A 57,185-nucleotide genomic window follows, 5' to 3' on the forward strand; every position below is an offset into this window, starting at 1 on the left:
CCCGCCATCGGTTGTCTAAGGTTGGGATTTCTGGAGCGGGTAACGAGAATCGAACTCGTAACTAAAGCTTGGGAAGCTGCCGTGATACCTTTTCACCATACCCGCTCAAGGTTTGTCTGGGATATGAGGTGCGGCTTAGCCCGTCAAGCGGGTTTGGTGGCGATGAAGAAATTGATGCTAGCCGGAATGCGGACACCCTCGGCGGTCTGATAGGGCAAGAGCGCCTCTGTCAGGGCATCCAGCAATGCGCTTCGTTGCGCGGCATCCGCTTCGAAATAGTCGAGCGCACGTTGCGCCGGACCAATGTCGCAGAGCAGGTCTGCCACCTCGCGCCGCTCACCCGGCGGGGTCAAATCAAGCGCGACAACTTTTGCCGAAATATCGGTCAGCCCTGCGCGTGTCAGCATGGACACGACCCTGTCAGGGTCGCGCAGGGCAAAGGGTCCGGGTGCGTCGGGGTCTGATTTCGGCACGGGCCCCAATAGCTGCTTGGCCATGCCTGCTGGCATCGTGAAATACGGGTTGTCCGGGATCGCGCCCCATGTGGCAAAGACCATCCGCCCGCCGGAGCGTAGCGCCATCGCAATATTGTTGAACGCCGCGTTGAAGTCATCAAAGAACATCACCCCGAAGCGCGACATGACGCAATCGAACCGGCCTGCCTCAAACCTATGTGTCTGGGCATCGGCCAACTCAAAACCCACAGTATCGGTGCCGTCGCTACGCCTGCGGGCGACGTCCAGCAAGGTGGTGGAGATATCCACGCCCGTCGCCCGTCCTTTGGGACCAACCAGGCTTGCGGCTTCCAAGGTGCTGGTCCCCGCACCGCAGCCGATATCAAGCACTTGTTCACCAGTCTCAAGAGCGGCGCGGTTGAGCACGCTGTCCAACACGGGGGCCAGGGTCCGGTCCATCGCCGCCATCTGCGCAGCCCAGATCGGTCCTGCCTGATCAGACCAGAATTCGGCCTGATCAGTGTTGGGCGCACTCAAGCCCGACGCCTCCGCCTGCGGCCGCCACCCTCGGCACTTTCACCCCCGCCGCCGGTGTTGAAGGTGGCAGAGGGCAGGGTGACGATCGAATTGAGGATCGGGAAAGGCTCCACCGCGTTGGGGATGGCCGATGCATTCACGAAATGCTCCTGAAAGCGCGGCTCGATCGCGGTTTCGATCTTGTGGATGTCGCGCACGGTTTGTTCGATCTCGGCCCGCGCATCGGTATTAAGCAGGGCGATCCGCGCACCGGTGCCAGCGGCATTGCCAGCAGACGTGACCTTGTCCAACGGGCAATCTGGGATCATGCCCAGCACCATCGCGTGTTTCGTACTGATATGTGCGCCAAAGGCACCGGCGAGCACCACGCGGTCCACCTTTTCCACGCCGAATTTGTCCATCAATAGACGCGCACCGGAATAAAGCGCCGCTTTGGCCATCTGGATTTCGCGGATGTCGCGGTTCGTCACAGTAATGCGCGGTCCACCGTCGGCAGTGCCGTCATAGACCAGATAGGAATTGGTGCGCCCATCGGCAAAGACCGCCGTCGATCCTGTTTGCTCTGCCGTACCGATCAGACCAGGCGCATCGACGATGCCGTGGATGCGCATTTCGGCAACCATTTCGATGATGCCAGAGCCGCAAATGCCGGTAACGCCGGTGGTGGCGATGGCCTCTGCGAAGGCGGGATCGTCAGACCACAGATCGCTGCCGATCACTTTGAAACGTGGCAGTTTGGTGATGGCGTCAATCTCGACCCGTTCGATGGCACCGGGGGCCGCACGCTGTCCCGACGAGATTTGCGCCCCCTCGAACGCGGGACCTGTGGGGGAGGAACAGGCAAGTACTTTGTCGCGGTTGCCGAGCAAGATCTCGGCATTGGTGCCTACATCGACGATCAGTACCAGATCGTCGGATTTATCCGGTGCTTCGGACAAGGCCACGGCAGCGGCATCGGCCCCCACATGGCCCGCGATGCAAGGCAGCAGATAGACGTGGGCAGCCGGATGAATATTCAGCCCCAGATCAGAGGCCCGCAGGCGCACTTCGTTCGAGGTGGCTAGCGCAAAGGGTGCCTGACCCAGTTCAAACGGGTCAATGCCCAGAAACAAATGGTGCATCACTGGATTGCAGACAAAGACCGCGTCGACGATCAGGTCACGTTCAACATCGCCTTCCTTGGCAATCTGGGCAAAAAGCGTATTCATTCCTTCCCGTACCGCGCGGGTCATTTCTTCCGCGCCAGACGCGTTCATCATCGAATAGCTGACGCGGCTCATGAGATCTTCGCCAAAGCGGATTTGCGGATTCATCACGCCGGAGGACGCAACGACTTCTCCCGTCAGCAGATTACACAGATGCGCCGCGATGGTGGTAGAGCCCAGATCAACTGCAAGCCCATAAACCGTGCCATCATAGTACCCCGGCCAGATGTGCATCAGGCGGTTGGGGTTTTCCTCGTCGCCCAGATGTACAGCAACGGTCACTTTCCACGCGCCCTTGCGCAGCACCGGCTGCATCTTTTGCAAAAAGCCGAGGTCCGCCGAGATGTTTTCAAAGTCCCATTGGTCGCGCAGCGCGTCTTGCAACCGTTCAAAATCGCCAGAGGGATCATGCATGTCAGGCTCGGCCACTTCGACGTAGTACAGCTTGGTCGACGGGTTCAGCACAATATCGCGTGCTTCGGCGCGTTTGCGGACAACCTGTTTGTGCACTTGGCTTTCGGGCGGCACATCAATCACCACGTCGCCCTGCACGGTCGCCTGACAGCCCAGCCGGCGCCCTTCGATCAGCCCGCGCTTATCTTGATACCGCTGCTCGACGCTGTTCCATTCCGACAGAGCGCCATCACGCACTGTCACATTGTGTTTCGAGAATTCGCCATAGCTTGGGGTGATTTGGCACTTTGAACAAATACCGCGCCCGCCACAGACCGAGTCCAGATCAACGCCTAACTGTCGCGCAGCGGTCAAAATGGGCGTGCCTGCCGGAAAATACCCGCGTTTGCCAGAAGGCGTAAAGATGACAAGGGGATCAGTGCTCATTCAGATATTCCTGTGCGGCTTGGTGCCAACATAGCCACTGCACCGGCGGCGAACAGGCGATCCGCGGCAAAAAACGCCTGTAATCCGTCATTTACGGGATCATTCTTTTCATAATCATCGTGAAGTCCCGACAAACATGGCGAAACCGGCTTAAAGCTGACTGCGGGCGTGAAAGATAAACCCCAGAAAGTTCAGCAATATCTGCGCTGCAAGGATGGACGTAGAGCCGCTCGGGTCATAGTCCGGTGCCACTTCCACCAGATCAATACCCACGATCTCATGCCGCTCGGCCGCAGCCTGAAGCAGCTCTAATACCTCGTAGTAGAGAAAACCGCCGTGGGAGGGTGTGCCGGTACCGGGCGCGATGGACGGGCAAAAGGCATCAATGTCGATGGTCACATACAGCCGCGCCCCAATCGGCACATGGGCCAGTACGCCGCGCACCCCCATTTCCCGCGCTTGTCGGACCGAAATGATGTCGGAGCCCATAGCGCGGGCATCCTCATAGCCCTCTTTGGCGGTAGAGCTGACATTGCGAATGCCCACCTGCGTCAGGCCCGTGACATAGTCGCATTCCGCCGCACGCCGCATCGGGTTTCCGTGGCCGTTGCGGACCCCGTGGCGCACATCGACAAAGTCCAGATGCGCGTCGATCTGGAGTACATGAATATCTCCCTGACCTTCAAAAGCGCGGATACAGGGAATGTTGATTGAATGGTCGCCGCCGATGACAACAGGCAGGGCACCTGCGTCCAAAATCGCCCGCACGCCTTTTTCGATATTGGCGTGGCTGGCTTCAGTATCGGTATGGATGATGTCGGCATCACCGATGTCCACAATGTTCACGTCCCCGGGCAGATAGGTCACATCGTCTTCGTGATCGTAAGCGCCCGCATGGCCAAAACTGAATAGGGTAGAGGCCTCGCGCACGCCGCGTGGCCCAAAGCGTGCGCCAGCGCGATACTGCGTACCTGCGTCGAATGGCGCGCCAAGTATTGCCACATCCGCATCCAAAGCCGCCCAATCAGCCTCGTATGGCCGCTTACCATAGGTCGAAATCCCCACAAAAGGCAGGTTCAGCCGCCCTGCGTTATATCCATGATCCGCCATTTTACATCCTTTTTGCCCAAGCTTTCCCGAAACCCTGCACCGATACAAGCGCCACGCGCGACAACCCCCTTTTCATCCTGCACTGTCCGTGAAATAGGAAATTGCCAAATGATGCCATAAGCCAGAGGTGCAAAATGGAAATTCGTGAGGCTTTTACCTTTGATGATGTGTTGCTGGTGCCGGGGGCGTCTTCGGTATTGCCGTCGACCGCAGACACCCGCACATTTGTAACCCAATCCATTGCGTTGAACATTCCGCTGCTCAGCTCGGCCATGGATACAGTCACCGAGGGCCGCATGGCGATTGCCATGGCACAGGCCGGCGGCATGGGGGTGATCCACCGCAATCTGACTGTCGACGAACAGGCCCGCGAGGTTCGCCGCGTCAAGCGCTTCGAGAGCGGGATCGTCTATAACCCCATTACCTTGACACCCGATCAAACGCTGGCCGATGCCAAGGCCTTGCAGGAGCGGTACAATGTGTCCGGTTTTCCGGTGGTGGATGACAAGGGCAGGGTGCTCGGGATCGTGACAAACCGCGACATGCGGTTTGCCTCCGATGATGCCACTCCGGTCAAGCACATGATGACAACCGAAAACCTCGCGGTCCTGCATGAACCTGCGGACCGGGGGGAGGCGCTGAGCTTGATGAAGGCGCGCCGGATCGAAAAGCTGCTGGTGACGGATGGACAGGGCGTGCTGACCGGCTTGCTGACGCTGAAAGACAGCGAGCAATCGGTTCTGAACCCGACGGCCTGCAAGGATTCACTGGGCCGTTTGCGCGTCGCAGCGGCAACCACGGTGGGCGATGCCGGATTTGAACGTTCGCAGGCCCTGGTCGAAGCCGGCGTCGATATGATTGTGATCGACACGGCGCACGGCCATTCCGAAGGGGTGGCGCAAGCGGTGACCCGCGCCAAGAAGCTAAGCAACGAAGTGCAGGTGGTGGCTGGCAATGTAGCGACTGGTGAGGCCACACGCGCGCTGATTGATGCAGGTGCCGATGGCATCAAAGTGGGCATTGGTCCGGGTTCGATCTGTACCACACGGATGGTAGCGGGCGTTGGCGTGCCGCAACTGACGGCCATCATGGACTGCGCGGCGGCAGCGGGCGACGTGCCGGTCATCGCCGATGGTGGCATCAAGTTCTCGGGCGATTTCGCCAAGGCCATCGCAGCAGGCGCATCTTGCGCGATGGTCGGCTCGATGATTGCCGGTACGGACGAAAGCCCCGGCGAAGTAATCCTCTATCAAGGCCGCAGCTTTAAAAGCTATCGCGGCATGGGATCGCTGGGTGCCATGGCACGCGGCTCGGCGGACCGCTACTTTCAAAAAGACGCGGCCAGCGATAAACTCGTGCCGGAAGGCATCGAAGGGCAGGTGCCCTATAAAGGCAGCGCCGGTGCCGTGGTGCACCAGCTTGTCGGCGGCTTGCGCGCTGCCATGGGCTATACCGGTTGCGCCACAGTGGCCGAGATGCGCAGCAATTGCAATTTCGTGAAAATCACCGGTGCCGGGCTGAAGGAAAGCCATGTGCATGACGTGCAGATCACCCGCGAAAGCCCCAATTACAGGATCGGATAATGATGTTTATCAACAGCCTGCCGGCCAATGCTCATGTGACACATCAGCCATGACACCCGGCGCACGCGTGGCTGCTGCCATCGAGGTCTTGCATGACATGTCCGAAGGGTTGGCGGCCGAACAGGCGCTGACCCGCTGGGCCAGACGCAGCCGTTTTGCAGGCTCAAAGGATCGTGCCGCGATCCGCGATCATGTCTTTGACGTGCTGCGGTGCAAACGGTTGGCCGCGTACTATGGGCAAGGGCAAACGCCGCGCAGCTTGATGCTGGGTCTGCTCCATGCCCAGGGCGCTGATTTGGACGCGTTGTTTAACGGCGAAGGTCATGCGCCTGTGCCGCTGACTGCAGACGAGTTGCAATTCCCGCCTGCGTCCTATGATGCGCATACGCTGTGGAACTTGCCCGATTGGCTTATGCCGTTGTTTCAAGACGCACTTGGCGACGAAGCCGCAGAAGCGGCGATGACGCTGCAAACCCGCGCACCGATCGTTTTACGGGTCAACGCGGCGAAGGCAAATGCGGCACAGGCGCGGGAAGAACTGGCTGCCGAGGGCATCGAGACCACTTCGAACAGCCTTTGCACAACCGCTTTGACGGTGACCGAAGGGGCCCGGAAAATTCGCAATTCTGCCGCCTATGCCGAGGGATTGGTGGAACTGCAGGATGCGGCCAGCCAGGCGGTTGTTGCAGCATTGCCTGAAGGCCAGCGCGTGCTGGACTATTGTGCGGGTGGAGGGGGCAAGGCGCTTGCCATCGCAGCACAGCCGGATCGCGAGGTTTCGGCACATGACATCGACCCGCGCCGCATGGCTGATCTGGGTCCGCGGGCGGCCCGTGCAGGCGTTACAGTTACAACACTTGAAACAGATGCACTGCCCCAGCGCGGACCTTTCGATCTGGTGCTGTGCGATGCGCCCTGTTCCGGCTCTGGCGCATGGCGGCGTGCGGCAGAGGGTAAATGGACCCTGACGCCCAACCGATTGGAAGAACTGCAAAATATACAGGACAATATCCTTGATCAGGCGTCCGCGCTCGTCGGCAAGGGCGGCACGCTCGCCTATGCGACCTGTTCGGTACTCAAACCCGAAAATGAAGACCGCGTGGCAGCTTTTCTTGCGACACACCCCGGATGGTCGGCAACTGCGACAAAGCGGTACGGCATTAACGCGGAGGGCGACGGCTTCTTCTGGGTACACCTGAAGCGCGATTAATTATATGCAAGCGCAATCCTTGCGTGTATACGTAAGTGTGGTTAGGGACTGATTAACCCTTTTCGCGCCTTACTGTGTACGATTCGCGTTTTTGGGGGACGTCTTGCAAGAAACCGCTACAGCATCGCCACAGAACCATCACCATCCCCAGCCAACCTCGCGCAAGCTCCGGTGGACCTTCGGGATCGGCGTGTTTCTTGCGGCCTTGGCGCTTCTGGCACCCCTCCGGATTTTGACGCTGACCCTCGGCACCGCTGCGGTAACACTATTTGTACTTGGCTGCGCCCTGTGGCTGCGCCAGGCACGCCAAACCAGCAAAAGCGAAGCCGACCTGGACGTGATCCGCGAATTCATTGCGAACGATGGCACACCCAGCATTGTGACCAATACAGAAGGCCGCGTCCAAAGTGGCAATCGGGCTGCAAAACAGCAGTTTGACCTTGCTACCAGCCCGACATTGGCGGGCGTTCTCGAGCGCAGCTTTGCCAACCCCGGCGGCATCCTCTTTCGTTTGCAAAGCCGGGCCAATGCCAAGGGGTCGGCGCAGGAAGACATTTTTACCCGCGACGGTCATATCCGGCTGAGTGTCCATGCCGTGTCGGTTGAACGCTATGTCTGGCGGATCGACCACATCGCCGAACGCGCTGCTCCGCGCTCCAGTCAAGACAGCCTGAGTTTGCCTCTGATCATGGTCGGCCGCACGGATGCAATCTTGTTCATGAATGATGCCGCCAGAAATTTGGTCGGCAGCCGCGTCAAAGGCCTGGACAGAATGTTCACCAAGCTGCCCGTGGTGCCGGGAGTGCCTTGCGACATCACGACAACCGATGGCTCCCTTCGGGTGCTTGTCGCAGAAGTGCAGGCCGGGGCGGGACGCCGTGCTCTCTATCTGTTACCAGCGCCCGAAGGGAGTGTAGCCGCGCATGACTGGCAGGCTTTTGAAGAATTGCCCGTGCCGCTGATCAAGGTAGCGCCGGACGGCATGGTCCAGTCGTTCAACCCCACCGCCGCCAACCTGATTGGCGTTGCGCTGACCAAAGAAACACATCTTTCCCAATTAATGGAAGGACTTGGTAGACCGATCAGCGATTGGATCAACGATACACTCGCCGGTCGATTGGTGCAAAAGTCGGAATTTCTACGCCTCAAGCGCGGCGACCGAGAGGTTTTCATTCAAGTCGTGCTGAACCGCATTGTTGAGGATGGCGAACCCTCGCTGATCGCTGTGCTTCATGACGCAACCGAACTGAAAACCCTTGAAGCCCAGTTTGTGCAAAGTCAGAAAATGCAGGCGATCGGGCAACTTGCCGGTGGTGTGGCCCATGATTTCAACAACTTGCTGACCGCAATTTCCGGTCATTGTGATCTATTGCTTCTGCGCCATGACCAAAGCGACCCGGACTATGGGGATCTGGTACAAATCAACCAGAACGCCAACCGTGCCGCTTCTCTAGTGGGGCAGCTTCTGGCCTTTTCCCGCAAACAGACATTGCGCCTGGAAACCATCGATATGCGCGACACGCTTGCTGATCTCACGCATCTGCTGAACCGATTGGTTGGCGAAAAGATCACGCTGACGCTGAAACACGACCCGCTTTTGCGGCGCGTGCGCGCCGACAAGCGCCAAATGGAACAGGTCTTGATGAACCTCGTGGTCAACGCCCGTGACGCGATGCCTGTGGGCGGAGAAATCAGGGTGACCACCGAGCATGTCGAGTTGAACAGCCCGCTGGAGCGAGACCGCGCCACAGTGCCTCCCGGTGCCTATGTTCTTGTTACCGTCTCCGATGACGGCAGCGGCATCGCGCCTGAAAAACTGCAAAAGGTATTTGAGCCCTTTTTTACCACCAAACGGACAGGCGAGGGGACGGGCCTTGGCCTCTCAACAGCCTATGGCATCATCAAACAAAGCAACGGTTTTATCTTTGTTGATTCTATTTCCGACAAGGGCACCACGTTCAGCCTTTATCTCCCCGTTTATGAGACCAAGCCGGCCCAGACGCCCGCACCGGCCAAGGCACCCACATTCAATCTGCCCCAAACGGAGGACGGCGTGATTCTGCTGGTTGAGGATGAAGCACCGGTGCGCGCTTTTGCAAGCCGGGCCCTGCGCCTGCGCGGCTACACGGTTCTGGAAGCCGATAGCGCAGAGGCTGCCTTGCGCACATTGGAGGATCAGTCGCTAAGTATTGATGTTTTCGTAACCGACGTCGTGATGCCGGGCATGGACGGCCCCAGTTGGGTGAAAGAAGCGCTCAAGCGGCGCCCGGATGTACGGGTTGTCTTTGTTTCGGGCTACGCCGAAGACAGCTTTGGCGAAGAACAGACCCGTATTCCGAATTCGGTGTTCCTCCCCAAGCCGTTCTCCCTCAGCGATCTGACCACTACGGTGCAAAGCCAACTGCATTAGTCTCTGCACTGGATATATTCACGCTATGGATGCGTAGAGGTCGAATTCTTCGCTGCATTTCTTTCTGAACCGCAGCGCCACATCTTCAGACAAAGACAGCTCCATTTTGGGCGATTCATTCTCGCGTCCGAGTTCAAGCTTTACGGAAAGCCGATCTTCCAAGAAGGTTTTCAGCCGGGGCTGGTCTTCGTATTTGAAGAAGTGGGTCACGCCGGTGCCGTTTGGTTGGGTCTTCATGAACTGGAACTGACTGCCAACATCCGCAAAGGCGGGTTTGTTGCCTTTCATGTAAGCCAGAACGAATTCATCAAAGCTGATACCATGGGTGCTGTTGAGCTTACCTTCCATGAAAGGGCGTTGCCGGTATCGATACCAGCTGCCCAACCACGAGACCGGCTCCCGCATCACGGCCATCACCTCAAGCTGCGCATCGCAGACTTTTTCGAACATCGGCCTGATGAAGCGGTTGTAGCGATAGACCGGCGCATGTTTCAACATGGGCGGCTCCGAGATCACCATGTCCGCACGCGGGGCGAGGGCGCTTTCATAGGCAGTGGTGCCCGTTTTGGGTACCGATAAGAACGCCAGACGTTCTTTATAAAAAACAAGCATTTACGCAAACCTCGGCTTAACAACGATCGATCTATTCTTACTGTAAACCACTTCTTAACCAAAGCGGGAAAAAGATGGACCTGTAAGATTCATATTGAAATGTTCTCTATTTGGTCCCATATGGAACATATAAGGAACAAAACCCAGTGACCCGACAGCGATTGCCGCGGTCACAACACTATGGCAGTAAGGGAACAGGCACATGGCAACGGCAGATCTTTTGACAATGACAGATAAAAAATCAGCGGAAAAGCAAAAGGCGCTCGACAGCGCACTGGCGCAGATCGAACGGCAATTCGGCAAGGGCTCGATCATGAAACTGGGGGCCGAAGGGGCCATCCAGGACATTAAGGCAAGCTCCACCGGATCGCTTGGCCTTGATATCGCTCTCGGTATTGGCGGTATCCCGATGGGCCGCATCGTTGAGATTTACGGCCCCGAATCTTCGGGTAAAACCACGCTGACACTGCACTGCATTGCAGAGCAGCAAAAAGCCGGCGGCGTTTGCGCCTTTGTCGACGCTGAACACGCGCTTGACCCGCAATATGCCCGCAAGCTGGGCGTGGATATTGACGAATTGCTTATCTCTCAGCCGGACACCGGCGAGCAGGCGCTTGAGATCACTGACACGCTGGTCCGCTCCGGGGCCGTGAACATGGTCGTCGTCGACTCCGTCGCCGCACTGACACCCAAGTCAGAGCTGGAAGGTGATATGGGCGACAGCAGCGTTGGCGTTCATGCCCGCCTGATGAGCCAGGCAATGCGCAAACTCACCGGTTCAATCAGCCGCACGCAGTGCACCGTGATCTTCATCAACCAGATCCGGATGAAAATCGGCGTTATGTTCGGCTCTCCTGAAACGACCACGGGCGGTAACGCGCTCAAGTTCTATTCTTCTGTTCGCCTCGACATCCGCCGCATTGGCGCACTGAAGGACCGCGACGAGGTTGTTGGCAACGCCACACGCGTCAAAGTCGTGAAAAACAAGGTTGCCCCGCCGTTCAAGCAGGTGGAATTCGACATCATGTATGGCGAAGGCATTTCGAAAATGGGCGAACTGCTGGACCTCGGCGTCAAGGCTGGCGTTGTGGATAAATCCGGCTCCTGGTTCTCTTACGGGGATGAACGAATTGGGCAGGGACGCGAGAATGCCAAGACTTTCCTGAAGGAAAACGAAGCCATGGCGATGGAGATCGAAGACAAGATTCGCGCAGCACATGGTCTTGATTTTGACGGCTCCGATAAAGAAGACATCGACATTCTGGAGGCGTAAACGGACGGAAACTGTCGTTCGACCCTCGGCCGCTACAAGACGAAATGAGGCGCACCTTTCGGGTGCGCCTTTTTTCGTTCACCCCCCTGTGGACACCCACCCGCCGCAGGGCTATTTCTGGCAGACACTTTGCCCCCCCGGAAGGCCTGATCCATGAAGACGTTGAACGACATCCGCTCCTCCTTTTTGTCCTACTTTGGCAAGCAGGGGCATGCGATCGAAGCATCCGGCCCGCTGGTCCCGCGCAACGACCCGACATTGATGTTCACCAACTCGGGCATGGTCCAGTTCAAGAACCTCTTCACCGGGGTCGAAACCCGCGATTATGTCCGCGCCACCACCGCGCAAAAATGCGTGCGGGCAGGGGGGAAGCACAACGATCTGGACAATGTGGGTTATACCGCGCGCCACCATACGTTTTTCGAGATGTTGGGAAATTTCAGCTTCGGTGATTACTTCAAGGATGACGCCATCGCCTTTGCCTGGGAGCTGCTGACCCGCGAATTCGGCATTGATCCCAACCGTTTGCTGGTTACCGTCTACCATACAGATGATGAAGCCGCCGCGATCTGGAAAAAGGTCGCCAATCTGCCCGACGACCGCATCATCCGTATTGCGACCGATGACAACTTCTGGCGTATGGGGCCGACCGGCCCGTGCGGCCCCTGTACCGAAATCTTCTATGACCACGGCGATCACATCCCCGGTGGGCCTCCCGGCACGCCGGAAGAGGACGGCGACCGCTTTATCGAGATCTGGAACATCGTTTTCATGCAGAACGAGCAGTTCGAGGATGGCACCATGCGCCCCCTCGAGATGCAGTCGATCGATACCGGCATGGGGCTGGAGCGCATCGGTGCCTTGCTGCAGGGTCAGCATGACAATTATGAGACCGATACGATGCGTGCCCTCATCGAGGCAAGCGGCAACGCGTTGCAAGTCGATCCCTTTGGCGCGGGCAATGTGCATCACCGCGTCATTGCAGATCACCTGCGCTCCACTTCTTTTCTGATTGCGGACGGGGTCATGCCGTCGAATGACGGGCGCGGCTATGTCCTGCGCCGGATCATGCGCCGCGCGATGCGCCACGCTCATCTGCTGGGCGCCAAGGATCCGCTGATGTATCAACTGGTGCCGGCCTTGCTGCGCCAGATGGGGAGCGCCTATCCGGAATTGGGGCAGGCGCAAAGCCTGATCACCGAGACCCTGTATCTTGAAGAAACACGCTTTAAGCAAACGTTGGAACGTGGATTGAAGCTGCTGGAAGACGAGGTTGGCGGGTTGGCCGAAGGTGCCGAACTGCCGGGTGCGGCGGCGTTCAAACTCTATGACACCTACGGCTTCCCATTGGACCTGACCCAGGACGCATTGCGCGAACAGGGGCGCAACGTCGACACAGCAGGTTTCGATGCCGCGATGGCCGAGCAAAAAGCCAAGGCGCGCGCCGCATGGTCGGGCTCAGGCGAAGCGGCAGACGCAACCGTTTGGTTCGATGTGGCTGATAAACACGGCACCACCGACTTTCTGGGCTATGACGCAGAAACAGCCGAAGGCCAAATCGTCGCCGTTTTGGTCGATGCCTCTCCGGCCGACAGCGCCAAAGCAGGCGATGTTGTGCAAATCGCTCTGAACCAAAGCCCGTTCTATGCAGAATCAGGCGGCCAGGTTGGCGATCAAGGGACAATCACCACGGAAACTGGCAAGGTCGAAGTGACCGACACGCGCAAAACCGCTGGCGTTTTCGCACATATCGGCACCGTGACCGAAGGCCACGTAACCCCCGGGCAGGCCGCTGTGCTTGAGGTTAATCACGCCCGCCGCACAGCGATCCGCGCCAACCACTCGGCCACGCACCTCCTTCATGAAGCCTTGCGCGGTGCATTGGGGGATCATGTCGCACAGCGTGGGTCGCTGAACGCGGCGGACCGTTTGCGGTTCGATTTCAGCCATACCAAAGCGGTAAGCCCTGATGAACTTCGGCAGATCGAAGCTGAGGTGAACGACTACATCCGTCAGAATACGGCCGTTGAGACCCGCATCATGACACCGGATGACGCGCGTGGTTTGGGCGCTCAAGCGCTCTTTGGCGAGAAGTACGGCGATGAGGTGCGCGTGGTATCCATGGGCCAGCAGGACGGTTCCGGCAAAGGGACTGATAAAAACACCTATTCGCTGGAGCTTTGCGGCGGCACCCATGTGAGGCAAACCGGCGATATTGGTGCATTCGTCCTTTTGGGCGACAGCGCGAGCAGCGCGGGCGTCCGCCGGATTGAAGCGCTGACCGGTCAGGAAGCGCTGAACTGGCTGCGGGATCAGCAGACCGCCCTTGCGGGTATTGCCGAGACGCTGAAAACCTCAAGCGCCGATGTGGCATCCCGTGTCAAAGCCTTGATGGACGAGCGAAAGAGCCTGAGTAACGAAGTGGCCCAGCTGCGCCGTGAACTGGCCGTAGCGGGCGGCGGCGGTGCCACAGCGCCCGAAGCCGTCGACGTAAACGGCGTCAAATTTCTGGCGCAGGTCGTGCAGGGCGTCACGGGCAAAGATCTGCCCGCTCTGGTCGATGAATTCAAAGCCAACCTCGGATCGGGTGCCGTGCTGCTGATCGCTGACACAGGCGGCAAAGCGGCGGTAGCAGGCGGCGTTACCAAAGATCTCACGGACAAGGTTTCCGCCGTTGATATTGTCAAAGCAGCGGTGGTCGAACTTGGCGGCAAAGGCGGCGGTGGCCGTCCGGATATGGCGCAGGGCGGTGGTGCCAGCGCCGAAAACGCAGAGGCCGCCATCGCCGCGGCAACTGCCATTTTGAAAGGATAACCCTCATGGGCGCACTTTGGATTGCACATGTGACTGTAACGGACGAAGAGGCTTACAAGAAATACGCGGCCGGCGCGACCGTCGCCATCGCTGATCATGGCGGCGAATTTATCGCCCGTGGAGGCCGCTTTGTTCAGCTTGAAGGCAAAGAGCGTCCGCGCAATGTGGTTGCCCGTTTCCCCGATGTCGAAACAGCAGAAAAATGCTATCACTCTGACGCATATCAAGCAGCATTAGAGCATGCGCGTGGTGCATCCGAACGCGAGTTGATGATTGTCGAAACATCCGACTAAGAGCCTGTCGGATAACCTTAACTTAAAAATAATGGGTGGTGTAGGCTTGCAGACCTACACCACCCATTTCTCTTTTTGGCCTTATATCCCGCGGGGTCCGGGGCAGAGCCCCGAAATTCCCGAAGTGATCAACCGGCCTTCGCCATCCGCTTACGCTCATGCGGGTCTAGATAGCGTTTGCGCAGCCGGATTGCGTTCGGCGTCACCTCAACCAGCTCGTCGTCGTCGATATAGGCAATCGCCTCTTCCAATGACAGGATCTTGGGCGTGGTTAGGCGCACGGCTTCGTCGGTGCCCGAGGCCCGCACGTTTGTCAGCTTCTTGCCTTTCAGCGGGTTCACCTCAAGATCATTTTCGCGGCTGTGCTCGCCAATAATCATGCCGGTATAGACGTCCGCTTGCGCGCCGATCATCATCTTGCCACGCTCTTCAAGGTTCCACAGCGCAAAGGCCACGGATGTCCCGTTTTCCATAGAGATCAGAACGCCTGCGCGGCGCCCCGGAATCGGCCCCTTGTGCGGTGCCCAGGTGTGGAACACGCGGTTGATCACGCCAGTGCCGCGCGTATCGGTCAGGAATTCACCGTGATAGCCGATAAGACCGCGGGACGGCACATGGGCGATGATGCGGGTCTTGCCCGCACCGGCAGGTTTCATCTCGACCAACTCACCCTTACGCACGCCGGTCAGTTTTTCGATCACCGCACCGGAATATTCGTCATCCACGTCAATGGTGGCTTCTTCGATTGGCTCGTGACGCACGCCATCAATGTCCTGGAACAGCACCTGAGGGCGCGAGATAGATAGTTCAAAGCCCTCCCGGCGCATGTTTTCGATCAACACGCCCATCTGAAGCTCGCCACGACCGGCAACCTCAAAGGCATCACCGCCCGGTGTGTCTGAGATCTTGATCGCCACGTTCGATTCGGCTTCTTTGTGCAAACGCTCGCGAATGACGCGGGATTGCACTTTTTTGCCGTCACGGCCCGCGAGCGGGGAATCGTTGATGCCAAAGGTCACGGTGATGGTTGGCGGATCAATCGGCTGTGCCGGGATCGCCTCGCTCACGGATTGGTCCGCCAGCGTGTCGGCCACCGTGGCCTTGGTCATGCCCGCGATCGATACGATGTCACCGGCTTCGGCCACATCAATCGCCGTCTGTTCCAATCCGCGATAGGCGAGGATCTTGGTACAACGGAAGTTCTCGATCAGCGTACCGTCGCGGGACATCGCTTTGATCGTCTGGCCTGCTTTAAGCGTACCGGTCTCAACACGGCCTGTCAGCAAGCGGCCCAAAAACGGATCACCGCCCAAGGTTGTCGCAAGCATCGTGAAAGGCTTGTCCGTATCGGCAATCTGCGCGGGCGCTGGTACGTGATCGAGGATCAGTTCGAATAGGGCGTCCAGACCGTCGCGCTTGCCATCCAGTTCGTGATCGGCCCAACCGGCACGCCCGGAGGCATACATCGTAGGAAAATCAAGCTGTTCGTCCGTGGCATCCAGAGATGCGAATAGATCGAAACATTCATCCAACGCGCGGTCCGGCTCGCCATCGGGTTTGTCGACCTTATTGATCACAACGATAGGGCGCAGGCCCAACTTCAACGCCTTGGAGGTCACGAATTTGGTCTGTGGCATTGGCCCTTCGGCCGCATCGACCAGCAACACAACACCGTCAACCATCGACAGGATACGCTCAACCTCGCCACCGAAGTCCGCGTGGCCTGGCGTATCAACGATGTTGATCCGTGTGCCTTTCCACTCGACCGAAGTCGGCTTGGCGAAAATCGTGATGCCGCGTTCGCGTTCCAGATCGTTGCTATCCATCGCGCGTTCAGTCGTCGCCTGGTTCTCGCGATAGGTGCCGGATTGTTTCAGAAGCTCGTCCACCAGCGTCGTCTTGCCGTGGTCAACGTGAGCGATGATTGCGATGTTGCGCAGTTCCATTTGGGTCAGCCTTGTTCAGGGAGTTGGCCAGCGCTTACCGTGCAGGCGCAGCAAAGGCCAGTAGAAAACGCGTTTGCCGTTAAGACGTCTTGTCGCCGTCGCCTTTATGCTCGACCACAAGCGCCTCGGGAAAGGTCATCGTGCGGTAAGGGAAGGGGATCTCTATACCAGCGTCATCAAGCGCGCGTTTGATGGCAGCGACAACTTTGTCCCGGCTGGACCGGATGTCGATGGGCCGTGACCCCGTCCACCATGTCACCTCAAAATTGATCGAGCTGTCACCGAATTCCTGAGCGAAGATTTCCACATCCCTCACGTCGTCCCGGACAGCATCCACGTCGCGCACCGCAGCTGCGATCACATCGCGGGCTTCATCCACATCAGCACCATATGCCACACCACAGGTGATTGTGGTGCGGCGCACATCCCGCGCGGTGCGGATCGTGACCGGGTTTTTGAAAAACATGGAATTTGGCGCGACCACCAACTGCCCATCGGTTTGACGAATATGCGTGTCGCGGATGGTGATTTCTTCCACTTGACCGTCGATGTCTTCACAATCGATGTAGTCATCTATTGAAAACGGCTCTCGGAGCAGCAGAAGAACACCTGCGAGAAAGTTCTCAAACACGTCTTTAAATGCAAAACCGATGGCAACACCACCCACACCAAGAGCCGTCAGCGCGCGGCCGGGCGTGATTGTTGGGAAGGCGATTGTGACAGCGATAAGCGTGCCGAATAGCCAGACACCGACTGTGATTAACATCATGATCACATCGACCAAAGCCCGGCGCATCCCGGTGCGGCGCAGCGCGCGGGGTACGACCCAGTTCAGCATGCGGAGCACAAACCAGACAAAACCAAGGAACAGGAGTGAAAGAACAAGTTGCGGCAGAACGGACCAAAAGCCGGTGGCATATGCTTCAAGTTGATCGCGCAGCGGGGCCGGCAAGCTGGCCCAGAGGCCCGATATAAAACTGTTCATATCCCTAAACGCACCACGGCCCTATCGGTTCCCGGTGTGACGCCCGACTAATGGGTGCTGCTGGCCGAGAACAGGTGGATAACCAGAATACCGGCGATGATCAGGCCCAACCCCAGAATCGCAGGCAGATCAAGCCGCTGGCCGAACAGCACAAAACCGATGCCCGCGATCAGCACGATGCCCAATCCCGACCAGATTGCATAGACGATCCCGACCGGCATCGCCTTGAGCGCGATGGACATGCAATAGAATGACAGCCCATAGAACGCCACAACCCCGATCGATGGCCAAAGCCGCGAGAATTGTTGCGATGCCTGCAATGCCGTGGTGCCCAGCGTCTCAGTCAGAATGGCGAAGAACAACCAGATGTAGTGGGTAGGCATGGTGTATCCTTTTAGAAAAGACCGGCTGTCAGGGAAGGCGGGGACCGTAGTTTTGTTCCTCAGAAGCAAACGCGAACTTAAAAAGATCAAATCACCAAAGCAGTCGAGGGCCGCTTCGCAAGGCGGCCCCCGACCATTTTCAGATCATACCCTTCAGCCCGCGAGCGCTTTGTTCAGGTTTTCATCGACCTTTTCAAGGAAACCCATTGTGGTCAGCCACCCCTGATCCGGGCCGACCAACAACGCGAGGTCTTTGGTCATGTGGCCCGACTCAACTGTATCCACCAACACCTTTTCCAGCGTTTCGGCAAAATCGATGAGCGCGGCATTGTCATCCAGTTTGCCGCGGTGCTTGAGGCCGCCGGTCCAAGCGTAGATTGACGCAATGGAGTTGGTCGAGGTTTCTTCACCTTTCTGATGTTGGCGGTAGTGCCGCGTCACAGTGCCATGCGCCGCCTCGGCCTCGACCGTCTGACCATCGGGGGTCATAAGCACAGATGTCATCAGCCCCAGCGAGCCGAACCCCTGCGCCACCGTGTCGGACTGCACATCGCCATCATAGTTTTTGCACGCCCAGACATAGCCACCGTTCCATTTCATCGCACAGGCAACCATGTCGTCGATCAGGCGGTGTTCATAAGTGATGCCCGCAGCTTTGAATTTGTCTTCGAACTCGGTTTCGTAAATATGTTGGAAAAGTTCAAGAAACCGTCCATCATACTGCTTGAGAATGGTGTTTTTGGTCGACAAATAAACAGGCCAGCCCATGTTCAAACCATAGTTCATTGAAGCGCGGGCGAAATCTATTATGGATTTATCGAGATTATACATCGCCATGACCACACCTGCGTCGGGCGCATCGAACACCTCGTGCTCAATCTCCGTCCCATCTTCGCCCACAAATTTAATGGTCAGCTTGCCGGCACCGGGAAACTTGAAATCAGTAGCGCGGTATTGGTCGCCATACGCATGGCGGCCCACAACGATGGGCTTGGTCCAGCCCGGTACAAGGCGCGGCACGTTTTTGCAAATGATTGGCTGGCGGAAAATCACACCACCCAGAATGTTGCGGATCGTCCCGTTGGGACTGCGCCACATCTTCTTGAGACCGAATTCCTCTACCCGCGCTTCATCGGGTGTGATGGTCGCGCATTTTACGCCAACGCCGTATTTCTTGATGGCTTCGGCACTGTCGATGGTAATCTGGTCATCGGTGTCATCGCGTGCCTGGATGCCAAGATCGTAATATTTCAGGTCGATATCCAGATAGGGCAGGATCAGCTTTTTCTTGATGAAGTCCCAGATGATGCGGGTCATTTCGTCCCCGTCGAGTTCGACAACAGGGTTATCTACCTTGATCTTGGTCATGAGGCGTTCCTTTGGCTACAGTGGGCTTGCCTTTCGTGTAGCCGATCTGCAGGTAAAGAGGAAGGCGGTATACAATGGTATGCCGAACTAAAGCACTCAGCTTTTATGCGCCGCAAAATACGCCGCGATCCGCTGTCTGGCATAGTCCCACAAACCCGGTGCCCCAATCGCGATCTTGGACCCGACGCGTTCCGCAACCTGCGCTTCGCTCACATTGTATTCGGTCCAGCTTCCGCCGCCAGATTGAAGGTTCTGCATCGGGGGCTGGAACCTGTCCAGCGACTTGGCGAATTGTGCCGAGGGCGTTTCGGCTGCCTCGAACTCTTCCCAGATGGCGCGAAACTGATCGCGCAGGTCGCCGGGGAGCAGGCCAAAGATACGGTCCGCAGCTACCTGTTCTGCCGAATGCATATCGGAAATATCGTGATCGCCGAAAATCGGATTATCGCCCGCGTCAATCTCGACCAGATCATGCAGGATCAACATCTTGATCACTGTCACCATATCCACATCGGGGCCGGCCTGATCTGCCAGCACCATCGCATAAAGTGTCAGGTGCCATGAATGTTCAGCCGAATTTTCATATCGCGATGCATCACAGAGCGTTGTGCCCCGGATGATCGTCTTGAGTTTGTCCGCTTCATTCAGGAACGCGATCTGTTGATCCAGCCGCGTTCCCGCAGTCTCAGCCATTGTCGGCGTTCTTGGCGCGGTGTGCCGCCAGCGTTTTGGCCAGAAAGTTGCGTCCCTGATCATTTGCCATCCGCGTACGGATCGCTGTCAGAAACGCCTCTTCCAACGTCTGCGATGACGCACCCAGCACATCACCTACCTGCATGAACAGGCGGTCTTCGCCGGTCTCGTTCTGCACGGCAAGACATTCTTCGGCCAGCTTGTTGGCCATTTCGATGACAACCGGATCAGCCATTAGCGTGACGTCTCTGTCAGGCGGCGTTTAACGTAATCGGTGGTGGAGCCGATCAGCGTATCCATGTGCGGCTCTTCAAAGAAGTGGCCCGCACCTTCGACCTCCTGGTGGGTGATCGTAATACCCTTTTGCTCGTGCAATTTGTTCACGAGGCTTACTGTGTCAGCGGGAGGTGCGACGCGATCAGCGGTGCCGTTGATGATCAGGCCGGATGCCGGGCAGGGGGCAAGGAAGCTGAAGTCATACATATTTGCCGGGGGTGAGACCGAGATAAAGCCCGTGATCTCGGGCCGCCGCATCAGTAGCTGCATACCGATCCATGCACCAAAGGAGAACCCGGCGACCCAGCAATGCTTGGAGTTGTTGTTCATCGACTGCAAATAATCCAGCGCCGATGCCGCATCCGACAGCTCTCCAATGCCCTGGTCATATTCGCCCTGGCTGCGCCCCACACCACGGAAGTTGAACCGCAAAACGGTAAACCCCATGTTATAAAACGCATAATGCATGTTGTAGACGACTTTGTGGTTCATCGTCCCGCCGAATTGCGGATGGGGATGCAGCACAATGGCAATCGGCGCGTCGCGTTCTTTTTGAGGGTGGTAGCGGCCTTCTAGGCGGCCTTCCGGTCCGGGGAAAATGACCTCTGGCATTGGCGTTCCTGTCTGGTGGTTCTAAAGTGCGCGAATTGTTGACGACTTCGCTCGGATACTTTAGAACGGTTCTAATATGATGGCCGCACATCCGGCGGGTTCAGTGGTTGCGTTTATGCGGATCATTGCGCCGCGTCAATGAAAGCGGGCGATAAACAGGGGCCTGACCATGAAGCTTTCGACCAAAGGACGCTATGCGATGGTGGCGCTGGCCGATATTGCACTGCAATCAGGCAGTGGGCTGGTGACCTTGGGCGATATCGCCGAGCGGCAGTCGATCTCCTTGCCGTATCTCGAACAGCTGTTTGTGAAGCTGCGCCGCGCCGATCTGGTGACGTCTGTGCGCGGCCCCGGCGGTGGCTACCGCTTGGCGCGGCCTGCGTCCGAAATTCGCGTGGTCGATATTTTGGCGGCAGTCGATGAAACGGTTGATGCCATGCACAAAGGGGCAGGGGCTTCGGGCGGCGCATCTGGCAGCCGCGCGCAGTCGCTGACCAATCGTCTGTGGGAGGGTCTGAGCGCACATGTCTATGTATTTCTGCATCAGACGCGGCTCTCGGACGTCATCGCAAACGAGCTGGTGCCATGCCCTGCTGTGCCAAACCTTTTCGATGTTGTCGGTGTGGTCGACGACGCATGAGAACTTACCTGGACCATAATGCCACAACGCCCCTGCGGGCCGAGGCGCGGGCGGCGATGGTGGAGGCCATGGACGTTGTAGGCAATCCATCCTCTGTTCACGCAGAGGGTCGGAAGGCGAAGATGCTTGTGGAAAAGGCACGGGTGCAGGTGGCGGCCTTGGTCGGGTGTCTGCCCACGCAGGTGATATTTACTTCAAGCGCTACAGAAGCGGCGGCGCTCGCGGCGGCGCAAAAGGCGCAGCATGGCGGAGTGTTTCTTGCGCTGCCGACAGAGCACGATTGTTTAGGGGTTTGGACCGATCATCCGATGGCATCATTGATCGGGCAGGACGGGAATATCTGCCCTGAAGGCGGCGAGTCCTTTGTAAACCAGATCTCTTCTTTGGCGGGTCGTGAATGGCGCGATGACAGGACCGATGTGGCGTTGATTGCCATGTCTGGTGCCAATAGCGAAACAGGCGTGATGACAGGTGTTAACGGGAACGGCTTTGTATCAGCCTCCCGAGCAGGCACCGTGCCCTATTCCGTAGTTTGTGACATCACGCAGATGGCGGGCAAGGTCGCGATTGATCTGACCGAGCAGCGGCCGTCTTACATGATTCTTTCCGCGCACAAGCTGGGCGGCCCAAAAGGGGTAGGTGCCTTTATTAACCTGACCCGTGACGACCCCGAACCGATTTTGCGCGGCGGTGGTCAGGAGCAGAACCGCCGCTCGGGCACAGAGAACATCACCGGCATCGCCGGGTTTGGTGCTGCCGCAGCGGCCGCAGGTCAGGACGTGGCGACGGGGCGCTGGCAGGAAGTGGCAGAACTTAGAAACATTCTAGAAAATACCCTTGCGGCCAGCGCAAAGAAGACTATTTTTGTCGGGAATGAAGCAACACGTCTTCCCAATACCACCTGCATTGTTGCAGAAGGCTGGAAAGGCGAGACGCAGGTCATGCAGATGGACCTTGCAGGCTTTGCGGTTTCGGCAGGGTCTGCCTGCTCTAGCGGCAAGGTCAAGGCCAGCAAGGTCTTGCAGGCCATGGGATATACCGAGGCTCAGGCCAGCTGTGCGATCCGCGTATCGCTGGGGCTTGAGACCACCAAAGACGACGTTTTGCGCTTTGCGGATGCATGGTTGGCGAAATACGAAAAACACGAGAAACGGGCCGCCTGAACAGGCGTGCGGGAAAGGAACGAGATCTTGGATAATGTGATTGTCAAAGAGAACGATAACGTCAAAGAGGGCGTCGATCAGGAAACCGTCGATGCCGTGCGCGAAGTCGGGGGCAAGTATAAATACGGCTGGGCCACCGACATCGAAATGGACTACGCCCCCAAGGGCCTGTCGCCTGACATCGTGCGCCTGATTTCGGAAAAGAACGACGAGCCACAGTGGATGACCGACTGGCGGCTCGAAGCCTACGACCGGTGGCTGACCAAGACGGAACCAACATGGGCCATGGTCGATTATCCCGAGATCGACTTTCAGGATCAGTATTACTATGCCCGACCGAAAAGCATGGCGGTCAAGCCAAAGTCGCTCGATGAAGTCGACCCCAAGCTATTGGAAACTTACAAGAAACTGGGCATCCCGCTGAAAGAGCAAGCTATCCTGGCCGGGGTCGAAGGTGCCGAAGAAATGTCTGACGCCCCCCGCAAGGTTGCGGTTGATGCGGTGTTCGATTCCGTATCAGTGGGCACGACATTCCAAGACGAATTGAAAAAGGCCGGCGTGATTTTCTGCTCCATCTCGGAAGCGATCAAGGATCACCCTGAGCTGGTCAAGAAATATCTCGGCACCGTGGTTCCCGTCTCTGACAACTACTATGCCACGCTGAACTCTGCCGTGTTCTCGGACGGGTCGTTTGTCTATGTCCCGCCGGGCGTACGCTGCCCGATGGAACTGTCTACATACTTCCGCATCAACGCCGAAAACACGGGCCAGTTTGAACGCACGTTGATCATCGCCGACAAAGGCTCCTACGTCAGCTATCTTGAAGGTTGCACTGCGCCGCAGCGGGATGAGAGCCAGCTGCATGCAGCGGTCGTCGAGATCATCATCGAAGAAGACGCCGAAGTTAAGTACTCAACCGTACAGAACTGGTATCCCGGTGACGAAGACGGCAAGGGCGGCATCTATAACTTTGTGACCAAGCGTGCCGATTGTCGGGGTGACCGGGCCAAAGTGATGTGGACGCAGGTAGAAACCGGTTCAGCCGTTACATGGAAGTACCCCAGCTGCATCTTGCGCGGCGACGACAGCCAAGGCGAGTTCTACTCCATCGCAATCGCCAACAACATGCAGCAGGCCGATACCGGCACCAAGATGGTCCATCTGGGCAAGCGCACCAAGTCGCGCATCGTGTCCAAGGGGATCAGTGCTGGTAAGGCGCAGAATACCTATCGCGGGCTTGTCTCGATGCACCCCAAAGCCAAGGAATCGCGCAACTATACCCAGTGCGACAGCCTGTTGATTGGCGACAAATGCGGGGCGCACACAGTGCCTTACATCGAGGTCAAGAACAACTCGTCACGGGTCGAACACGAGGCGACGACCTCCAAAGTGGATGACGATCAGCTATTCTATTGCCGCTCGCGTGGCATGGACGAGGAAGAGGCCGTTGCCTTGGTCGTGAACGGGTTCTGCAAGGACGTGCTGCAAGCGCTGCCGATGGAATTTGCGATGGAAGCACAGGCACTTGTGGCGATTTCGCTGGAAGGCTCAGTGGGCTGATAATGAGACAAGTTGCTTATACCATAGGTGTCGCTTCGGTGGTCTTCTTTGTGCTGCTGACCGGGCTTGAACTGGTCAGCAGCGATGCAGGCATCACGGCCGAAACCTTGATGGCGAATGTCTTTCGGACACTCATCTTCACGATGATCTATGCAGCAATACAGGTGGCGATCCGGATCTTCCGCTCTGGCGATAAACCCGATTGATCCACCGCAAAAGACTTTAAGAATACGCGTCAAGACGCTGATAAGGAACAAGACTATGCTGAGCATTAAGAACCTGAACGTAAAACTTGAAGACGAGGACAAGCAGATCCTTAAAGGTGTCGATCTGGAGGTCGAGGCTGGTAAGGTCCACGCGATTATGGGGCCGAACGGTTCTGGAAAATCGACACTGTCCTATGTGCTTTCCGGCAAGGGCGGGTATGAGGTGACCGAAGGCACCGCAGAACTTGAAGGTGTTGACCTGCTGGATATGGAGCCAGAAGACCGCGCCGCTGCGGGACTTTTCCTTGCGTTTCAGTATCCCGTCGAAATTCCCGGTGTGGGCAATATGACTTTCCTGCGTACCGCTGTGAATGCTCAGCGCAAGGCGCGGGGCGAGGAGGAAATGTCCGCCGCCGAATTCCTCAAGGTTGTGCGTGCCAAGGCCAAAGAGCTGAAGATTGACGCCGACATGTTGAAGCGTCCCGTCAATATGGGTTTCTCCGGCGGTGAGAAAAAACGCAACGAAATCCTGCAAATGGCCATGCTTGAGCCCAAAATGTGTATTCTGGACGAAACCGACTCCGGTCTCGACGTTGATGCGATGAAACTGGTGGCAGAGGGTGTTAATGCGCTGCGCTCCGAAGGCCGCGGGTTTCTTGTGATCACCCACTACCAGCGCCTTTTGGACCACATCAAACCGGATGTGGTGCACATTATGGCGAATGGCCGGATCATCAAAACGGGTGGGCCCGAGCTGGCGCTTGAAGTCGAAAACAACGGCTATGCCGATATTCTTGCCGAGGTGGCGTAATGGCGGAAGCGGCTTTGAAAACCGATCCCGTTGCCGCGATCCTGGAAGGGCGCGAGGTTTTGGCGACAGGCTGGTCCGCTGCCGCCCGCAGCGATGCGCTGGCACGGCTGCAGGCCTCCGGCCTGCCGGAGCGGCGGGACGAGTACTGGAAATTCACCCGTCCGGACACACTGACCCAGGCGCAGGCACCGCAAGCCGCCGTGATGGCGGATGATGAAGCGCCGCTGTTTGATGAAATGGACCGTTTACAGATCGTTTTCGTTGACGGTGTCTTTGATGCCGAAGCCTCCGACGACCTTGCCCTTGAAGGGATCAGCATCGAACGGCTTGCCACCGCCAACAGCGATTTGCACTGGGCGCGGGATGTCTACGGCGTGCTGGAAAAGCGCGGGCAAGATCCGGTATCGCGCCCCTTGGCGGCACTGAACACGGCCACGGCCACCGATGGCATCTTGATCCATGTGACGGGCAAACCCAGCAAGCCTGTTAATCTGATTTATAACCATAAGTCAGACAGTTCCGATGCAACACTGCACCATTGCATTAAGCTGGATGCCGGGGCAGAACTTACTGTGCTCGAGAACGGTCCTGCGGCTGCACGACTGAACAAGGTGATGGAGGTCGAGATTGCCGATGGTGCCTCTTTTAACCACATCCGCGCCCAGGGCCGCAACCACGAACGCCGTGCGGCGACCCATCTTTTTGCCCGGCTCGGCACGGAATCGGAATTCAAGTCCTTCACCCTGACCATGAACGGTGTGCTGACCCGCAACGAGGCCGTGATCGAACTGACCGGTGACGATGCAAAGGCTCATATCGCCGGGGCCTGTGTGGGGGACGGTGATTTTCACCACGACGACACGGTGTTCATCACCCACGACGCGGTGAATTGTGAAAGCCGTCAGGTGTTCAAGAAGGTATTGCGGAACGGTGCCATTGGCGTGTTCCAAGGCAAAATCTTGGTCAAGGCGGGCGCGCAGAAAACCGATGGGTATCAGATCAGCCAGTCTTTGCTGCTGGACGGCGACAGCCAGTTTCTGGCCAAGCCCGAGCTTGAAATTTATGCCGACGATGTGGCTTGTTCGCACGGTTCGACCTCGGGTGCCATCGACGAAGACGCATTGTTTTATTTGCGCTCGCGCGGTGTGCCGCACGCTGATGCTACGGACATGCTGACCCTGTCGTTCCTCGCTGAAGCGGTGGAAGAGATCGAAGCCAACGATCTGCGCGAGGAAATACTGGACCGTCTGACAGGTTGGCTGGGGCGTCGGCGCGGCTGATGGCGGCCACATCCGACATCATCGCGACCTACCGGAGACCGGGCGGGGTCATTTCCAGCATGTTGGCGCGTGGCCCCCGAGAGGACCGCGCGCTGATATACCTGATGATCGCCTGTCTGCTGGTCTTTGTCGCCCAGACCCCGCGTCTGGCCCGTGAAGCATATGAGACGCAAACCGACCTTGGGATGCTCTTGGGCGCGGCGCTGATGGCTTGGCTTTTCATCGCTCCTTTGCTCTTCTACGTTGTTGCCGGGCTCACCTACGCCATTGCACGTCTGCTTCGCAGCAAAATCTCGGCCTACGGCGCGCGACTGGCATTGTTCTGGGCGCTTCTGGCCTCGTCACCGATCATCCTGCTTTGGGGGCTGACCGCAGGTTTCGTCGGCCCCGGTATTCAGATGACTCTTGTCGGTATCCTGTGGTTCGCGGCGTTCATGTGGTTCTGGATCGCGGGTTTTCGCGCGGCGGCAGCATCCGGGGCAGCGCAATGAAAGATATGCTGGTGCAGCTGGCCCGGACCAGCATTAAGGACCCCCGCGAAGCGGGTCGGCAAATCATGGCGATGGACCTTGATCGGGATACACTCTGGACGGCCCTTGGGCTGGTCGCGGTGGTCAATACCTTTCTGGTGACACTGTTGATAGCCAGCTCCGGCTCCGAGGTGCCTCTGCCGCGGTTCATGAACAGCCCGCTGACGCTCTTTGTCCTGATTGCCGGTGTGCTGGTGCTTTATATCCACGCCCTGTACTGGGCAGGTCTGACCATCGGCGGCACGGGGCGGTTGATGGATGTTCTGGCGCTGGTCGTCTGGTTCCAGATCCTGCGCGCGGCCGCGCAACTGGCGATACTGGTCCTGTCGCTTGCCCTGCCTGCTTTGGGGGCGCTTGCTTCGCTGGTCGTAGCGGTCTGGGGCTTCTGGATATTTCTGAATTTTCTAGCCACTGCATTGAACCTGACAAGCCCGTGGCACAGCCTTGCTGTCCTGGTGGTTGCTTTTGTCGGTCTGGTGCTAGGTGTGGGGGTGTTGACGTCGTTGATCGGCGGGCTGGCCCAAGGAGTAATAAGCTGATGTTCGATATTGCCGAAGTGCGCCGCGACTTCCCCATCCTCAACCGCGAGGTAAATGGCAAGCCACTGGTCTATCTCGACAGTGGTGCCTCGGCGCAAAAACCACAGGTGGTGATTGATGCGGTGACACAGGCTTATTCGATGGAATATGCCAATGTGCACCGGGGCTTGCACTACCTGTCCAATCTGGCCACCGATAAATACGAAGCCGTGCGCGGCAAGATGGCGGCTTTCCTGAACGCCGCGTCCGAAGACGAGATTGTGTTTAACACCGGCACCACCGAGGGTATCAACACCGTCGCATACGGCTGGGCCATGCCGCGTTTGCAGGCAGGGGACGAGATCATCCTGTCGGTGATGGAGCATCACGCAAACATCGTGCCATGGCATTTCCTGCGCGAACGGCAGGGCGTGGTCATCAAATGGGTGGATGTGGACAGCACAGGTGCGCTGGATCCTCAGGCTGTAATTGACGCGATCACGCCAAAGACCAAGCTGATTGCGATCACCCATCTGTCAAATGTTCTGGGCACCAAGGTCGACGTCAAGACGATTTGCGCAGCTGCCCGTGAGAAGGGCGTGGCCGTGTTGGTCGACGGGTCGCAGGCGGCTGTGCACATGCCCGTCGATGTTCAGGATTTGGGTTGCGACTTCTATGCCGTCACAGGCCACAAGCTTTACGGCCCCTCCGGTTCTGGTGCCATCTACATCAAGGCGGACCGCATGAAAGAAATGCGTCCCTTCATGGGTGGCGGCGACATGATCCGCGAGGTCACCAAGGATGCGGTGATCTATAACGACACCCCCATGATGCTTGAGGCGGGCACCCCCGGCATCGTGCAGACCATCGGCCTTGGCGTGGCATTGGATTATATGACCGGACTGGGCATGGAGAATATCGCCGCCCATGAGGATAGCCTGCGCGACTATGCCGTCACCAAGTTAAGCGGTTTGAACTGGCTGCAAGTGCAAGGCACAACACCGGACAAGGCCGCGATCTTCAGCTTTGTGATGGATGGTGCCGCCCATGCCCATGATATCTCCACTATCCTTGATAAAAAGGGGGTGGCCGTGCGGGCAGGGCAGCATTGCACCGGCCCGTTGATGGAGCACTTGGGCCTGCCAGCCACCTGCCGCGCATCAATGGCGGTATACAATACCACCGCCGATGTGGACGTGCTGATCGACGCGCTGGAATTGGCACATGATCTCTTTGCCTGATTTAGATTGCAGGCGCGGGTTGCTCTGGCTATACCGCACCTCGTGGACCATTAGCTCAGCTGGATAGAGCGCTGCCCTCCGAAGGCAGAGGCCAGAGGTTCGAATCCTCTATGGTCCGCCACTTCTTCCCTCAAGCATTTGCTTTAAAACGCATATTCTACTTCCACTATGCGTTGTGTTTGAATAGAGATTGAGCCTCTAAAAAGGTATCTGGTATTTCGGGTCTATATACTTAACGAGCCGTACACCGTTGGGTTTGTCAGGGGCTGGCCGGTGCGCTTTGATTCTGCATCGCAGCTCGTGCAGGGCACATACGACGATGGCTGTTGTGATCGTGGGTGGCAATGTAATCCATGCAGTACTTTTCATCGGCATGATGGAGTTTTAGATCAAGTCTGCTCTGTGCGCCGCTTTGGCGTTTATAACCACTTGCACGATGATCCTGGACCCTGGCCGATCATGCGGCGGCAATGGCTTAGGTCAGGGTAGGGGGATCAGATCCGCTCGAAGGACAGTCCGGTGATCAATTGGCGCAAACCAACGGCTGCACCGATAAAGATGGCCGCAAAGACCAGTGGTGCGTTGAGCGTGAGCAACGAGAAAGCCGAGATGCCTTGCCCGATGGTGCATCCCAACGCCAAAATCGCACCGGCCCCCATAAAGGCTGCCCCCAAGACCTGACGCTTTAACTCGCGTGGGTCTTCGCAGGCTTCCCAGCGAAAATGCCCTTTGACCAGACTGCCCGCAAAGGCACCTGACAACACGCCAAAGACTGATCCTACCCCAAAGCTCAGCCCGCCACCGCTTGACGTCATCAGGAACAACAATGTCTCGCCCAAGGGGGAGGTGAAAGTATGACTTTGCACTGCGCTGTCGCTGAAGCCATGGGTGGCCACCCATTGCGTTCCGGCCCAACCGCTGACCACGGCCAGACCCACCATCGTACCAGTGAACACCATTGCTGGGCGCTGCCTGAATTGTGCAGACGTAAGGCTGACCGCGATGATGGCGAGGCTAATCACCGTGCCGATCAGCAGGGGTGCCAGCCCGGATGCAGCACTGATTAACTCAGGGTAACTGCGTGGTTGGATCTGTATTTCGGTTGCAGAAACGGCCCAGACGCGCGCAGCGGCAAAAGGCCCGGACAGCACGATATAGGCGCTGATGCCCATGACCACCACGACCACAAAGGACCGCAGATCACCACCGCCGAACCGCGCCAAGGCGCCAAAACCGCAATTGCCTGCCAAAGCCATGCCATAGCCGAAAAGCAAGCCACCAAAGATTGCCATCACCGGCGTCCAAGGGGCCAGATGATAGACGGATTGCGCGGGATCAAGCAGACCTAAAGCCATCAGACCATGCGCGCAGAGCCCGGCAAAGCCGATTGCCAGTCCCCACATCCGCAGACGCAAGCTGCTGCCCTGATACAGAAAATCCTCGATAGAGCCGAGCGTACAAAACCGGCCAAGCCGCGCGGCCAGACCCAAAACAACGCCGCCGCCCAAGCCCATCAACGCCAGAACCGCGGCATCCGAAAGTCCTGAAAACATATGTCCCTCCCGCATGTCTACGGGCGTGGCATGCGCGCTATCTGTTGTGGCAGAACAGATCGTAGACCAGTTCAAGTATCTTTGTCGCCCGCTGGTCTGTCAAACTGTAATAGATCGCCTTGCCTTCGCGGCGCGGGGTGACAAGGCCCTCGACCCGCAAACGCGACAATTGCTGGGAAACTGCGGCCTGGCGTGCAGACAAAAGCTCTTCCAGCTCGGTGACCGTCTTTTCGCCCGTGCAAAGATGGCACAAGATCATCAAGCGCCCCTCGTGGCTGATCGCTTTGAGGAAGTTTGATGCGTCGCAGGCGTTGTCCATCATGCGTGCCATATCGGCCTCGGACATATCCGGTGTGATGACGGGCAATGACATTTCGGCGTTCAGATCCAACGTAGTTTCCACCCTTTTAAACGCTCACACCCTGCAACGCAAAGAGCCAAATGCCCCGCAACGAATTGAAGACGCCTGATCATTCAAAATTTGGGCTCTTTCGCGATTGCGTTCTCATCCAAAAGCCGCGCCAGCAGAAACCAGAAGAATTCATCACCGGCATAGCCTTCAATGCGACCCAGCTCGCGACCGTCTTCGACCAGCACGAAAGTCGGGGTAAAGACCGGCGGAGAGGTAAACTCCAGATCATCCGGCAGATCACGCAGATCAACCCGGCGCAGCGGGGCACTCTGGCCTTCCTCAGTCTTGGGGTAAATATGCGAGATTTCAGCGTTCCACTGTGCGCACCAATGGCAGCCGTTCTGTTCCACCATAACCAATTCAGCCGCCCAAAGGGGCAGGGCGCCGATGCAGAGTAAGAAAAGGGCAAGAAGATGCTTCATAGCGGTTCCGATTGACGGGGAGCGCAAATATCTAATATCGTGAATATGTATTGCGCGCAAGGATCGAGGCCCCCTTAATGTTTGATGTAACGCTATTCGGCGCGTTTGTAGGCGGGCTGATTGTATTCTTTTCGCCCTGCGTATTACCCATCGTTCCTTTCTACCTAAGCTATATGGCCGGTGCCTCCATGTCCGAGATAACCGCAGAGGGCGGGCTTGCCCCCGGCGTGCGCAGGCGGGCCTTTCTGGCGTCGATCATGTTCTCACTGGGCATTGTCACCGTCTTTGTGCTTTTGGGGGCGGCGGCTTACGGGTTGAGCCAGAGCTTTCGCAGCTATCAGACGGAATTTCGCTTTGTCTCCGCCACAATCGTCCTGATCATGGGGCTGCATTTTCTGGGCGTCTTTCGCATCGGTTTCCTGAACCGTGCCTTTCAGGTCGATGCGGGGGATACACAAAATATGTCGGTGCTGGGTGCCTATGTGGTGGGCTTTGCCTTTGCCGCCGGGTGGACGCCTTGCGTCGGGGGCGTGCTGACCGCCGTGGTTTTCACCGCCAGCACCGAATCCACCGCATTTGAGGGGCTGATCCTGCTGTTGGTCTTTGGCGCCGCCATGACCTTACCTTTTGTCATGGCGTCGCTCTTTATCGGGCCGTTCCTGAAATTCGCGTCCAAATTCCGGCGGCATCTGCCTAAGGTGGAAAAAGCGATGGGGGTGCTGATGATTGTCTTTGCACTCCTGATTGCCACCGATACTATCAACTATATCGCGCAGTGGATGCTCACCACATTCCCCGCTTTCCAGAACATCTAAGGAGACCGACCTATGAAACGTCTAGCCCTTATGCTGTGCCTTCTCGTGGCACCCGTGTTTGCCGCCACTGTGGGGGACGATGGTCTGCACAAAACCGATTGGATGCGCGACACTTTCAAGGACCTGAACGAGGATCTGGCCGAGGCCAATGCCGAAGACAAACGCCTTGCAATCATGATCGAACAGCGCGGATGTATCTATTGCACCAAGATGCACGAAGAGGTCTTTCCGCGCGAGGAAATTGCGAGCTACATCCGCGATAACTTCTTTGTGGTGCAGATCAACCTGCATGGCGACACCGAGATCACGGATTTCGACGGTGAGGTACTGACCGAGAAACAGGCGGCGCGCAAATGGGGGCTGCTCTTTACCCCGTCGATCCTGTTCATGCCACAAGAGGTCGAAGAAGAGGCCACAGCCCAGTCTGCGGCCGTCGCCATGATGCCCGGTGCCTTTGGTCCCGGCACCACTTTGGACATGTTCACTTGGGTCAACGAAGAACGCTATGCCCTTGACGGGAATGAAGATTTCCAGCGATATCATGCACGTCGCATCCAGGAGCGCGACAACGGGTCCACCGACTAGTTCAAAATCAAATTCAAAAATCCGAATTTGTTCTTGCTTGCAGACAGACATGTGTCCTAACGTATACCGAACGACGACTGTGTTTTGGGAGGACGCATGAAACGCATTACACTTACTCTGATGGCTCTGGCGGCATCCGGCTTTGCTGCAACTGCCGAAGAGATTGCACCGACAAACGTTTCTTTTGATGACGGCAGTGTTTCGACATCGCTAACGGGCGTGCCGGGCGATCCTGCCGCGGGCCGCGCGATCGTCGGTGACAAAGGGCAAGGCAATTGCGTCGCCTGCCATCAGGCAACTGATCTTGCCGAAGTGCCGTTTCAAGGCGAGATTGGCCCGATGCTGGACGGGGCGGGCGACCGCTGGTCCGAGGCCGAACTGCGTGGCATCATCGTCAATGCAAAAGTTATGTTCGAGGACAGCATGATGCCGTCCTTCTACAAGACCGAAGGCTTCATCCGCCCCGGCAAGGCCTATACCGGCAAAGCCGCGGATGACACATTCGGCCCGCTTCTCAGCGCACAACAAGTTGAAGACGTGGTGGCTTATCTGACCACCCTCAAAGAATAAACCGGAGGTTCACACATGGAACTCACACGACGTAATGCAATTTTGATGGGGGCAGGTGCCCTCTTGGTCGCAGGCCTGCCAATCCGCGCGTCGGCTGCAGCTGACGAAGCCATTGCAGCCTTCACTGGCGGTGCCGAAGTAGGCACTGGCGACATTACATTAACCGCACCAGAGATTGCCGAAAACGGCAACACGGTGCCAATCGAAGTTTCCTCGGAAACAGCGACGGAAATTCTTGTGCTAGCGACAGGCAACCCGACACCGGGTGTCGCCAATTTCAAATTCGGCAAACTGGCCGCGTCCCGCGCTGCATCCACCCGCATCCGGCTCGCCGGTACGCAGGATGTTGTCGCCATCGCCAAGCTGGAGGACGGTTCTTTTGTGCAAGCCTCTTCGGCGGTCAAAGTAACAATCGGCGGCTGCGGCGGCTAAAAGGGAGATAAGAACATGGCAAAAGGTGTAAAACCCCGCGTTAAAGTGCCCAAGTCGGCCGAGGCTGGCGAAGCGATCACGATCAAGACCCTGATCAGCCACAAGATGGAATCGGGTCAGCGCAAGGACGATGATGGCAACGCCATCCCGCGCTCGATCATCAACCGCTTTACCTGCGATTTCAACGGCGAGAACGTGATCGACGTCACGATGGAGCCCGCGATTTCCACGAACCCTTATTTCGAATTCGAGGCTTTGGTGCCGGAAGCCGGTGAATTTAAATTCACTTGGTACGATGATGACGGGTCGGTCTATGAGGAAACCAAGTCGATCGCCATTGGCTGATTGGCCTGTCTTGGGAGGGACATATATGAAGAAGATTACAAGCGCCTTACTGACAAGCGCCGTCATCGCATCGCCCCTTTGGGCCGACCCGGTCGATGACACGCTGGTTCTGAACGAAGAAACCACGCTGGTCACCCGCACGGCAGCACCCGCGCATGTCTCGGACGTGCTGGACGAGGTCATGTCAGGCTGGCTGTTCCGCGGCACCGAAACCCGCGCCATGCAGGCCGACGATTTCGACAATCCCGGCATGATTTTTGTGGAGCAAGCCCAGGAGGCTTGGGAAACCGCAGAAGGCACCGAAGGCAAATCCTGTTCTTCCTGTCACAACGACATGGACAGCATGGCAGGCGTCAAAGCGACATATCCCAAGTGGAATGAAGCCGCAGGCGAGGTTCGGACACTGCAAATGCAGATGAACGACTGCCGCGAGAACCGCATGGGTGCCGAAGCCTGGGGCTATGACAAAGCGCCGGCGATCAACATGGAAGCGGCGCTGGCCTCAGTATCGCGCGGCATGCCTGTGAATGTCGCCATCGACGGCCCTGCGCAGTCCACATGGGAGAAGGGCAAGGAGCTGTATTACACACGCACCGGCCAGCTTGAGCTGTCCTGCGCCAACTGCCACGAAGACAGCTATGGCATGATGATCCGTGCGGATCACCTGAGCCAGGGCCAGATCAACGGCTTCCCGGTCTACCGCCTCAAGAACACCAAGCTCAACGGATCGCATTCGCGTTTCAAAGGCTGTGTGCGCGACACCCGCGCCGAGACGTATAGCCCCGGCTCGCCGGAGTTCGTTGCTCTTGAGCTTTATGTCGCATCACGCGGCAACGGATTGAGCGTCGAAGGCCCTTCTGTCCGTAACTGATCCGAATGGCCCATCTGTGCAAACAGGTGGGCTTTTCTTTCCCAAAATACATTCAGGAATACGCATATGATTTCCCGGCGTGATTTTCTTCAAACCTCGATGGCCGCGACCGCGATCTACGGTGCGTCAAGCTTTGGTCAATGGGGCAAGCTGGCCGCCCAGCAGGCCATCACGCAGGATCAATTGCTACAGTTTGATACCTTCGGAAACGTGTCCCTGATCCACATTACCGACATTCACGCACAGCTGAAGCCAATCTATTTCCGCGAGCCATCAGTCAACATCGGCGTAGGCGACAACAAGGGGCAGGTGCCTCACGTCACGGGTGCCGATTTCCGCAAGATGTACGGCATCGACGATGGGTCATACGCGCATTACGCCATGTCGTCCGGTGACTTTTCCGCGCTGGCAAAAGGCTATGGCCGCGTCGGGGGGCTTGACCGTGTGGCGACCGTCATCAACCAGATCCGCTCAGAGCGCCCCGATGCGCTGCTTCTGGATGGCGGCGATACCTGGCACGGCAGCTACACCTGCTATCACACGCAGGGCCAGGACATGGTCGATGTGATGAACGCGCTCAAGCCCGATGCAATGACCTTCCACTGGGAATTCACGCTGGGGTCCGACCGCGTCAACGAACTGGTCGAAGGCCTGCCTTTCGCCGCCCTGGGGCAGAACATCTTTGACGCTGAATGGGACGAACCCGCAGAGCTGTTCCCGCCTTACAAGTTCTTCGAGACCGGCGGCGTCAAGGTTGCCGTGATCGGGCAGGCCTTTCCCTATATGCCCATCGCCAACCCCGGCTGGATGTTCCCCGAATATGCCTTTGGCATTCGCGACGAGAACATGCAGGAGATGGTCGATCAGGTCCGCGCCGAGGGGGCCGAATGTGTTGTCGTCCTCAGCCACAACGGCTTTGATGTAGATAAGAAAATGGCCGGTATCGTGACAGGCATCGACGTGATCCTGTCGGGTCACACCCATGACGCGCTGCCCGAACCTGTTTTGGTAGGCGACACGATCATCGTGGCCTCCGGTTCTAACGGCAAATTCGTCAGCCGCGTTGATCTGGATATCCAGAACGGCCGCATGATGGGCTTCCGCCACAAGCTGATCCCGATCCTGTCTGACGTGATCGAACCTGACAAGGAAGTCGCCGCCGTCATCGACAATGTCCGCGCGCCTTTCGTGGACCAGCTGTCCGAGGTCATCGGTCAGACCGACAGCCTCCTGTACCGACGTGGCAATTTCAACGGCACATGGGACGATCTGATCTGCGATGCGCTTTTGTCCGAACGCGAAGCCGACATCGCGCTCAGCCCCGGTGTGCGCTGGGGGCCATCCTTGATCCCCGGTGACGACATCACCCGCGAGGACATCTGGAACGTCACCTCCATGACCTACGGCAAGGCCTACCGCACTGAAATGACGGGTGAATTCCTGCATGTTGTGCTGGAGGACGTTGCCGATAACCTCTTTAACCCCGATCCCTATTATCAGCAGGGTGGCGACATGGTGCGCACCGGTGGCCTTGGCTACCGCATCGACATCACCCAGCCGCAGGGCAGCCGCATTACAGAGATGACACTGCTGAGCACGGGCGAAAAAATCGACCCTGCAAAGACCTATCAGGTCGCGGGCTGGGCTTCGGTCAACGAAGGCACTGAAGGGCCGCAGATTTGGGATGTGGTCGAAGATCACATCCGCAAACAAGGCACGGTAACCGTATCTCCGAATGACAGCGTGACAGTTGTGGGTGCCTGAGGTGCCACTGACAGAAAGGCGATTGCTATGAGCAAGAACACTCCATCCACCTCGCGGCGCACCTTCCTGAAAGGTGCCGCGGTAATGGGCGCGGGGCTGGCAGCCAGCCAGACCGCCGCTGCCACGCCCGATCCGCTGATCACCGAAGTACAGCCTTGGGCCTCCGGTCTGGGCGACGGCGTCGATGCGACGCCTTACGGGCTGCCGATCAAATACGAAAACGATGTGATCCGCCGCAATGTCGAATGGCTGACCGCCGATACGATCTCTTCAATCAACTTTACGCCGATCCATGCGCTGGATGGCACGATCACCCCGCAGGGTTGCGCGTTTGAACGTCATCATTCCGGTGCAATTGAACTGAAGAAAAGCGATTACCGCTTGATGATCAATGGGTTGGTGGACCGCCCGTTGGTGTTCTCCTATGCCGATCTTGAACGGTTCCCGCGTGAAAACCACGTCTATTTCTGCGAATGCGCGGCCAATACGGGCATGGAATGGGCGGGTGCGCAGTTGAACGGGGCGCAGTTCACCCACGGCATGATCCACAATATGGAATACACGGGCGTGCCTTTGCGCACGATACTGGAAGAGGCCGGATTGGACGCCGCTGGCGATCTCAAGGACAAATGGGTCTACGTGGAAGGGGCCGATGCTTCCTCCAACGGACGTTCGATCCCGATGGAAAAAGCGCTGGACGATTGCCTGATCGCCTTCAAGGCCAACGGCGAGGCTTTGCGCAAGGAACACGGCTACCCTGTGCGTCTGGTCGTCCCGGGCTGGGAAGGCAACATGTGGGTCAAATGGATCCGCCGGATCGAGGTGACCGATAGTCCCGTCGAAAGCCGCGAAGAGACCTCCAAATACACCGACACGCTGGCCGATGGCATCAGTCGCAAATGGACATGGGAGATGGACGCGAAATCCGTCGTCACATCGCCCAGCCCGCAGGCACCCATCACTCACGGCAAGGGGCCGCTGGTCATCACAGGGCTCGCATGGTCCGGCCGCGGGGCGATCACCCGTGTCGATGTCTCCAAGGACGGCGGCATGACGTGGGAAACCGCGCGTCTTGCCAAGCCGGGCGAGAAGATGGCGCTGACCCGGTTCTATCTGGATACGGATTGGGACGGGGAAGAGATGTTCCTGCAAAGCCGCGCGATGGATGAAACCGGCTATGTCCAGCCCACCAAGACGCAGCTGCGCGAGGTGCGCGGCGAAAACTCAGTCTATCACAACAACTGCATCCAGACTTGGTGGGTGCGCCCGAACGGGGAGGCGGAAAATGTTGAAGTTTCTTAAAGTTACCACTGCGCTTACGTTGCTGTCCGCACCCGCCTATGCCGAAACCTTTGGTCTGGGCCGCGCGGCCTTGCCAGAGGAAATTGCCGCCTGGGATCTGGATGTCAGCCCCAATGGCACCGGCTTGCCCGAAGGGTCCGGCGATGTGCTGACCGGAGAAGAAGTCTTTGCCGATCAATGCGCGTCGTGCCACGGGGATTTCGCCGAAGGTGTGGACAACTGGCCCAAACTTGCAGGCGGCTGGGACACATTGGCAGACAAGGATCCGCTGAAAACCGTGGGCAGCTATTGGCCGCATCTGTCGACCACCTGGGACTACGTCAACCGCTCCATGCCTTTCGGCAACGCGCAGTCGCTGGAACCCGATGAGGTTTATGCCATCGTGGCCTATATCCTTTATTCCAACGACCTGGTGGACGATGATTTTGTGCTGTCCCAAGAGACATTCGCCTCTTTCGAGCTACCCAATCAGGACGGTTTCATCGTTGATGACCGGATCGAGACCGAGTTCTCGAAATGGGTGGGCGAGCCTTGCATGACCGACTGCAAGGACAGCGTCGAAGTCACCATGCGCGCGATGGTACTGGACGTGACACCGCAGGAAGAGACTGCAGGCGCCGAAGCTGTCTTGAAAGACGAGGAGGTTCTTGTCGCCTCTACCGAGCCCCAGACGGAGACGCCCGCCGAAGCACCAGAAGCGGAGACGGTCGCCGCTGCTGATCCTGCGCTGATCGCCGAGGGTGAAAAGGTGTTTCGCAAATGCAAATCCTGCCATCAGATCGGCGAAGGGGCGAAAAACCGTTCCGGTCCAATTCTGACAGGCATCGTGGGCCACGCGGCAGGGGCTGTGGATGGCTTTAAATACTCCAAGGCGCTGAAAAATATGGCCGACGATGGTCTTGTCTGGGACGAGAAAAATTTGGCGGCGTTTCTGGCCAAACCCAAGGGCTTCATGAAAGGCACGCGGATGAGCTTTGCGGGTCTGAAGAAAGAAGACGATATCGCCGCCGTTACCGCCTATCTTTCGAGCTTTGGCGACTGATGCAGGCGAAAGCATTGCTCCCTCTCGCGGTGGCGGCCTTCATGGTAGCCGGCGCGGGCCATGCGCAAGACAGTGACGCAGTGGCAGCAGGCGAGAAAGTCTTTGGCAAGTGCAAATCCTGTCACCAGATCGGGGCAGGGGCTACGGACCGGGTTGGACCGCATCTGAACGGGCTGTTCGGTCGACCCGCTGGAGCGCATGAGGGCTACAGATATTCAAAATCAATGGAACGTGCGGGCGTCGACGGGCTGGTCTGGACGGCCGAAACACTCGATGCCTATATCGAGAACCCCAAGTCTCTGGTCTCCAAAACACGGATGAATTTTCGCGGATTGAAGTCTGGCGCTGATCGCGCCAATTTGCTGGCCTACCTGCGGAGCTTTTCAGACAATCCGGCCAATATCCCCGAAGCGGAACCCACGGCCAAAGGCATCGACCATGATCTTGATCCCGCCATCCTCGCGCTGGAAGGCGATCCGGAGTATGGTGAATACCTCAGCAGCGAATGCACGGCTTGCCATCAGGCAGATGGGTCTGCGGATGGCATACCATCGGTGACGGGGTGGCCCATCGATGATTTTGTGGTCGCCATGCATGCCTACAAGGATAAACTGCGCCCGCACCCCGTCATGCAGATGATGGCAGCACGATTGGGAGACGAAGAAATCGCGGCGCTGGCTGCGTATTTTAAGGACCTCGAATAACGGGGCCATATTCTGGGAGGAATAGATATGACAATGAACAGACGCCTGTTTATGGGCACATCAGCCGCAGCGCTGACGACACTTGCCGCACCAGCCCTTCTGGCCGATGGCCACGGCAAACCGCGTGTGATCGTGATCGGCGGCGGCTCGGGCGGGGCGACAGCGGCCCGCTATATCGCCAAGGACAACAAGGGTGCCGTAGACGTCACTCTGATCGAACCTTCGCGCACCTACTACACCTGCTATTTCTCGAACCTCTATCTGGGTGGGTTCAAGGAGATGGACGATTTGGGCCATACCTACGGGACGCTGGCATCGAAATACGGGGTGAACGTGGTACACGATTGGGCCATTGACGTGGACCGTGATGCCAAAACCGTCAGCCTCGCAGGCGGCGCAAGCCTGCCTTACGACAAGCTGATCCTCAGCCCCGGCATCGATTTTGTCGATGGCGCTGTCGAAGGTTGGTCCGTGGCTGCACAAAACGCGATGCCCCATGCCTACAAGGCGGGTTCGCAGACTGAATTGCTGAAAGCGCAGATCATGGCGATGCCAGAGGGCGGCACCTTTGCGATGGTGGCACCACCAAACCCCTACCGTTGCCCCCCCGGACCCTACGAGCGTGTCTCGATGGTGGCCCATATGCTCAAAGCCAATAATCCGACGGCCAAGATTATCGTTGCCGACCCCAAACCGAAGTTCTCCAAGATGGCGCTGTTTCAGGAGGGCTGGGCAGATCACTACAGCGGCATGATCGACTGGATCGGCCCCGACTTTGGCGGTGGTAACGTGTCGGTGGATCCTGCGGCCATGACGATCAACATCGACGGCGAAGAAACATCCGTGGATGTCTGCAACGTGATCCCCGCCATGAAAGCAGGCCGCATCGCCGATATGGCGGGCGTGACCGATGGCAACTGGGCGCCGGTCAATGCGGCGGATATGTCATCAAAGGCGGATGAAGACGTTTATGTGCTGGGCGATGCCAGCCAGCAGGGCGACATGCCTAAATCGGGCTTTTCGGCCAACTCTCAGGCCAAGGTTTGCGCCAATGCTGTGCGCGGCGCGCTGACCGGCTCCAAAGTCTTCCCGGCCAAATTCTCCAACACCTGCTGGTCGCTCATCGGCACCGATGACGGTGTCAAAGTCGGTGCCACCTATGAGGCCACGGACGAAAAGATCGCCAAGGTCGATGGGTTCATCAGCGCCACGGGCGAGGACAGCGCCACACGCAAAGCCACCTATGAGGAATCAGAAGGTTGGTACGCCGGCATCACCGCTGACATGTTCAGCTAAGCCATCAGCCGGGGCATGATCCAGATCAAGCCCCGGCGCAGTAAAATCTGTTAGGGTGGTCCCGTGACCATAGGAGGACCGAAAATGATCCGTACGATATCCGCAGCGCTTTTGGCACTTGGCACAGCTACCACGGTGCTGGCCGAAGATGCCGTTACATACCCTTTCGAGGGCAGCTTTGAGGACGCCACCTTTGCCGTAGAAAGCGCCATAGTGGGCCGCGGTCTGGTGATTGATTACGTCAGCCACACCGGCGAGATGCTCGCCCGCACGGCGGCGGACGTTGGATCGGACGTCAAGCTGTTCGAAGAGGCGGACATCTTTCTGTTCTGTTCTGCCACCCTGTCGCGCAATGTGATGGAAGCGGACCCGATGAACATCGCCCATTGCCCCTATGGCATTTTCGTGGCCGACCGCGCCGGTGACGTCACGGTGGGCTACCGCACATACCCCGAAGGCCCGATGCAAGAGGTTCAAGCCTTTTTGGACGAGATCGTGAAAGAGGCGATGGAATAGATGAACTACGAAGACTTTTTCGCGGGCAGCCTTACGACACTGAAAGACGAAGGGAATTACCGCGTCTTTGCCGAGCTTGAACGCCAGTGCGGTGCCTTTCCGCAAGCCAAAGCCCACGGAACAGAGGCCAAAGCGCCTGTCACCATCTGGTGTTCCAACGATTATCTCGGCATGGGCCAGCACCCCAGTGTGCTGGGGGCCATGCACGATGCGCTGGAGCGCTGCGGCGCGGGTGCGGGCGGCACGCGCAACATCTCTGGCACGACGCACGACCATGTGCAGCTTGAGGCGGAGCTGGCCGATCTGCACGGCAAGGAAGCGGCCCTATTGTTCACCTCTGGCTATGTGTCGAACTGGGCCGCACTAGGCACGTTGGCGGGCCGCATCCCCGGTTGTGTCGTCCTGTCCGATGCGTTGAACCACGCGTCGATGATCGAAGGCATCCGCCATTCCAAGGCCGAGCGGATGATCTGGAAGCACAACGATCTCGCGGACCTTGAGGCCAAGCTCGCGAGCCTGCCGCTGGACCGGCCCAAGCTGATTGCCTTTGAAAGCGTCTATTCGATGGACGGTGATATCGCCCCCATCGCCGCGATCTGTGATCTGGCGGATAAATACAACGCCATGACGTATCTGGATGAAGTCCACGCCGTAGGTCTTTATGGCCCGCGCGGCGGCGGCATCGCGGAACGCGAAGGCCTGATGCACCGCCTGACCGTTATCGAAGGCACGCTGGGCAAGGCTTTTGGCGTCATGGGCGGCTATATCGCCGCTTCCGCTGATCTGTGCGATTTCGTGCGCAGTTTTGCCAGCGGGTTTATCTTTACCACTGCGTTGCCGCCTGCTGTGGCCGCAGGGGCCGCGGCCTCGATCCGGCATCTGAAGGTGTCACAAACCGAACGCCAGCAGCATCAGGCCCGCGTGGCGCAGTTGCGCTGCAGGCTCGACACGCTTGGCATCCCGCATGAGGACAACGACAGCCATATCATCCCGGTGATGGTGGGCGATCCGATGAAATGCAAATTCATCTCTGATCTGCTGCTGGCCGACTATGGCATCTACATCCAGCCGATCAATTATCCCACGGTGCCCAAAGGCACCGAACGGCTGCGCATCACGCCATCCCCCGTGCATTCGGACGCCGATATGGACCGGCTTGTCGGGGCACTTGCCGACCTTTGGGAGCAGTGCGAACTGGCCCGGATGCCGATGGCCGCACAATAATCCACGAGGCCGTTTATTGACCTGCGTCAAGGTTGCCAAAGCGCGATTGCGCTATGGCTTCTCTGAAAAGAGGAGCGCGTGATGCTGGAAACCCTGACCGACCGTTTTGGTGATGCCGCCATTCTGACCTGTGCCGGTGCGCTGGTCGGTCTGGTCTTTGGTGCCGCAGCCCAACATTCAAGGTTCTGCCTGCGCGCCGCCACGGTTGAGGTTTCAGAGGGGCGCTTTGGCGCGAAACTGGCGATCTGGCTGATTGCGTTCACGGCGGCAGTCACCGGCGTTCAGGGGGCCATCGTGTTTGGCGTTCTCGACGTATCGGAAGCACGCCAGCTTGCCAGCACCGGCAGCCTGTCGGGTGCGATGATCGGCGGGCTGATGTTCGGAGTTGGGATGATCCTTGCGCGGGGCTGTGCCAGCCGCCTGCTGGTCTTGTCAGCCACCGGAAACCTCAGGGCGATCATCACGGGGCTGGTACTGACACTGGTGGCACAGGCGTCCCTTCGGGGCGGGCTGGCACCCTTGCGCGAGAGCCTTGCAGGCATCTGGGTGGTCAGCGGCGGCGAAGCACGCAACATACTGACTCAAATCGGATTTTCCCCTGCAGTGGCAGCTGGGGCGGCGATGTTGGTATTTGTCATCGCCATTCTGATGGCACTTGAGACGGAATTGCCAGCAAGCCGGATCATAGCTGCGGTGTTCGTGGGCGTTGCGGTCACTTTGGGCTGGATGTTTACCTACGCCATCTCGCAGGTTTCCTTTGACGTGGTGCCAATCTCTTCGATCACCTTTACCGGCCCGTCGACCGACACGCTGATGGGTCTGGTCAACAGCACTGAATTGCCACTGGGCTTTGGTCTGGGCCTTGTGCCGGGCGTGTTTGCCGGGGCCGCGATGATGGCGCTGCTGCGGCGTGAAGCGCGGATTGAACGCTTTGGGCCCGACACACCGATGGAACGGTATCTGGTGGGCGCCGTTCTGATGGGCTTTGGCAGCATGTTGGCCGGCGGCTGTGCCGTAGGTGCTGGCATGTCGGGCGGCGCTGTCTTTGCGGTTACCGCCTGGGTCGCAGTGTTTTGCATGTGGGCCAGTGCCATGATCACCCACCGGATCTTGCTGCCGAGTCAGGCGCAGCGGGCGGCCTAAGTGCGCAGCACAGACCTATTCAAACTCCATCTGCTCAAACACACGACCTGCATTCTTGGTCGCCAGTTCCTCAAACGTATCAAGGTGACGATAGGCCGATTGATCCACATAGTAGGCCTCCGCCAGACCGCCGCCTGCATCCAGATGCGCCCCGACGCTTGTCCGCAGATCAATCAGGTAATCTTTGGTATAGCGGCGCACCTGATCCATATTGGTGGGGTGCCCGTGGCCGGGGATCACATAGGTGGCCTGCAACGGCTCAAAAGCGGCGTCCCACGTCTCAAGCCAAGCGGCAGTGTCCGTATCCTCGAATATCGGCAGCATACGCTCGTGAAAAGCCATGTCGCCCGCAATGACAAGCTCTTGTTCGGCAAGCCAGATCACGATGTCACCGGGCGAATGGGCAGGGCCGAGGTAGCGCGCTTCGATGCGGAAATCGCCCATCTCTACGGTATAGTCATCCTCAAAGGTTTCGGTCGGGCCTTGCAGGACTGTGCCCTCCGCGCGGTCACGATTATAGCGCTGCATGTTCGACAGGATAGAACCGCCGTATTCTTCGACCTCGTGGGCTGCATCTACATGGGCCACAACCGGCACCCCCAGATCGGTCCAGTAATTGTTGCCTAGTATGGCGTGGCCCTGACCATTCTCGTTGAACACCAGCTTCACAGGTTGATCGGTAATCGCCTTGATCTCATCGTGAAGCGCTTGGGCTAGGCCGTAAGAAGCCCCGCCGTTAATCACCACCACACCGTCACCGGTGACGATAAAACTCAGGTTGTTGTTATGGCCCGCGTTCTCGTAGGTCGGCGGGGCGGTGGCGCCGATGGCTGAAAACACGCCGGGGATAAACTCCACCGGTTTGCTGTAGAGCAATGAGCCGGGATACTGATCGGCGATATCCTCGCTCGCGCCTGCGGCGGTGGCCGCAGCGATGAAAAATGCAACAAGTCCCCGCATCAGACCTCCTCCGGCGCAAAGCGATAGGCATCGCCATCCTGAACGACATGGCCCAGACCACCCTGCGGCAGGTGAAACCCCATCAGTGGCATGTTCTGCGCCGCCAGCATCTCTAGCAAGCGCATCCGCGTCTCGATCCCCATCTCCGGGTCTTGATCGGCACCGCTGGCCCATTCGGGATGGGCAAAAGCCAGATGGTGATTGCCGATCGCATCCCCTCCGACCAAAAGCCTTTCGTTCCCATCGGCAATCTCGAACGACATATGCCCCGGCGTATGGCCATAGGTTGCCCGTGCGGTCACACCCGGCAACACCTCGTCACTATCGGCGAAAAATGCCATGCTGTCACCGACGGCCTCCAACCTGCGGGCGGCCCCGACGGCAAAGCCTGTGCGTGGTTCTCCGATGGTGTTGACCGTGTCGGGATCAATCCAGTAATCCCATTCATCCTGTCCCATCATCAGCTGCGCATTGGGAAACACCAGATCGTCGAAATCGTCCAGAATACCCCACAGATGATCTGGGTGCGCGTGGGTAAAGACGACATCGGTGATGTCATCTGCGGTCACGCCCAAGCCATCCAGACTTTTGAGCATATCGCCCGCGCTTGGCATAAAGGCGGGGCCGGAGCCCGCATCAAACAGGATCGTACGGTCACCGCGTTGCAGCAGCGTCAGGTTGCAGGGCGGCAAAAGCTGATCGGCAGGCAGGTCATAAAGCGCGCGCACCTTTTGCAATTCGTCTGTCGGCAAGCCATCAAAAAACATCCCGGCAGGCAGCATCAGGTGGCCGTCACTGACACTGGTCAATGTGCTGTTCTGAAATGCGATGCTGGTCTGCGCCAGATAGAGCATCGGCACCCCGGCCGCCGCCATTCCACCAAGCCCGATCAGCACGCGGCGTCTGTTCAGTTGCATCTTGTATCCCCCCTGACAAATTCCTTTTTTGGAATATGACAGCAAGGACGCGCCAATAGCAAGCGCCGGCAGGGCAGGGTGGAAGCTTTGGGTGCGATCAGATCGCGTGTGTCAGCCGTCTGACCCTCGCGGGACGCGGGCCTTTGAAGAATGATTTGTGCGGTAACCAGCTCCGCCGTGGCGGGAGAACTGCGTGCGATAAGGCTCTGACCGAAGACCTGACAAGCAGGCATGCGTCAGAGTTTCGCTATGTCGGGGTCAAATGAAAAGATTTCGTTAACCTTTTGCGGGCAGCATAGCATCGTATTCAGGTGAGGGTAGCGCGCGATGCAAGTCGGTGGGACGAAGGTTTTCTGGCAGCTGAAACGCGCTCTAGATATTCTGCTTGGGCTTGCGCTCTTACCCCTGCTGCTGTGTGTCTCGGTGCTGGCGCTGTGCTTTAATCCCTGGCTGAATCCAGGACCGCTCGTGTTTTCACAACCTCGCATCGGCCGCCACGGTGCACTGTTTATCATGTACAAACTGCGCACCATGCGATGCCTGACCCAAGCGCCGAGCGGCCAGCGTTTTGCGGATACTGAAATCCACCGGATCACGCCCTTTGGGTTCTTTCTCCGCCGCTACCGGCTGGACGAACTTCCGCAGCTTTTGAATGTATTGCGCGGCGACATGAGCCTTATCGGCCCACGACCCGAGCAACCCGGCTTTGTAAATGAATATACCGCGGCTATGCCCGATTATCATCGGCGCCATATCGTCCGGCCCGGGCTCAGCGGGTTGTCGCAGGTCGTGCAGGGTTATACCAGTGACACCTCTGGCACGCGCAGGAAGCTAGCACTCGACCTGCGGTATATCTCCCAAGCAGGCGTACGGATGGAGGCCTATGTCTTCTGGCGCACGCTGATCACGGTGGCGACCGGACATGGCGCGATTTAAAGCCGCGGTTTTGCGTCTCGGTTAACTCAATCCTTGCATTCGATGGGTAGATTTCTTCGAAACAGGCGCGAAGGAAGACACCCAGCATGACAGCCCAGATCTTGCTGACCGGCGGTGCCGGTTTCATCGGCTCACACACCTATGTCGTTCTGATCGAGGCAGGATATGATGTCGTGATCCTTGATGATTTCTCCAATGCCGAGGTGTGCGTCCCTGACAGGCTTGAACAGCTGACGGGAAAACCTGTGCAGGTGATGAAGGCCGATGTGTCTGATGCAAAAGCACTTAATGCGGTTTTTGCCGCGCATTGTTTTGATGCTGTGGTCCATTTCGCGGCCCGCAAATCCGTGCCGCAATCGCTTGCCAGTCCGGAAGCGTTTTTCAGCAGCAATATTACCGCGTTGCTGACCCTGCTTGAGGCCATGGAACGGCACCACGTCAAACGAATCGTCTATTCCTCAAGCGCGACCGTCTATGGCGCGCCAGAGGCTTTGCCGATCCCCGAACATGCGCCCTTAAGCTATACGAACCCCTATGGTCTCTCGAAACTGATGGGCGAGCAATATCTGAACCAGAAGACCCGCAGCAAACGAGGCTGGGCCGCGGGTATTCTACGCTATTTCAATCCTGCCGGTGCGCACCCCAGCGGTCTGATCGGGGAAGCCCCGCTCAGCAATGGTGGCAACCTGATGCCGCTGGTGGCGCAGGTGGCCAAGGGTGAATTGCCCTGCGTGCATATATATGGACGTGACTACGGCACCCATGACGGCACCGGCATCCGCGATTATATTCACGTTTGCGATCTGGCACAGGGACATGTGCAATCCCTCAATCTGCTGCTGCAACAGGGGCGGTCGCATACTGTCAATCTGGGCAAAGGCAGAGGGTATTCCGTGCTCGACGTAATCAAGACGTACGAGAACGTCAGCGGCCAACAGATTGCTTACCGGTTTAAACCGCGCCGGGCCGGCGATGTCGCGGCAAGCTTTTCTGATCCCAGCATGGCCGCCGCTGTGCTTGGATTTGAGGCGCGACACAACCTGTTGGAAATGTGCCAATCCAGTTGGCGTTGGGAGACAACTGGCCGGATGGGTCTGCACCGGCCCGCAGCTTTTATACCCGATCACTTTCCCGCCGCACCGGCTCAGCACCTGCAACTTTAGCAGTAGTTGTGCAGTACCCTTTAAAGCGACACAAAAAAAGCGCCCGAGGGGCGCTTCTTAATCGAAATCTGATGGTTTCCAGAGCGTTAGCCGCCCCAACTGCGCACCACACCGCAATCCATATGGACAAAGTTCGATCCCGAATACCGGCCCACGCCGCCGCCCTGACACGCAACTGCCGCACGCGCCATCTGGTTGACAGAGCGCGATGCCAGACGCAGATCCGCCGCTTGACCGCGCATGTGCAACGAATTCTTGGCCACACCCCGCGATCTGGAGCGCAACATCGCATTCGTCTTGGGGCTGCGATACCCGGACAAAAGCATATAGGGTTCGTTCACATCGAGAAGGTTATGCGCCGCGGCCATAATATCAACGGTTCGCAGATCCATGCTTTTCACGCCATCGGTGCGCCAGTCCCGCATGAAGTAGTTCACTTCCTTGACCGCATCCTTGATGTACTGACCTTCGATCCAATAGATCATGTCGATGCGTTCACCAGTTCGGCCTGAATACATCTTGATCCTGCGAATGTCCCCACCACCACGCAGAAAACCTGCTGCATTTGAGTAGGTTGGTGCTGCCGAAACTGCGGTTGCGGCGAAAGCGCCAAGAAGCGCGCGCCGGGTCATACCCGTTGTGCTTGATCCTGTCATTACTCGTCCCGTCTTCTGCCTGTAGGCATCTGCCTGTGACCATGATGTTACATGGGCGTTAAACTTTGATCCCCGGATGCAACGCATGTATTGCATATGCCGAATCTTGAACCAACCCCTTAATGCTAAGGGTTCCCGATAGTTTAAAGTTTAGGCAATTTTCTGCTCAAACCTTGACCACCCTGCGATACGGCCGTGCCAGACACATGTTTTTTCGCATCAGGTGCGGGTTTGTTCAGAATTTAAGACGATTGTGATTGGACTTAGCCTTCGCGGCTTCGGACAAGGTACACCAAGCCGATATCAACGTCGGAGCCTAACTCTACAGGGGACTTTTGGAATGATGCTTGCCTATTCTTTTGCACAACGGGTGTTTTTCACCTGCTGCATCGCGATGGTGCTCACTTTTGGCCCCGCGCCTGTGCCCGCGTTTGCACAGGTCACCGCCTTTAAACAAGCCGTGGCCGAGGCCGCATCAAGCGACGATGATATTGCAAAATTCTACCGCGAAAACGGCTATGCGCCGATTTGGACCGGGGCAGGCGAGGCGGACCGCGACCGCCGTGCGGCATTGATGCAGGCCATTACCACCGCCGCCGATCATGGGCTGCCTGTGGCACGCTATGACCCCGACGCGTTGATGGCGACCCTGTCGGCAGTCCGTACTCCGCGTGATCGCGGTTTGGCCGAGGTGGAAATGAGCCGCGTTTTCCTGACTTATGCGCGCGACATCCAATCCGGCATGCTGACACCCCGCAAGATCGACAGCGCGATGGTGCGCGAGATTCCCTACAAGGATCGCACGACCTATCTGACCGGGTTGCGTGATGCCAAAGCCGCCTCATTTTTCCGCGCGTTGCCGCCCAGAAGCATGGAATACAACGCGCTGATCAAGGAAAAGGTCGCGATGGAACGCCTGCTGAATGCAGGCGGTTGGGGGGCGACTGTGCCTGCCAAATCGCTCAAGCCCGGCGACAGTGGCTCTGCAGTCATCGCCTTGCGCAACCGTCTGATCGCGATGGAGTATCTGCCCCGCAGCAATGCACGTGGGTATGATGCCGCGATGCAGGCCGCCGTGCAGCAGTTCCAAAGCGACCATGGATTGAATGATGATGGTGTGGCCGGATCGGAGACGATGCGCCAGATCAACGTCGGGGTTACCGCGCGGCTGCAATCCGTGCTCGTGGCATTGGAGCGGGAGCGCTGGTTCAATGTAGAACGCGGCAAGCGGCACATCCTTGTAAATCTACCGGACTTTTCGGCCAAGATTATCGACGATGGCAAGATCACCTTCCGCACCCGTTCGGTCATCGGTGCCAACCGCGACGATCGCCCGACGCCAGAATTCTCCGATGTTATGGACCATATGGTGATCAATCCCAGCTGGTATGTACCACGCTCGATCGTCACCAAAGAGTATTTGCCAGCGCTCAAACGCAACCGCAATGCGGTGAGCCATATCGAGATCACAGATCGCCGGGGCCGCAAGGTGAACAGAGGCGCTGTGAACTTCAACGCCTATACAGAGCGGACATTCCCCTTTGCCATGCGCCAACCGCCAAGCCGGTCAAATGCGCTGGGTCTCGTCAAGTTCATGTTTCCGAACAAATACAACATCTACTTGCATGACACGCCCGCCAAGAGCCTGTTCTCCCGCGATGTCCGCGCCTTCAGCCACGGTTGCGTGCGTTTGGCTGATCCGTTTGACTTTGCCTACGCATTGCTGGCCAAACAGGAAGCTGACCCCAAGCAGTACTTCCAGTCGGTTTTGCGTTCCGGACGGGAAACGCGGGTTGATTTGAAAGAGCCCGTACCGGTTCATCTGATCTACCGTACCGCCGTGACCAATGCGCGCGGTCACACCGAGTACCGCGCCGATGTCTATGGCCGCGACGCAAAGATCTGGAACGCGCTGTCACGGGCAGGGGTGGTCTTGGGCGGCGTTCAGGGCTAAACCTCGCGGCACGCCTGCAAGGGAGTGCCGCCCGTGTCTTATACCATTGCCGAAATAGCCAAATCGCTGGGGGCCGAAGCTGCCGGCGATACTTCTATCGTAATTGCCCGCGCCGCCGAACCGCAGAGCGCGGGTGCCGATGACCTCGCCCTTGCGATGGACCCGAAATACGCCGATTTACTTGGGCAGGGTGCTGCCCGCGCCGCAATGCTCTGGCCCGATGCCGATTGGCAGGCGATGGGGCTGAAGGCCGCACTCTTTCCCGCCCGCCCGCGTTTCGCCATGTCTGGCCTGACGCGGATGCTGGACGCAGGCCAGGGATTCGCCCCCGGCATCCATCCCTCGGCGATCATTGATCCCACCGCCCAAGTTGCAGCCGATGTCAGCATCGGGCCACTTGTCATCATCTCGGCCGGGGCGCAGATCGGGGCAGGATCCGTGATCGGACCACATTGCTTTGTCGGGATGAATGCGCGGCTGGGCGAAGGTGCCTATCTGCGCGAGCAGGTCAGTATCGGGGCGCGGGTGACCATCGGCGCACGCTGTATTCTGCAACCCGGTGCCCGTATCGGCGGTGATGGCTTTTCTTTTGTGACCGCAGAACCCTCGACCGTGGAATCCGCCCGCAAGACGTTGGGCGATCAGGGGCAAGCCGATGCCCAGCCCTGGATTCGCATTCACTCGCTCGGCTCTGTCACCATAGGCGACGACGTCGAGATCGGCATGGGCTGCACCATCGACTGCGGCACCATCCGCGACACTTCGATCGGCAACAACACCAAGCTGGATAACCAGGTGCACCTTGGCCACAATGTTACCATCGGCGACAACTGTCTGATCTGCGGGCAGGTCGGCATCGCAGGGTCTGCACAGATCGGCAATAATGTGGTGATGGCTGGACAGGTCGGTGTGAACGACAATATCTTTGTCGGCGATGGTGTGATCGCGGGCGGCGGCACCAAGCTGATGTCCAATGTCCCCGCAGGCCGCACCATGCTGGGGTACCCCGCCACTCAGATGGACAAACAGGTCGAGCAATACAAAGCTCTGCGCCGCTTGCCCCGCCTTCTGCGCGAGGTGGCGGAATTGCGAAAGACGGTTTTCAAAAGCGACAAGGATGACTAAATCAGCCTTACACTGCAGGTCGAGGAAAAACCGATGAACACCCAGGATCAAGTCATCGCCATCATCGCCGAACAGGCCCTTTTGGAGCCCTCGGACGTGACCCCCGACAGCACGCTGGAGAGCCTTGGCATCGACAGCCTTGGTCTGGTCGAAAGCATTTTTGCCATCGAAGAGGCCTTTGATATCAATGTGCCTTTCAATGCCAATGACCCCGAAGCCTCGGATTTCGATATTTCGACGGTGGCCAGCATCACCGAGGGTATCGAACGTCTGAAAGCCGAGCAGAGCTAGCGCATGAAGCGAGTCGTGATTACCGGAGCCGGCACGATCAACGCGCTGGGGCACAATGTGCCCGACACGCTGGAAGCGATGCGCGAGGGCGTCTGCGGCATCGGACCATTGGCGTTTCGCGACGTGGAGCGACTGCAAATCCAGATCGGCGGACAGGTGCGCGGGTTCGAGGCCGAAGGCCATTACAACCGCCAGCAAATCTCGCTCTATGATCGGTTCACCCAATTCACCCTCGCCGCCGCCCGCGAGGCAATTGAACAATCCGGCCTCAGCTTCACGGATGATCTCTCTGCACGTTCCGGTGTGGTACTGGGTACCGCTGGCGGCGGTGTTTCCACATGGGACGACAATTACCGCGCAGTCTATGAAGAAGGCAAAAACCGCGTGCATCCTTTCGTGGTGCCCAAGCTGATGAATAATGCGGCGGCCTCTCATGTCAGTATGGAATGGAACCTGCGGGGGCCATCCTTTACCGTCTCGACCGCCTGTGCGTCGTCCAATCACGCGATGGCACAGGCATTTGCGATGGTCCGCTCCGGCATGGCGCCGGTCATGGTCACCGGCGGCTCTGAATCGATGCTGTGCTTTGGGGGTGTCAAAGCATGGGAAGGCCTGCGCGTGATGAGCCGCGATGCCTGCCGCCCGTTTTCGGCCAACCGCAACGGTATGGTGCAGGGCGAAGGGGCGGGCGTCTTCGTGTTTGAAGAACTGGAACACGCCCGCAAGCGCGGTGCCCAGATCCTCTGTGAAGTGGCCGGTTTTGCGATGACATCCGACGCCAGCGACATTGTCATGCCCTCCAAGGCAGGTGCCGCCCGCGCCATGGAAGGTGCCATGCAGGATGCTGGCATCAACCGCGACGAAGTCGGGTACATCAATGCCCACGGGACCGGCACCGCCGCCAACGACAAAACCGAATGCGCCGCGGTGGCAGACGTCTTCGGGCCACATGCGGACAATTTGATGATCTCTTCAACCAAATCGATGCACGGTCACCTGATCGGCGGCACCGGCGCGGTAGAGCTTCTGGCCTGCATCATGGCGCTGCGGGACGGCGTGATCGCTCCCACCATCGGCTATCAAGAAGCAGACCCCGAATGTGCGCTTGATGTGGTGCCGAACGAGGCGCGCGAGGCCTCTGTCACTGTGGCGCTGAGCAATGCTTTCGCCTTTGGCGGGTTGAATGCGGTGGTTGCCTTGCGCAAGCATTGAAACGCAAAAGGGCCGCCCCGCAGGACGACCCAATCGTTCATCAGATGCTACCCAGTGTTACTGCTGGATGACCGAGACTTTTTCATAGCTGGCCGTAAACCCTGACAAGGACAGCGTAAGCTTGACTTGCTGGTCCTGCGCCAGCGCGGGTACGATGGTAATTGTCGCTTCATTGCCGCGCTTGAAACCCGCAATATCCTGCGCGGTCAGGCCAAGCCGGGCATAACATCCCACAGGGTTGCAGAACGCATAGGGGTAACGCCGCGCTTTGCCGCTATCTACAGTGATGGTCAGCTGCTGGGGCAGGGAAGTTTCCAACGGTACGACGATAGTTGCCCCTGCCTCGGCCTTGCCGGACCCCGGCAAGCGGAAGAGCGACACCTCGGCCACGGGCGCACCCTGACCGTCATCGAGAAGCTGATACATCTGGCACGGGTCTGTCTCGGCCTCGGTCTTGATGCAACGCATTTCCCAATCTCCAATCACCTCACTGGTATAGGGCTTGCCCAGCTCCGGATCCTTATCAGCGTCCTCACCAAGGCTCAGCTGCTCCTCGACCTCAGCTGCTGTGCCTGTGTCGGATTGCACAGTTGGTGCAGGATCAGTGGTCTGGGACATCGCGGGCATCGAGGTGCCAAGAAGAAGGGCAGCCAATAACGGCCATACGGTAGAAATCTTGCTCATGTTCAATCCAGCTTTGTTGATTTGCGGGTGATCTAACATGCCGATGCGCCAATGTCAGTGTTCATCGCCAAGATTTTACCAGGTCAAAGCCGAAATCCGCCGGACCATCGGCAGCTACATCCTGAGGCCCGAAAATGAAAAAGAGGACGCAAAGCATCCCCTTTTCCGATCTTTTCTCCCCGTCGAACTGGGCCGACTTATGACGCCACGTTACGAAAGCAATTCAATCCGGTCAACCGGAAATATAACAAACAGAAACAGTAGGTTAACGCCGCCATAGCTGCCACACCCGCAGCTTCGTAAAAAAGGCCGCACCAAAAGGCGCGGCCAGTCTGACAGGGAGGAAATGCCCAAGGCTGCAAAAGGACAGAGCAGCCCGGGCACAAACACTATGGCATGCAAAGGTTAACTTTGTATGCTTGCCCCACATAAGAATTCGTCCGAACCGACACCGCTGAAAGGACCATGCGTGACCAAAGACATCTTTATCGGAGGAGGCGGCCCCGATTACGCCACCCAGCAGTTTCTTAACATCGGATATGCCAACCGCCACGGGTTGATTGCGGGGGCCACCGGCACGGGCAAAACGGTCACATTGCAAATCCTTGCGGAAGGCTTCTCGGCGCAAGGCGTGCCGGTCTTCCTGTCTGACGTCAAAGGCGATCTGTCGGGCCTCGCCAAATCGGGCAGTGCCAGCCACAAATTGCATGATGCTTTCACCAGCCGCGCCGGCACGATCGGGTTTGACGACTTTGACTACAGCGCCTTTCCGGTCGCCTTTTGGGATCTCTACGGCAAACAGGGCCATCCCGTCCGGACCACAGTTCTTGAAATGGGCCCGCTTTTGCTTGCGCAGCTTCTGGGCCTAAGCGAAGCACAGGAAGGCATCCTGAACATCGCCTTCCGCATTTCCGATGAAGACGGCCTGCCGCTTCTGGACCTCAAGGATCTGCAAGCGCTGCTCGTTTGGATAGGGGAGAACGCGAAAGAGCTGGCACTGCGCTACGGGAATGTCTCGGCAGCCTCCGTCGGTGCGATCCAGCGCCGTTTGCTGGTGCTTGAAAACCAGGGCGCGGCAGATTTGTTTGGCGAACCTGCATTGGCACTCAGCGACCTGATGCGTTGCGACGCGGACGGGCGCGGGATGATCAACATCCTCGCCGCCGATCAACTGATGGGCGCGCCGAAACTCTACGCCACATTCCTGCTGTGGCTGCTGTCAGAGCTCTTTGAGGAACTACCCGAAGTAGGCGACCCCGAGAAACCCAAACTCGTCTTCTTCTTCGACGAGGCGCACCTGCTGTTTGACGATGCACCCAAAGCCTTGGTCGACAAGGTCGAACAGGTGGCCCGTCTGATCCGCTCCAAAGGCGTCGGGGTCTACTTCATCACCCAGAACCCGGCGGACGTTCCCGAAGATATTCTTGGCCAGCTCGGCAACCGGGTGCAGCACGCTTTGCGCGCATTCACCGCGAAGGATCGCAAGGAATTGCGTATGGCAGCAGAAACCTACCGCGAAAACCCCCGCTTCGAGACCGAAGAAGCCATCCGAGAGGTCGGCGTCGGCGAAGCGGTCACTTCCTTCCTGCAAAAGAAAGGCATCCCCGGCATCGTCGAGCGCACGCTGATCCGTCCGCCCTCATCGCAACTCGGTCCCATCACCGACACCGAACGCAGTGCCGTGATGGCTGCCTCGCCCATGTCAGGCAAATACGACACCCGTTTGGACCGCGACAGCGCCTTTGAGATCCTGGGCAAACGGGCCGAGCAAGCCGCGACCGAAGCCGCCAAAGCCGAAGAAGAAGCCGAAGCCGCCGAAACGCCTGCCTTGCGCGAATTCAACAACGCCCGCCGCTACGCCGGCAAAGGCGTGTCCCGCTCCACCTCCCGCGCCCCGGCCAATAAAGCAACCGAAGGCTTCGGCACAGCAATGGCAAATGTGGTGATTAAGGAGCTGAAAGGGACCACCGGTCGCCGCATCGTGCGCGGCATCCTCGGGGGCCTCTTCAAAGGCCGCTGAACAACACAAACGGGCGCAGAATTGCCACTGCGCCCGTTTCTCTTTTTGGCCCTATATACCGCCCGCACCCTCAACCCGCGCAGGTGGCAATGTTCATTTCTCAGGGATCAACCCGCGCGGGCTGAAGCGCAGAACCAACAAAAGCACCATGCCCATCGTCAACAGACGCATATGCGCGGCGCTCTCGATCAGATGCTCTTTCAGGGCGGAGCCTTCGGCCATGCCGCTGGTGATGACATTCATCAGCCACAGACCCATCGGCTCTACCTGAACCCACAGGAACCAGATCAGAAATCCGCCCAGTACGGCCCCCAGATTGTTACCTGACCCGCCGACGATCACCATCACCCAAATCAAAAAGGTAAAGCGCAGCGGTTGATAGGTGCCGGGGGTCAATTGACCGTCCATCGTGGTCATCATCGCCCCTGCAATACCGCAGATAGCAGAGCCCAGAATAAACACTTGCAGGTGCCGCGCGGTCACATCCTTGCCCATTGCCTCGGCGGCCACCTCATTGTCACGGATGGCCCTCAACATCCGGCCCCAGGGCGAATGCAAGGCCCGCTGCGCCATCCACATCAAGATTAACAGGACAGCCGCAAAAAGCAGAATATACAGGATTTTCACATAAAGCGTCGACCCTTCGACCGGGTCCATGCCGAATGCGGCAGCCCTTTCCACAAAGCCCGGATCATTCTGCAAATCAATCTCGAAAGGCACGGGGCGCGGCACACCGATCACGTTCTTCACACCGCGTGTCAGCCAGTCCTCGTTCTTCAGCACAGCAATGATAATTTCGGCGATACCCAACGTTGCAATGGCCAGATAATCGGACCGCAGCCCCAATGCCGTCTTCCCGATCAACCAGGCCGCCGCCGCAGCGAAGAGCCCGCCGACTGGCCAGGCGATGAGCACCGGCAAGCCAAGTCCGCCCAGATAGCCCGTCTGCGCCGGATTGATCTCTTCGATCCGCTCAACAGACGGGTCCAGCAACGCCCGGAAAAGAAAGAACCCCGCCACCAACACCAGAATGACCACCAAGCTTCGCAGCCAGCCCGCCTGCATCCGGCGCATGACCTGAATGGCCGCGATGATCGTACCGGCACCCAATAGTAATGCACCCACAACACCCAGACCGCCCGCAGAGAAAGCGCCTTCGGTGGGGGGCATGCCAATCAGCACAGCCGCCAATCCGCCCAAGGCCACAAACCCCATGATGCCCACGTTGAACAATCCGGCAAACCCCCACTGCAGGTTCACCCCCAGCGCCATGATGCTGGAAATCAACCCCATCGAGATGATCAGCAGCGCCGAATTCCAGCTTTGCTGGATACCCACGATGATGATCAGCACCGCAATGCCCGCAAACAGCAGTGTATTTTTCAGGGTCGTTGTCATACCGATTGCCCCTTGAATAGGCCCGTAGGCTTGAACAGCAACACGATCAGCAAAATCACAAAACTGACCGCAAACTTATAATCCGTACTCAAAAGCTGCACGAGACCCGACGGCTCCAGATTCTCTGGCATCAGATACACAAGTATCTTTTTCCACGCATAGGTGATCGTCACTTCCGAGAATGCGATCACAAAACCGCCTGCAATGGCGCCGATGGGATTGCCCAGCCCGCCCACGATGGCGCTGGCGAAGATAGGTAAGAGCAGCTGGAAATAGGTGAAAGGTTTGAAGGATTTATCCAAACCGTAAAGCACACCTG

57 protein-coding genes and 2 tRNA genes (2 of these 59 cut by a window edge) are annotated in these 57,185 nt (G+C 58.1%); 38 read left to right on the top strand and 21 right to left on the bottom strand.

The genetic code is table 11. From position 1 onward, the window contains the following. Positions 1-19 carry the 3' end of a DMT family transporter gene (locus tag Z945_RS0115105; RefSeq protein WP_025052938.1) on the top strand. 887 nt of this gene lie to the left of the window's left edge, so only the last 19 of its 906 coding nucleotides appear in the window; its start codon lies off the left edge, out of view; the stop codon is at positions 17-19. A 12-nt stretch (positions 20-31) separates the two neighbouring features. Here the strand turns inward: Z945_RS0115105 and Z945_RS0115110 are convergent. The 4 genes from Z945_RS0115110 to speB form a co-directional block, all read right to left on the bottom strand. After that, positions 32-105 (bottom strand) — tRNA-Gly (locus tag Z945_RS0115110). Between the two features lie 38 nt (positions 106-143). Next, complete coding sequence (locus tag Z945_RS0115115) at positions 144-992, bottom strand: class I SAM-dependent methyltransferase (protein WP_025052939.1); 849 nt, start codon at positions 990-992, stop codon at positions 144-146. Further along, positions 989-3,037, bottom strand: coding sequence for an ASKHA domain-containing protein (locus Z945_RS0115120; protein WP_025052940.1), 2,049 nt, complete (start codon positions 3,035-3,037; stop codon positions 989-991). Before Z945_RS0115120 ends, Z945_RS0115115 begins: the two co-directional genes overlap by 4 nt. 150 nt (positions 3,038-3,187) lie before the next feature. Continuing rightward, positions 3,188-4,147: an agmatinase gene (gene speB / locus Z945_RS0115125; protein WP_025052941.1), complete on the bottom strand. Its 960-nt coding sequence runs from the start codon at positions 4,145-4,147 to the stop codon at positions 3,188-3,190. A gap of 134 nt (positions 4,148-4,281) precedes the next feature. On the opposite strand from speB, the gene guaB reads away from it, so the two are divergent. The 3 genes from guaB to Z945_RS0115140 all read left to right on the top strand — a co-directional run bounded on the left by guaB (position 4,282) and on the right by Z945_RS0115140 (position 9,350). Further along, entirely contained in the window at positions 4,282-5,730 is a 1,449-nt protein-coding gene (guaB, locus tag Z945_RS0115130; protein ID WP_025052942.1) for an IMP dehydrogenase, read from the top strand. A gap of 49 nt (positions 5,731-5,779) precedes the next feature. Further along, on the top strand, positions 5,780-6,940 hold the full coding sequence (locus Z945_RS0115135) for an RsmB/NOP family class I SAM-dependent RNA methyltransferase (RefSeq protein ID WP_025052943.1): 1,161 nt from the start codon (positions 5,780-5,782) through the stop codon (positions 6,938-6,940). Between the two features lie 103 nt (positions 6,941-7,043). Next, positions 7,044-9,350, top strand: coding sequence for a hybrid sensor histidine kinase/response regulator (locus tag Z945_RS0115140; protein WP_081781011.1), 2,307 nt, complete (start codon positions 7,044-7,046; stop codon positions 9,348-9,350). A gap of 18 nt (positions 9,351-9,368) precedes the next feature. Here Z945_RS0115140 and Z945_RS0115145 read toward each other — a convergent pair whose 3' ends face one another. Then, positions 9,369-9,962, bottom strand: a complete 594-nt coding sequence (locus Z945_RS0115145) for a hypothetical protein (RefSeq protein ID WP_025052945.1) — start codon at positions 9,960-9,962, stop codon at positions 9,369-9,371. 202 nt (positions 9,963-10,164) lie between these two features. Between Z945_RS0115145 and recA the strand changes: the two genes are divergently transcribed. The 3 genes from recA (at position 10,165) to Z945_RS0115160 (ending at position 14,342) form a co-directional block, all read left to right on the top strand. Then, complete coding sequence (gene recA, locus Z945_RS0115150) at positions 10,165-11,235, top strand: recombinase RecA (RefSeq protein ID WP_025052946.1); 1,071 nt, start codon at positions 10,165-10,167, stop codon at positions 11,233-11,235. A 153-nt stretch (positions 11,236-11,388) separates the two neighbouring features. Further along, on the top strand, positions 11,389-14,049 hold the full coding sequence (gene alaS, locus Z945_RS0115155) for an alanine--tRNA ligase (RefSeq protein WP_025052947.1): 2,661 nt from the start codon (positions 11,389-11,391) through the stop codon (positions 14,047-14,049). Between the two features lie 5 nt (positions 14,050-14,054). Then, the gene (locus Z945_RS0115160; protein ID WP_025052948.1) at positions 14,055-14,342 is read left to right on the top strand and encodes a DUF1330 domain-containing protein; all 288 of its coding nucleotides are present in this window, start codon (positions 14,055-14,057) and stop codon (positions 14,340-14,342) included. A 128-nt stretch (positions 14,343-14,470) separates the two neighbouring features. On the opposite strand, the gene typA is transcribed toward Z945_RS0115160, so the two are convergent. The 7 genes from typA to Z945_RS0115195 form a co-directional block, all read right to left on the bottom strand. Then, positions 14,471-16,288 (bottom strand): translational GTPase TypA, encoded by a 1,818-nt coding sequence (gene typA, locus Z945_RS0115165; RefSeq protein WP_025052949.1) that lies wholly within the window; start codon positions 16,286-16,288, stop codon positions 14,471-14,473. A gap of 79 nt (positions 16,289-16,367) precedes the next feature. Further along, positions 16,368-17,273, bottom strand: coding sequence for a mechanosensitive ion channel family protein (locus Z945_RS0115170; RefSeq protein ID WP_174412335.1), 906 nt, complete (start codon positions 17,271-17,273; stop codon positions 16,368-16,370). A 47-nt stretch (positions 17,274-17,320) separates the two neighbouring features. After that, entirely contained in the window at positions 17,321-17,656 is a 336-nt protein-coding gene (locus tag Z945_RS0115175) for a DMT family transporter (protein WP_025052951.1), read from the bottom strand. 153 nt (positions 17,657-17,809) lie between these two features. Further along, the gene (locus Z945_RS0115180) at positions 17,810-19,024 is read right to left on the bottom strand and encodes an NADP-dependent isocitrate dehydrogenase (RefSeq protein WP_025052952.1); all 1,215 of its coding nucleotides are present in this window, start codon (positions 19,022-19,024) and stop codon (positions 17,810-17,812) included. Between the two features lie 96 nt (positions 19,025-19,120). Continuing rightward, positions 19,121-19,717 (bottom strand): HD domain-containing protein, encoded by a 597-nt coding sequence (locus Z945_RS0115185; protein WP_025052953.1) that lies wholly within the window; start codon positions 19,715-19,717, stop codon positions 19,121-19,123. Continuing rightward, positions 19,710-19,952, bottom strand: coding sequence for a hypothetical protein (locus Z945_RS0115190; RefSeq protein WP_025052954.1), 243 nt, complete (start codon positions 19,950-19,952; stop codon positions 19,710-19,712). Before Z945_RS0115190 ends, Z945_RS0115185 begins: the two co-directional genes overlap by 8 nt. Further along, on the bottom strand, positions 19,952-20,605 hold the full coding sequence (locus Z945_RS0115195) for an alpha/beta hydrolase (RefSeq protein WP_025052955.1): 654 nt from the start codon (positions 20,603-20,605) through the stop codon (positions 19,952-19,954). Before Z945_RS0115195 ends, Z945_RS0115190 begins: the two co-directional genes overlap by 1 nt. A gap of 169 nt (positions 20,606-20,774) precedes the next feature. Here Z945_RS0115195 and iscR point away from each other — a divergent pair, with 169 nt between their 5' ends. The 10 genes from iscR (at position 20,775) to Z945_RS0115245 (ending at position 28,675) form a co-directional block, all read left to right on the top strand. Then, on the top strand, positions 20,775-21,245 hold the full coding sequence (gene iscR, locus Z945_RS0115200; protein ID WP_025052956.1) for a Fe-S cluster assembly transcriptional regulator IscR: 471 nt from the start codon (positions 20,775-20,777) through the stop codon (positions 21,243-21,245). Then, complete coding sequence (locus Z945_RS0115205; RefSeq protein ID WP_025052957.1) at positions 21,242-22,408, top strand: cysteine desulfurase family protein; 1,167 nt, start codon at positions 21,242-21,244, stop codon at positions 22,406-22,408. Before iscR ends, Z945_RS0115205 begins: the two co-directional genes overlap by 4 nt. A gap of 36 nt (positions 22,409-22,444) precedes the next feature. Continuing rightward, positions 22,445-23,968 carry a Fe-S cluster assembly protein SufB gene (gene sufB / locus Z945_RS0115210; RefSeq protein WP_037971368.1) on the top strand — a complete coding sequence of 508 codons (1,524 nt, stop codon included), beginning with the start codon at positions 22,445-22,447 and terminating at the stop codon, positions 23,966-23,968. Positions 23,969-23,970: 2 nt separating this feature from the next. Continuing rightward, entirely contained in the window at positions 23,971-24,174 is a 204-nt protein-coding gene (locus tag Z945_RS0115215; RefSeq protein WP_025052959.1) for a hypothetical protein, read from the top strand. A gap of 55 nt (positions 24,175-24,229) precedes the next feature. After that, on the top strand, positions 24,230-24,985 hold the full coding sequence (gene sufC, locus Z945_RS0115220; RefSeq protein ID WP_025052960.1) for a Fe-S cluster assembly ATPase SufC: 756 nt from the start codon (positions 24,230-24,232) through the stop codon (positions 24,983-24,985). Then, on the top strand, positions 24,985-26,265 hold the full coding sequence (gene sufD, locus Z945_RS0115225; protein ID WP_025052961.1) for a Fe-S cluster assembly protein SufD: 1,281 nt from the start codon (positions 24,985-24,987) through the stop codon (positions 26,263-26,265). The genes sufC and sufD overlap by 1 nt, the downstream gene beginning before the upstream one ends. Next, positions 26,265-26,756, top strand: a complete 492-nt coding sequence (locus tag Z945_RS0115230) for a hypothetical protein (protein WP_025052962.1) — start codon at positions 26,265-26,267, stop codon at positions 26,754-26,756. Before sufD ends, Z945_RS0115230 begins: the two co-directional genes overlap by 1 nt. Further along, positions 26,753-27,334 (top strand): YIP1 family protein, encoded by a 582-nt coding sequence (locus Z945_RS0115235; protein WP_037971102.1) that lies wholly within the window; start codon positions 26,753-26,755, stop codon positions 27,332-27,334. Before Z945_RS0115230 ends, Z945_RS0115235 begins: the two co-directional genes overlap by 4 nt. Beyond that, positions 27,334-28,554 carry a cysteine desulfurase gene (locus tag Z945_RS0115240; RefSeq protein ID WP_025052964.1) on the top strand — a complete coding sequence of 407 codons (1,221 nt, stop codon included), beginning with the start codon at positions 27,334-27,336 and terminating at the stop codon, positions 28,552-28,554. The genes Z945_RS0115235 and Z945_RS0115240 overlap by 1 nt, the downstream gene beginning before the upstream one ends. A 44-nt stretch (positions 28,555-28,598) precedes the next feature. Beyond that, positions 28,599-28,675: transfer RNA gene (locus Z945_RS0115245), tRNA-Arg, on the top strand. Between the two features lie 373 nt (positions 28,676-29,048). On the opposite strand, the gene Z945_RS0115250 is transcribed toward Z945_RS0115245, so the two are convergent. The 3 genes from Z945_RS0115250 to Z945_RS0115260 all read right to left on the bottom strand — a co-directional run bounded on the left by Z945_RS0115250 (position 29,049) and on the right by Z945_RS0115260 (position 30,941). After that, entirely contained in the window at positions 29,049-30,107 is a 1,059-nt protein-coding gene (locus tag Z945_RS0115250) for a YeeE/YedE family protein (RefSeq protein WP_025052965.1), read from the bottom strand. Positions 30,108-30,144: 37 nt separating this feature from the next. Next, positions 30,145-30,480 (bottom strand): ArsR/SmtB family transcription factor, encoded by a 336-nt coding sequence (locus Z945_RS0115255; protein WP_025052966.1) that lies wholly within the window; start codon positions 30,478-30,480, stop codon positions 30,145-30,147. Between the two features lie 101 nt (positions 30,481-30,581). Further along, a complete protein-coding gene (locus tag Z945_RS0115260; RefSeq protein ID WP_037971104.1) occupies positions 30,582-30,941 on the bottom strand; it encodes a hypothetical protein in 360 nt (119 codons plus the stop codon). 77 nt (positions 30,942-31,018) lie between these two features. Between Z945_RS0115260 and Z945_RS0115265 the strand changes: the two genes are divergently transcribed. The 14 genes from Z945_RS0115265 to Z945_RS0115330 all read left to right on the top strand — a co-directional run bounded on the left by Z945_RS0115265 (position 31,019) and on the right by Z945_RS0115330 (position 43,550). Next, on the top strand, positions 31,019-31,756 hold the full coding sequence (locus Z945_RS0115265) for a cytochrome c biogenesis CcdA family protein (protein WP_025052968.1): 738 nt from the start codon (positions 31,019-31,021) through the stop codon (positions 31,754-31,756). 12 nt (positions 31,757-31,768) lie between these two features. After that, positions 31,769-32,341 carry a thioredoxin family protein gene (locus Z945_RS0115270; RefSeq protein ID WP_025052969.1) on the top strand — a complete coding sequence of 191 codons (573 nt, stop codon included), beginning with the start codon at positions 31,769-31,771 and terminating at the stop codon, positions 32,339-32,341. 96 nt (positions 32,342-32,437) lie between these two features. After that, a complete protein-coding gene (gene soxX / locus Z945_RS0115275) occupies positions 32,438-32,911 on the top strand; it encodes a sulfur oxidation c-type cytochrome SoxX (RefSeq protein ID WP_174412336.1) in 474 nt (157 codons plus the stop codon). A gap of 15 nt (positions 32,912-32,926) precedes the next feature. Continuing rightward, on the top strand, positions 32,927-33,343 hold the full coding sequence (soxY, locus tag Z945_RS0115280; protein WP_025052971.1) for a thiosulfate oxidation carrier protein SoxY: 417 nt from the start codon (positions 32,927-32,929) through the stop codon (positions 33,341-33,343). A 15-nt stretch (positions 33,344-33,358) separates the two neighbouring features. Further along, positions 33,359-33,688, top strand: a complete 330-nt coding sequence (gene soxZ / locus Z945_RS0115285) for a thiosulfate oxidation carrier complex protein SoxZ (protein ID WP_025052972.1) — start codon at positions 33,359-33,361, stop codon at positions 33,686-33,688. A 25-nt stretch (positions 33,689-33,713) separates the two neighbouring features. Beyond that, a complete protein-coding gene (soxA, locus tag Z945_RS0115290; RefSeq protein ID WP_025052973.1) occupies positions 33,714-34,559 on the top strand; it encodes a sulfur oxidation c-type cytochrome SoxA in 846 nt (281 codons plus the stop codon). A gap of 66 nt (positions 34,560-34,625) precedes the next feature. Beyond that, on the top strand, positions 34,626-36,323 hold the full coding sequence (soxB, locus tag Z945_RS0115295) for a thiosulfohydrolase SoxB (protein WP_025052974.1): 1,698 nt from the start codon (positions 34,626-34,628) through the stop codon (positions 36,321-36,323). A 27-nt stretch (positions 36,324-36,350) separates the two neighbouring features. Next, positions 36,351-37,625, top strand: coding sequence for a sulfite dehydrogenase (soxC, locus tag Z945_RS0115300; RefSeq protein ID WP_152541135.1), 1,275 nt, complete (start codon positions 36,351-36,353; stop codon positions 37,623-37,625). After that, on the top strand, positions 37,609-38,667 hold the full coding sequence (locus Z945_RS0115305; RefSeq protein WP_025052976.1) for a c-type cytochrome: 1,059 nt from the start codon (positions 37,609-37,611) through the stop codon (positions 38,665-38,667). Before soxC ends, Z945_RS0115305 begins: the two co-directional genes overlap by 17 nt. Beyond that, a complete protein-coding gene (locus tag Z945_RS0115310; protein WP_025052977.1) occupies positions 38,667-39,371 on the top strand; it encodes a c-type cytochrome in 705 nt (234 codons plus the stop codon). The genes Z945_RS0115305 and Z945_RS0115310 overlap by 1 nt, the downstream gene beginning before the upstream one ends. A 27-nt stretch (positions 39,372-39,398) precedes the next feature. Next, complete coding sequence (locus tag Z945_RS0115315) at positions 39,399-40,667, top strand: NAD(P)/FAD-dependent oxidoreductase (protein WP_025052978.1); 1,269 nt, start codon at positions 39,399-39,401, stop codon at positions 40,665-40,667. Positions 40,668-40,751: 84 nt separating this feature from the next. Beyond that, on the top strand, positions 40,752-41,183 hold the full coding sequence (locus tag Z945_RS0115320) for a DUF302 domain-containing protein (protein ID WP_025052979.1): 432 nt from the start codon (positions 40,752-40,754) through the stop codon (positions 41,181-41,183). Further along, complete coding sequence (hemA, locus tag Z945_RS0115325; protein WP_025052980.1) at positions 41,184-42,407, top strand: 5-aminolevulinate synthase; 1,224 nt, start codon at positions 41,184-41,186, stop codon at positions 42,405-42,407. An 81-nt stretch (positions 42,408-42,488) separates the two neighbouring features. Then, positions 42,489-43,550: a YeeE/YedE family protein gene (locus Z945_RS0115330; RefSeq protein ID WP_025052981.1), complete on the top strand. Its 1,062-nt coding sequence runs from the start codon at positions 42,489-42,491 to the stop codon at positions 43,548-43,550. A gap of 15 nt (positions 43,551-43,565) precedes the next feature. Here the strand turns inward: Z945_RS0115330 and Z945_RS0115335 are convergent, their stop codons facing one another. Together Z945_RS0115335 and Z945_RS0115340 are read right to left on the bottom strand one after the other, a co-directional pair. Beyond that, entirely contained in the window at positions 43,566-44,510 is a 945-nt protein-coding gene (locus Z945_RS0115335; RefSeq protein WP_052862672.1) for an MBL fold metallo-hydrolase, read from the bottom strand. Continuing rightward, entirely contained in the window at positions 44,510-45,427 is a 918-nt protein-coding gene (locus Z945_RS0115340; protein ID WP_025052983.1) for an MBL fold metallo-hydrolase, read from the bottom strand. The genes Z945_RS0115335 and Z945_RS0115340 overlap by 1 nt, the downstream gene beginning before the upstream one ends. Before the next feature lie 327 nt (positions 45,428-45,754). On the opposite strand from Z945_RS0115340, the gene Z945_RS0115345 reads away from it, so the two are divergent. Together Z945_RS0115345 and galE are read left to right on the top strand one after the other, a co-directional pair. After that, positions 45,755-46,363, top strand: a complete 609-nt coding sequence (locus Z945_RS0115345) for a sugar transferase (protein ID WP_025052984.1) — start codon at positions 45,755-45,757, stop codon at positions 46,361-46,363. A gap of 86 nt (positions 46,364-46,449) precedes the next feature. Then, positions 46,450-47,526 carry a UDP-glucose 4-epimerase GalE gene (gene galE / locus Z945_RS0115350; protein WP_025052985.1) on the top strand — a complete coding sequence of 359 codons (1,077 nt, stop codon included), beginning with the start codon at positions 46,450-46,452 and terminating at the stop codon, positions 47,524-47,526. A gap of 86 nt (positions 47,527-47,612) precedes the next feature. Here galE and mepK read toward each other — a convergent pair whose 3' ends face one another. Continuing rightward, positions 47,613-48,182, bottom strand: a complete 570-nt coding sequence (gene mepK, locus Z945_RS0115355; RefSeq protein WP_025052986.1) for a peptidoglycan L,D-endopeptidase MepK — start codon at positions 48,180-48,182, stop codon at positions 47,613-47,615. A 343-nt stretch (positions 48,183-48,525) separates the two neighbouring features. Between mepK and Z945_RS0115360 the strand changes: the two genes are divergently transcribed. The 4 genes from Z945_RS0115360 to Z945_RS0115375 are packed head-to-tail and all read left to right on the top strand — an operon-like array spanning position 48,526 to position 52,764. After that, complete coding sequence (locus tag Z945_RS0115360; RefSeq protein WP_025052987.1) at positions 48,526-50,136, top strand: L,D-transpeptidase scaffold domain-containing protein; 1,611 nt, start codon at positions 48,526-48,528, stop codon at positions 50,134-50,136. A 33-nt stretch (positions 50,137-50,169) separates the two neighbouring features. Next, entirely contained in the window at positions 50,170-51,261 is a 1,092-nt protein-coding gene (gene lpxD / locus Z945_RS0115365; RefSeq protein ID WP_025052988.1) for a UDP-3-O-(3-hydroxymyristoyl)glucosamine N-acyltransferase, read from the top strand. Positions 51,262-51,294: 33 nt separating this feature from the next. Next, the gene (locus Z945_RS0115370) at positions 51,295-51,552 is read left to right on the top strand and encodes an acyl carrier protein (RefSeq protein ID WP_025052989.1); all 258 of its coding nucleotides are present in this window, start codon (positions 51,295-51,297) and stop codon (positions 51,550-51,552) included. 3 nt (positions 51,553-51,555) lie between these two features. After that, the gene (locus Z945_RS0115375) at positions 51,556-52,764 is read left to right on the top strand and encodes a beta-ketoacyl-[acyl-carrier-protein] synthase family protein (RefSeq protein WP_025052990.1); all 1,209 of its coding nucleotides are present in this window, start codon (positions 51,556-51,558) and stop codon (positions 52,762-52,764) included. Positions 52,765-52,821: 57 nt separating this feature from the next. On the opposite strand, the gene Z945_RS0115380 is transcribed toward Z945_RS0115375, so the two are convergent. Continuing rightward, positions 52,822-53,448: an invasion associated locus B family protein gene (locus Z945_RS0115380; protein WP_025052991.1), complete on the bottom strand. Its 627-nt coding sequence runs from the start codon at positions 53,446-53,448 to the stop codon at positions 52,822-52,824. A gap of 469 nt (positions 53,449-53,917) precedes the next feature. Between Z945_RS0115380 and Z945_RS0115390 the strand changes: the two genes are divergently transcribed. After that, the gene (locus Z945_RS0115390) at positions 53,918-55,468 is read left to right on the top strand and encodes a helicase HerA-like domain-containing protein (protein WP_025052992.1); all 1,551 of its coding nucleotides are present in this window, start codon (positions 53,918-53,920) and stop codon (positions 55,466-55,468) included. Between the two features lie 93 nt (positions 55,469-55,561). Here the strand turns inward: Z945_RS0115390 and Z945_RS0115395 are convergent, their stop codons facing one another. Together Z945_RS0115395 and Z945_RS0115400 are read right to left on the bottom strand one after the other, a co-directional pair. After that, positions 55,562-56,866 (bottom strand): branched-chain amino acid ABC transporter permease, encoded by a 1,305-nt coding sequence (locus Z945_RS0115395; RefSeq protein WP_025052993.1) that lies wholly within the window; start codon positions 56,864-56,866, stop codon positions 55,562-55,564. Further along, on the bottom strand, positions 56,863-57,185 hold the end of the coding sequence (locus tag Z945_RS0115400) for a branched-chain amino acid ABC transporter permease (protein ID WP_025052994.1). Its footprint extends 688 nt past the window's final position; 323 of the gene's 1,011 nt are visible here — the last part of the coding sequence; its start codon lies beyond the right edge, outside the window — the gene reads right to left on this strand; its stop codon occupies positions 56,863-56,865. Before Z945_RS0115400 ends, Z945_RS0115395 begins: the two co-directional genes overlap by 4 nt.

Origin of the sequence: Sulfitobacter noctilucae (assembly GCF_000622365.1) — a bacterium.
Lineage (GTDB): Bacteria > Pseudomonadota > Alphaproteobacteria > Rhodobacterales > Rhodobacteraceae > Sulfitobacter > Sulfitobacter noctilucae.

Coding starts and splice junctions, on each gene's coding strand:
- Z945_RS0115335 (WP_052862672.1), bottom strand. CDS start 44,510: ATGCGGGGACTTGTTGCATTTTTCATCGCTGCGGCCACCGCCGCAGGC.
- Z945_RS0115175 (WP_025052951.1), bottom strand. CDS start 17,656: ATGCCTACCCACTACATCTGGTTGTTCTTCGCCATTCTGACTGAGACG.
- Z945_RS0115255 (WP_025052966.1), bottom strand. CDS start 30,480: ATGTCATTGCCCGTCATCACACCGGATATGTCCGAGGCCGATATGGCA.
- hemA (WP_025052980.1), top strand. CDS start 41,184: ATGAACTACGAAGACTTTTTCGCGGGCAGCCTTACGACACTGAAAGAC.
- soxB (WP_025052974.1), top strand. CDS start 34,626: ATGATTTCCCGGCGTGATTTTCTTCAAACCTCGATGGCCGCGACCGCG.
- Z945_RS0115185 (WP_025052953.1), bottom strand. CDS start 19,717: ATGGCTGAGACTGCGGGAACGCGGCTGGATCAACAGATCGCGTTCCTG.
- Z945_RS0115395 (WP_025052993.1), bottom strand. CDS start 56,866: ATGACAACGACCCTGAAAAATACACTGCTGTTTGCGGGCATTGCGGTG.
- Z945_RS0115195 (WP_025052955.1), bottom strand. CDS start 20,605: ATGCCAGAGGTCATTTTCCCCGGACCGGAAGGCCGCCTAGAAGGCCGC.
- guaB (WP_025052942.1), top strand. CDS start 4,282: ATGGAAATTCGTGAGGCTTTTACCTTTGATGATGTGTTGCTGGTGCCG.
- Z945_RS0115370 (WP_025052989.1), top strand. CDS start 51,295: ATGAACACCCAGGATCAAGTCATCGCCATCATCGCCGAACAGGCCCTT.
- Z945_RS0115235 (WP_037971102.1), top strand. CDS start 26,753: ATGAAAGATATGCTGGTGCAGCTGGCCCGGACCAGCATTAAGGACCCC.
- galE (WP_025052985.1), top strand. CDS start 46,450: ATGACAGCCCAGATCTTGCTGACCGGCGGTGCCGGTTTCATCGGCTCA.
- Z945_RS0115305 (WP_025052976.1), top strand. CDS start 37,609: ATGTTGAAGTTTCTTAAAGTTACCACTGCGCTTACGTTGCTGTCCGCA.
- Z945_RS0115135 (WP_025052943.1), top strand. CDS start 5,780: ATGACACCCGGCGCACGCGTGGCTGCTGCCATCGAGGTCTTGCATGAC.
- typA (WP_025052949.1), bottom strand. CDS start 16,288: ATGGAACTGCGCAACATCGCAATCATCGCTCACGTTGACCACGGCAAG.
- Z945_RS0115120 (WP_025052940.1), bottom strand. CDS start 3,037: ATGAGCACTGATCCCCTTGTCATCTTTACGCCTTCTGGCAAACGCGGG.
- Z945_RS0115145 (WP_025052945.1), bottom strand. CDS start 9,962: ATGCTTGTTTTTTATAAAGAACGTCTGGCGTTCTTATCGGTACCCAAA.
- Z945_RS0115360 (WP_025052987.1), top strand. CDS start 48,526: ATGCTTGCCTATTCTTTTGCACAACGGGTGTTTTTCACCTGCTGCATC.
- soxZ (WP_025052972.1), top strand. CDS start 33,359: ATGGCAAAAGGTGTAAAACCCCGCGTTAAAGTGCCCAAGTCGGCCGAG.
- Z945_RS0115375 (WP_025052990.1), top strand. CDS start 51,556: ATGAAGCGAGTCGTGATTACCGGAGCCGGCACGATCAACGCGCTGGGG.
- mepK (WP_025052986.1), bottom strand. CDS start 48,182: ATGACAGGATCAAGCACAACGGGTATGACCCGGCGCGCGCTTCTTGGC.
- Z945_RS0115265 (WP_025052968.1), top strand. CDS start 31,019: ATGTTTGATGTAACGCTATTCGGCGCGTTTGTAGGCGGGCTGATTGTA.
- Z945_RS0115260 (WP_037971104.1), bottom strand. CDS start 30,941: ATGAAGCATCTTCTTGCCCTTTTCTTACTCTGCATCGGCGCCCTGCCC.
- Z945_RS0115330 (WP_025052981.1), top strand. CDS start 42,489: ATGCTGGAAACCCTGACCGACCGTTTTGGTGATGCCGCCATTCTGACC.
- soxY (WP_025052971.1), top strand. CDS start 32,927: ATGGAACTCACACGACGTAATGCAATTTTGATGGGGGCAGGTGCCCTC.
- sufC (WP_025052960.1), top strand. CDS start 24,230: ATGCTGAGCATTAAGAACCTGAACGTAAAACTTGAAGACGAGGACAAG.
- Z945_RS0115240 (WP_025052964.1), top strand. CDS start 27,334: ATGTTCGATATTGCCGAAGTGCGCCGCGACTTCCCCATCCTCAACCGC.
- soxA (WP_025052973.1), top strand. CDS start 33,714: ATGAAGAAGATTACAAGCGCCTTACTGACAAGCGCCGTCATCGCATCG.
- Z945_RS0115190 (WP_025052954.1), bottom strand. CDS start 19,952: ATGGCTGATCCGGTTGTCATCGAAATGGCCAACAAGCTGGCCGAAGAA.
- soxC (WP_152541135.1), top strand. CDS start 36,351: ATGAGCAAGAACACTCCATCCACCTCGCGGCGCACCTTCCTGAAAGGT.
- Z945_RS0115345 (WP_025052984.1), top strand. CDS start 45,755: ATGCAAGTCGGTGGGACGAAGGTTTTCTGGCAGCTGAAACGCGCTCTA.
- Z945_RS0115320 (WP_025052979.1), top strand. CDS start 40,752: ATGATCCGTACGATATCCGCAGCGCTTTTGGCACTTGGCACAGCTACC.
- Z945_RS0115160 (WP_025052948.1), top strand. CDS start 14,055: ATGGGCGCACTTTGGATTGCACATGTGACTGTAACGGACGAAGAGGCT.
- Z945_RS0115380 (WP_025052991.1), bottom strand. CDS start 53,448: ATGAGCAAGATTTCTACCGTATGGCCGTTATTGGCTGCCCTTCTTCTT.
- Z945_RS0115270 (WP_025052969.1), top strand. CDS start 31,769: ATGAAACGTCTAGCCCTTATGCTGTGCCTTCTCGTGGCACCCGTGTTT.
- Z945_RS0115310 (WP_025052977.1), top strand. CDS start 38,667: ATGCAGGCGAAAGCATTGCTCCCTCTCGCGGTGGCGGCCTTCATGGTA.
- soxX (WP_174412336.1), top strand. CDS start 32,438: ATGAAACGCATTACACTTACTCTGATGGCTCTGGCGGCATCCGGCTTT.
- alaS (WP_025052947.1), top strand. CDS start 11,389: ATGAAGACGTTGAACGACATCCGCTCCTCCTTTTTGTCCTACTTTGGC.
- speB (WP_025052941.1), bottom strand. CDS start 4,147: ATGGCGGATCATGGATATAACGCAGGGCGGCTGAACCTGCCTTTTGTG.
- Z945_RS0115230 (WP_025052962.1), top strand. CDS start 26,265: ATGGCGGCCACATCCGACATCATCGCGACCTACCGGAGACCGGGCGGG.
- Z945_RS0115215 (WP_025052959.1), top strand. CDS start 23,971: ATGAGACAAGTTGCTTATACCATAGGTGTCGCTTCGGTGGTCTTCTTT.
- Z945_RS0115205 (WP_025052957.1), top strand. CDS start 21,242: ATGAGAACTTACCTGGACCATAATGCCACAACGCCCCTGCGGGCCGAG.
- iscR (WP_025052956.1), top strand. CDS start 20,775: ATGAAGCTTTCGACCAAAGGACGCTATGCGATGGTGGCGCTGGCCGAT.
- recA (WP_025052946.1), top strand. CDS start 10,165: ATGGCAACGGCAGATCTTTTGACAATGACAGATAAAAAATCAGCGGAA.
- Z945_RS0115315 (WP_025052978.1), top strand. CDS start 39,399: ATGACAATGAACAGACGCCTGTTTATGGGCACATCAGCCGCAGCGCTG.
- Z945_RS0115250 (WP_025052965.1), bottom strand. CDS start 30,107: ATGTTTTCAGGACTTTCGGATGCCGCGGTTCTGGCGTTGATGGGCTTG.
- Z945_RS0115170 (WP_174412335.1), bottom strand. CDS start 17,273: ATGAACAGTTTTATATCGGGCCTCTGGGCCAGCTTGCCGGCCCCGCTG.
- Z945_RS0115180 (WP_025052952.1), bottom strand. CDS start 19,024: ATGACCAAGATCAAGGTAGATAACCCTGTTGTCGAACTCGACGGGGAC.
- sufD (WP_025052961.1), top strand. CDS start 24,985: ATGGCGGAAGCGGCTTTGAAAACCGATCCCGTTGCCGCGATCCTGGAA.
- Z945_RS0115340 (WP_025052983.1), bottom strand. CDS start 45,427: ATGCAACTGAACAGACGCCGCGTGCTGATCGGGCTTGGTGGAATGGCG.